54 protein-coding genes and 2 pseudogenes (1 of these 56 only partly in view) are annotated in these 57671 nt (G+C 50.8%); 27 read left to right on the forward strand and 29 right to left on the reverse strand.

The window, feature by feature from the left end:
• Positions 1-34: 34 nt before the first annotated feature.
• Genes pgaA through pgaD form a run of 4 tightly spaced genes read left to right on the forward strand, consistent with a single transcriptional unit; the run spans position 35 to position 6218 of the window.
• Positions 35-2458 (forward strand): poly-beta-1,6 N-acetyl-D-glucosamine export porin PgaA, encoded by a 2424-nt coding sequence (gene pgaA / locus BEB42_RS00670; RefSeq protein WP_074501018.1) that lies wholly within the window; start codon positions 35-37, stop codon positions 2456-2458.
• An 8-nt stretch (positions 2459-2466) separates the two neighbouring features.
• The gene (pgaB, locus tag BEB42_RS00675) at positions 2467-4485 is read left to right on the forward strand and encodes a poly-beta-1,6-N-acetyl-D-glucosamine N-deacetylase PgaB (protein ID WP_000945551.1); all 2019 of its coding nucleotides are present in this window, start codon (positions 2467-2469) and stop codon (positions 4483-4485) included.
• On the forward strand, positions 4478-5803 hold the full coding sequence (gene pgaC / locus BEB42_RS00680; protein ID WP_000610451.1) for a poly-beta-1,6-N-acetyl-D-glucosamine synthase: 1326 nt from the start codon (positions 4478-4480) through the stop codon (positions 5801-5803). The genes pgaB and pgaC overlap by 8 nt, the downstream gene beginning before the upstream one ends.
• Position 5804: 1 nt before the next feature.
• Positions 5805-6218, forward strand: a complete 414-nt coding sequence (gene pgaD, locus BEB42_RS00685) for a poly-beta-1,6-N-acetyl-D-glucosamine biosynthesis protein PgaD (protein ID WP_001061101.1) — start codon at positions 5805-5807, stop codon at positions 6216-6218.
• A 49-nt stretch (positions 6219-6267) separates the two neighbouring features.
• On the opposite strand, the gene phoH is transcribed toward pgaD, so the two are convergent.
• The 6 genes from phoH to BEB42_RS00720 all read right to left on the reverse strand — a co-directional run bounded on the left by phoH (position 6268) and on the right by BEB42_RS00720 (position 13183).
• A complete protein-coding gene (gene phoH, locus BEB42_RS00690; RefSeq protein WP_000533536.1) occupies positions 6268-7056 on the reverse strand; it encodes a phosphate starvation-inducible protein PhoH in 789 nt (262 codons plus the stop codon).
• A 738-nt stretch (positions 7057-7794) separates the two neighbouring features.
• Entirely contained in the window at positions 7795-9066 is a 1272-nt protein-coding gene (gene efeB / locus BEB42_RS00695; RefSeq protein WP_001199160.1) for an iron uptake transporter deferrochelatase/peroxidase subunit, read from the reverse strand.
• A 5-nt stretch (positions 9067-9071) separates the two neighbouring features.
• On the reverse strand, positions 9072-10199 hold the full coding sequence (efeO, locus tag BEB42_RS00700) for an iron uptake system protein EfeO (RefSeq protein WP_000154382.1): 1128 nt from the start codon (positions 10197-10199) through the stop codon (positions 9072-9074).
• Between the two features lie 57 nt (positions 10200-10256).
• The gene (gene efeU / locus BEB42_RS00705) at positions 10257-11087 is read right to left on the reverse strand and encodes an iron uptake transporter permease EfeU (protein WP_000497942.1); all 831 of its coding nucleotides are present in this window, start codon (positions 11085-11087) and stop codon (positions 10257-10259) included.
• A gap of 219 nt (positions 11088-11306) precedes the next feature.
• A complete protein-coding gene (gene putP, locus BEB42_RS00710; protein WP_001018507.1) occupies positions 11307-12815 on the reverse strand; it encodes a sodium/proline symporter PutP in 1509 nt (502 codons plus the stop codon).
• 158 nt (positions 12816-12973) lie between these two features.
• Entirely contained in the window at positions 12974-13183 is a 210-nt protein-coding gene (locus tag BEB42_RS00720) for a hypothetical protein (protein WP_000979518.1), read from the reverse strand.
• 54 nt (positions 13184-13237) lie between these two features.
• Here BEB42_RS00720 and putA point away from each other — a divergent pair, with 54 nt between their 5' ends.
• Entirely contained in the window at positions 13238-17200 is a 3963-nt protein-coding gene (gene putA, locus BEB42_RS00725) for a trifunctional transcriptional regulator/proline dehydrogenase/L-glutamate gamma-semialdehyde dehydrogenase (RefSeq protein WP_001353300.1), read from the forward strand.
• 39 nt (positions 17201-17239) lie between these two features.
• On the opposite strand, the gene rutR is transcribed toward putA, so the two are convergent.
• Positions 17240-17878 (reverse strand): HTH-type transcriptional regulator RutR, encoded by a 639-nt coding sequence (gene rutR / locus BEB42_RS00730; RefSeq protein WP_001353301.1) that lies wholly within the window; start codon positions 17876-17878, stop codon positions 17240-17242.
• Between the two features lie 287 nt (positions 17879-18165).
• Here rutR and rutA point away from each other — a divergent pair, with 287 nt between their 5' ends.
• Genes rutA through rutG form a run of 7 tightly spaced genes read left to right on the forward strand, consistent with a single transcriptional unit; the run spans position 18166 to position 23609 of the window.
• A complete protein-coding gene (gene rutA / locus BEB42_RS00735; RefSeq protein WP_001353302.1) occupies positions 18166-19257 on the forward strand; it encodes a pyrimidine utilization protein A in 1092 nt (363 codons plus the stop codon).
• Positions 19257-19949: a peroxyureidoacrylate/ureidoacrylate amidohydrolase RutB gene (rutB, locus tag BEB42_RS00740; protein ID WP_000855110.1), complete on the forward strand. Its 693-nt coding sequence runs from the start codon at positions 19257-19259 to the stop codon at positions 19947-19949. The genes rutA and rutB overlap by 1 nt, the downstream gene beginning before the upstream one ends.
• Positions 19950-19960: 11 nt before the next feature.
• Positions 19961-20347 (forward strand): 3-aminoacrylate deaminase, encoded by a 387-nt coding sequence (gene rutC / locus BEB42_RS00745; RefSeq protein ID WP_001126792.1) that lies wholly within the window; start codon positions 19961-19963, stop codon positions 20345-20347.
• Positions 20348-20354: 7 nt separating this feature from the next.
• Complete coding sequence (gene rutD, locus BEB42_RS00750; RefSeq protein WP_001353304.1) at positions 20355-21155, forward strand: pyrimidine utilization protein D; 801 nt, start codon at positions 20355-20357, stop codon at positions 21153-21155.
• Positions 21156-21164: 9 nt separating this feature from the next.
• Positions 21165-21755, forward strand: a complete 591-nt coding sequence (locus BEB42_RS00755; protein WP_001001172.1) for a malonic semialdehyde reductase — start codon at positions 21165-21167, stop codon at positions 21753-21755.
• Positions 21756-21765: 10 nt separating this feature from the next.
• Positions 21766-22260, forward strand: coding sequence for an NADH-dependent FMN reductase RutF (rutF, locus tag BEB42_RS00760; RefSeq protein WP_001028095.1), 495 nt, complete (start codon positions 21766-21768; stop codon positions 22258-22260).
• Between the two features lie 20 nt (positions 22261-22280).
• Positions 22281-23609, forward strand: coding sequence for a pyrimidine utilization transport protein G (gene rutG / locus BEB42_RS00765; protein ID WP_001240622.1), 1329 nt, complete (start codon positions 22281-22283; stop codon positions 23607-23609).
• Between the two features lie 82 nt (positions 23610-23691).
• On the opposite strand, the gene BEB42_RS00770 is transcribed toward rutG, so the two are convergent.
• On the reverse strand, positions 23692-23865 hold the full coding sequence (locus tag BEB42_RS00770) for a general stress protein (protein ID WP_001273658.1): 174 nt from the start codon (positions 23863-23865) through the stop codon (positions 23692-23694).
• A 372-nt stretch (positions 23866-24237) separates the two neighbouring features.
• On the opposite strand from BEB42_RS00770, the gene wrbA reads away from it, so the two are divergent.
• Both wrbA and BEB42_RS00785 read left to right on the forward strand, forming a co-directional pair.
• On the forward strand, positions 24238-24834 hold the full coding sequence (wrbA, locus tag BEB42_RS00780; RefSeq protein WP_001151437.1) for an NAD(P)H:quinone oxidoreductase: 597 nt from the start codon (positions 24238-24240) through the stop codon (positions 24832-24834).
• 20 nt (positions 24835-24854) lie between these two features.
• Positions 24855-25082, forward strand: coding sequence for a YccJ family protein (locus tag BEB42_RS00785; RefSeq protein ID WP_001143120.1), 228 nt, complete (start codon positions 24855-24857; stop codon positions 25080-25082).
• Positions 25083-25617: 535 nt separating this feature from the next.
• On the opposite strand, the gene BEB42_RS00790 is transcribed toward BEB42_RS00785, so the two are convergent.
• From BEB42_RS00790 to BEB42_RS00805, 4 genes are all read right to left on the reverse strand, one after another.
• Positions 25618-25977 (reverse strand): hypothetical protein, encoded by a 360-nt coding sequence (locus tag BEB42_RS00790; protein WP_000833428.1) that lies wholly within the window; start codon positions 25975-25977, stop codon positions 25618-25620.
• 12 nt (positions 25978-25989) lie between these two features.
• Positions 25990-26316 (reverse strand): hypothetical protein, encoded by a 327-nt coding sequence (locus BEB42_RS00795; RefSeq protein WP_000878101.1) that lies wholly within the window; start codon positions 26314-26316, stop codon positions 25990-25992.
• 209 nt (positions 26317-26525) lie between these two features.
• Positions 26526-27767 (reverse strand): bifunctional glucose-1-phosphatase/inositol phosphatase, encoded by a 1242-nt coding sequence (gene agp / locus BEB42_RS00800; protein WP_001044268.1) that lies wholly within the window; start codon positions 27765-27767, stop codon positions 26526-26528.
• 294 nt (positions 27768-28061) lie between these two features.
• Entirely contained in the window at positions 28062-29315 is a 1254-nt protein-coding gene (locus BEB42_RS00805) for a hypothetical protein (RefSeq protein WP_000535373.1), read from the reverse strand.
• A gap of 257 nt (positions 29316-29572) precedes the next feature.
• Between BEB42_RS00805 and cbpA the strand changes: the two genes are divergently transcribed.
• Positions 29573-30493 carry a curved DNA-binding protein gene (gene cbpA / locus BEB42_RS00810; RefSeq protein WP_000420621.1) on the forward strand — a complete coding sequence of 307 codons (921 nt, stop codon included), beginning with the start codon at positions 29573-29575 and terminating at the stop codon, positions 30491-30493.
• Positions 30493-30798, forward strand: coding sequence for a chaperone modulator CbpM (cbpM, locus tag BEB42_RS00815; protein ID WP_000024566.1), 306 nt, complete (start codon positions 30493-30495; stop codon positions 30796-30798). The genes cbpA and cbpM overlap by 1 nt, the downstream gene beginning before the upstream one ends.
• 151 nt (positions 30799-30949) lie before the next feature.
• Here cbpM and torD read toward each other — a convergent pair whose 3' ends face one another.
• The 3 genes from torD to torC are packed head-to-tail and all read right to left on the reverse strand — an operon-like array spanning position 30950 to position 35264.
• A complete protein-coding gene (gene torD, locus BEB42_RS00820; RefSeq protein ID WP_000209900.1) occupies positions 30950-31549 on the reverse strand; it encodes a molecular chaperone TorD in 600 nt (199 codons plus the stop codon).
• Positions 31546-34092, reverse strand: coding sequence for a trimethylamine-N-oxide reductase TorA (gene torA / locus BEB42_RS00825; RefSeq protein ID WP_000069199.1), 2547 nt, complete (start codon positions 34090-34092; stop codon positions 31546-31548). The genes torD and torA overlap by 4 nt, the downstream gene beginning before the upstream one ends.
• A complete protein-coding gene (gene torC, locus BEB42_RS00830; RefSeq protein ID WP_001230244.1) occupies positions 34092-35264 on the reverse strand; it encodes a pentaheme c-type cytochrome TorC in 1173 nt (390 codons plus the stop codon). Before torC ends, torA begins: the two co-directional genes overlap by 1 nt.
• 129 nt (positions 35265-35393) lie before the next feature.
• On the opposite strand from torC, the gene torR reads away from it, so the two are divergent.
• Positions 35394-36086, forward strand: a complete 693-nt coding sequence (gene torR / locus BEB42_RS00835) for a two-component system response regulator TorR (protein WP_001120130.1) — start codon at positions 35394-35396, stop codon at positions 36084-36086.
• On the opposite strand, the gene torT is transcribed toward torR, so the two are convergent.
• Complete coding sequence (gene torT, locus BEB42_RS00840) at positions 36059-37087, reverse strand: TMAO reductase system periplasmic protein TorT (protein ID WP_001265010.1); 1029 nt, start codon at positions 37085-37087, stop codon at positions 36059-36061. The genes torR and torT overlap by 28 nt on opposite strands.
• Positions 37088-37169: 82 nt before the next feature.
• On the opposite strand from torT, the gene torS reads away from it, so the two are divergent.
• Together torS and BEB42_RS00850 are read left to right on the forward strand one after the other, a co-directional pair.
• Positions 37170-39914 carry a TMAO reductase system sensor histidine kinase/response regulator TorS gene (gene torS, locus BEB42_RS00845; protein WP_105267114.1) on the forward strand — a complete coding sequence of 915 codons (2745 nt, stop codon included), beginning with the start codon at positions 37170-37172 and terminating at the stop codon, positions 39912-39914.
• A 71-nt stretch (positions 39915-39985) separates the two neighbouring features.
• Positions 39986-41059 carry a 4Fe-4S binding protein gene (locus BEB42_RS00850; RefSeq protein ID WP_000818624.1) on the forward strand — a complete coding sequence of 358 codons (1074 nt, stop codon included), beginning with the start codon at positions 39986-39988 and terminating at the stop codon, positions 41057-41059.
• Between the two features lie 48 nt (positions 41060-41107).
• Here BEB42_RS00850 and BEB42_RS00855 read toward each other — a convergent pair whose 3' ends face one another.
• The 4 genes and pseudogenes from BEB42_RS00855 to cspG all read right to left on the reverse strand — a co-directional run bounded on the left by BEB42_RS00855 (position 41108) and on the right by cspG (position 41886).
• Positions 41108-41281 carry a GnsA/GnsB family addiction module toxin gene (locus BEB42_RS00855; protein ID WP_001019197.1) on the reverse strand — a complete coding sequence of 58 codons (174 nt, stop codon included), beginning with the start codon at positions 41279-41281 and terminating at the stop codon, positions 41108-41110.
• A pseudogene (ymcE, locus tag BEB42_RS26575) lies at positions 41271-41500 on the reverse strand (protein YmcE). Before ymcE ends, BEB42_RS00855 begins: the two are co-directional and overlap by 11 nt.
• Positions 41475-41663 carry a cold shock small protein YmcF gene (gene ymcF, locus BEB42_RS00860; protein WP_071524879.1) on the reverse strand — a complete coding sequence of 63 codons (189 nt, stop codon included), beginning with the start codon at positions 41661-41663 and terminating at the stop codon, positions 41475-41477. Before ymcF ends, ymcE begins: the two are co-directional and overlap by 26 nt.
• A gap of 10 nt (positions 41664-41673) precedes the next feature.
• Complete coding sequence (gene cspG / locus BEB42_RS00865; RefSeq protein ID WP_000066490.1) at positions 41674-41886, reverse strand: cold shock protein CspG; 213 nt, start codon at positions 41884-41886, stop codon at positions 41674-41676.
• 285 nt (positions 41887-42171) lie between these two features.
• Here cspG and cspH point away from each other — a divergent pair, with 285 nt between their 5' ends.
• The 8 genes and pseudogenes from cspH to etk all read left to right on the forward strand — a co-directional run bounded on the left by cspH (position 42172) and on the right by etk (position 50541).
• Positions 42172-42384, forward strand: a complete 213-nt coding sequence (cspH, locus tag BEB42_RS00870; RefSeq protein WP_001137522.1) for a cold shock-like protein CspH — start codon at positions 42172-42174, stop codon at positions 42382-42384.
• 441 nt (positions 42385-42825) lie between these two features.
• Positions 42826-43131, forward strand: a complete 306-nt coding sequence (locus tag BEB42_RS00875; RefSeq protein WP_001299283.1) for a threonine-rich inner membrane protein GfcA — start codon at positions 42826-42828, stop codon at positions 43129-43131.
• A 106-nt stretch (positions 43132-43237) separates the two neighbouring features.
• Entirely contained in the window at positions 43238-43882 is a 645-nt protein-coding gene (gene gfcB / locus BEB42_RS00880; RefSeq protein WP_001353307.1) for a lipoprotein GfcB, read from the forward strand.
• A pseudogene (locus BEB42_RS00885) lies at positions 43879-44626 on the forward strand (capsule biosynthesis GfcC family protein). Before gfcB ends, BEB42_RS00885 begins: the two are co-directional and overlap by 4 nt.
• Complete coding sequence (locus BEB42_RS00890; protein ID WP_000742298.1) at positions 44626-46722, forward strand: YjbH domain-containing protein; 2097 nt, start codon at positions 44626-44628, stop codon at positions 46720-46722. The pseudogene BEB42_RS00885 and the gene BEB42_RS00890 overlap by 1 nt, the downstream one beginning before the upstream one ends.
• Before the next feature lie 45 nt (positions 46723-46767).
• Positions 46768-47907, forward strand: a complete 1140-nt coding sequence (locus tag BEB42_RS00895; RefSeq protein ID WP_001295357.1) for a polysaccharide export protein — start codon at positions 46768-46770, stop codon at positions 47905-47907.
• Positions 47895-48341, forward strand: coding sequence for a protein-tyrosine-phosphatase Etp (etp, locus tag BEB42_RS00900; protein ID WP_001353308.1), 447 nt, complete (start codon positions 47895-47897; stop codon positions 48339-48341). The genes BEB42_RS00895 and etp overlap by 13 nt, the downstream gene beginning before the upstream one ends.
• Positions 48342-48360: 19 nt before the next feature.
• A complete protein-coding gene (gene etk / locus BEB42_RS00905) occupies positions 48361-50541 on the forward strand; it encodes a tyrosine-protein kinase (protein WP_000208674.1) in 2181 nt (726 codons plus the stop codon).
• 120 nt (positions 50542-50661) lie between these two features.
• Here the strand turns inward: etk and appA are convergent, their stop codons facing one another.
• The 9 genes from appA to hyaB all read right to left on the reverse strand — a co-directional run.
• Positions 50662-51960 (reverse strand): bifunctional acid phosphatase/4-phytase, encoded by a 1299-nt coding sequence (appA, locus tag BEB42_RS00910; protein WP_001353310.1) that lies wholly within the window; start codon positions 51958-51960, stop codon positions 50662-50664.
• A gap of 79 nt (positions 51961-52039) precedes the next feature.
• Positions 52040-52132 carry a cytochrome bd-II oxidase subunit CbdX gene (gene cbdX, locus BEB42_RS00915; protein ID WP_000270305.1) on the reverse strand — a complete coding sequence of 31 codons (93 nt, stop codon included), beginning with the start codon at positions 52130-52132 and terminating at the stop codon, positions 52040-52042.
• Between the two features lie 12 nt (positions 52133-52144).
• Positions 52145-53281 (reverse strand): cytochrome d ubiquinol oxidase subunit II, encoded by a 1137-nt coding sequence (gene appB, locus BEB42_RS00920; protein WP_000460813.1) that lies wholly within the window; start codon positions 53279-53281, stop codon positions 52145-52147.
• An 11-nt stretch (positions 53282-53292) separates the two neighbouring features.
• Positions 53293-54837 (reverse strand): cytochrome bd-II oxidase subunit 1, encoded by a 1545-nt coding sequence (gene appC / locus BEB42_RS00925; protein ID WP_000263563.1) that lies wholly within the window; start codon positions 54835-54837, stop codon positions 53293-53295.
• A gap of 133 nt (positions 54838-54970) precedes the next feature.
• Positions 54971-55828: a hydrogenase expression/formation protein gene (locus BEB42_RS00930; RefSeq protein ID WP_000004892.1), complete on the reverse strand. Its 858-nt coding sequence runs from the start codon at positions 55826-55828 to the stop codon at positions 54971-54973.
• Positions 55825-56223 (reverse strand): hydrogenase-1 operon protein HyaE, encoded by a 399-nt coding sequence (hyaE, locus tag BEB42_RS00935; RefSeq protein ID WP_000063963.1) that lies wholly within the window; start codon positions 56221-56223, stop codon positions 55825-55827. The genes BEB42_RS00930 and hyaE overlap by 4 nt, the downstream gene beginning before the upstream one ends.
• Positions 56220-56807 (reverse strand): hydrogenase 1 maturation protease, encoded by a 588-nt coding sequence (gene hyaD / locus BEB42_RS00940; RefSeq protein WP_000003681.1) that lies wholly within the window; start codon positions 56805-56807, stop codon positions 56220-56222. Before hyaD ends, hyaE begins: the two co-directional genes overlap by 4 nt.
• Positions 56804-57511: a Ni/Fe-hydrogenase b-type cytochrome subunit gene (hyaC, locus tag BEB42_RS00945; RefSeq protein WP_001186429.1), complete on the reverse strand. Its 708-nt coding sequence runs from the start codon at positions 57509-57511 to the stop codon at positions 56804-56806. The genes hyaD and hyaC overlap by 4 nt, the downstream gene beginning before the upstream one ends.
• A gap of 18 nt (positions 57512-57529) precedes the next feature.
• Positions 57530-57671, reverse strand: the final stretch of a protein-coding gene (gene hyaB, locus BEB42_RS00950) for a Ni/Fe-hydrogenase large subunit (RefSeq protein WP_000107355.1). 1652 nt of this gene lie beyond the right edge of the window; the window shows 142 of its 1794 coding nt (coding positions 1653-1794); its start codon lies beyond the right edge, outside the window — the gene reads right to left on this strand; it ends in the stop codon at positions 57530-57532.

Below are 57671 nucleotides of genomic sequence, written 5' to 3' on the forward strand. Positions count from 1 at the left end.
AGAGAGATTTTGGCAATACATGGAGTAATACAGGATGTATTCAAGTAGCAGAAAAAGGTGCCCGAAAACCAAATGGGCTTTGAAAATTCTTACTGCCGCATTTTTAGCAGCGAGTCCCGCGGCGAAGAGTGCTGTTAATAATGCCTATGATGCATTGATTATCGAAGCTCGCAAGGGAAATACTCAGCCAGCTTTGTTATGGTTTGCACAAAAATCAGCACTCAGTAATAACCAAATTGCTGACTGGTTACAGATTGCCTTATGGGCCGGGCAAGATAAACAGGTTATTACCGTTTACAACCGCTACCGTCATCAGCAATTACCAGCGCGTGGTTATGCAGCTGTCGCCGTCGCTTATCGTAACCTGCAACAATGGCAAAACTCGCTTACACTGTGGCAAAAGGCACTCTCTCTGGAGTCGCAAAATAAGGATTATCAACGGGGACAAATTTTAACCCTGGCAGATGCGGGTCACTATGATTCTGCGCTGGTTAAACTTAAGCAGCTTAACTCTGGAGCACCGGACAAAGCTAATTTACTCGCAGAAGCCTATATCTATAAACTGGCGGGGCGGCATGAGGATGAATTACGGGCGATGACAGGGTCATTACCTGAAAATGCCTTAACGCAACAATATCCCACAGAATACGTGCAGGCATTACGGAATAATCAACTTGCTGCCGCGATTGACGATGCCAATTTAACGCCAGATATTTGCGCTGATATTCATGCCGAACTGGTCAGACTGTCGTTTATGCCTACGCGCAGTGAAAGTGAACGTTATGCCATTGCCGATCGCGCCCTCGCCCAATACGCTGCATTAGAAATTCTGTGGCATGATAACCCTGACCGCACTGCCCAGTACCAGCGTATTCAGGTTGATCATCTTGGCGCGTTATTAACTCGCGATCGTTATAAAGACGTTATTTCTCACTATCAGCGTTTAAAAAAGACGGGGCAAATTATTCCGCCCTGGGCGCAATATTGGGTTGCGTCGGCTTATCTCAAAGAACATCAGCCAAAAAAAGCACAGTCAATAATGACAGAGCTCTTTTATCACAAGGAGACCATTGCCCCGGATTTATCCGATGAAGAACTTGCGGATCTCTTTTACAGCCACCTGGAGAGTGAAAATTATCCCGGCGCGCTAACTGTCACCCAACATACCATTAATACTTCGCCGCCTTTCCTTCGGTTAATGGGCACGCCTACGAGCATCCCGAATGATACCTGGTTACAGGGGCATTCGTTTCTCTCAACCGTAGCAAAATATAGTAATGATCTTCCTCAGGCTGAAATGACAGCCAGAGAGCTTGCTTATAACGCACCAGGAAATCAGGGACTGCGCATTGATTACGCGAGTGTGTTACAAGCCCGCGGTTGGCCTCGTGCGGCAGAAAATGAATTAAAAAAAGCAGAAGTGATCGAGCCACGTAATATTAATCTGGAGGTTGAACAAGCCTGGACAGCATTAACGTTACAAGAATGGCAGCAGACAGCGGTCTTAACGCACGATATTGTCGAACGTGAACCGCAAGATCCCGGCGTTGTACGTTTAAAACGTGCGGTTGATGTACATAATCTTGCAGAGCTTCGTATCGCTGGTTCAACAGGAATTGATGCCGAAGGTCCGGATAGTGGCAAACATGATGTCGACTTAACCACCATCGTTTATTCACCACCGCTGAATGATAACTGGCGCGGTTTTGCTGGATTCGGTTATGCCGATGGACAATTTAGCGAAGGAAAAGGGATTATTCGCGACTGGCTTGCGGGTGTTGAGTGGCGGTCACGTAATATCTGGCTTGAGGCGGAGTACACCGAACGCTTTTTCAATCATGAGCATAAACCCGGCGCGCGCCTGTCTGGCTGGTATGATTTTAATGATAACTGGCGTATTGGTTCGCAACTGGAACGCCTCTCTCACCGCGTTCCATTACGGGCAATGAAAAATGGTGTTACAGGCAACAGTGCACAGGCTTATGTTCGCTGGTATCAAAATGAGCGGCGTAAGTACGGTGTCTCTTGGGCTTTCACTGATTTTTCTGACAGTAATCAGCGTCATGAAGTCTCACTTGAGGGTCAGGAACGCATCTGGTCTTCACCATATTTGATTGTCGATATCCTCCCCAATCTGTATTACGAACAAAATACAGAACACGACACCCCATACTACAACCCTATAAAAATGTTCGATATTGTTCCGGCATTTGAGGCAAGTCATTTGTTATGGCGAAGCTATGAAAATAGCTGGGAGCAAATCTTCAGCGCAGGTGTTGGTGCCTCCTGGCAAAAACATTATGGCACGGATGTCGTCACCCAACTCGGCTACGGGCAACGCATTAGCTGGAATGACGTGATTGATGCTGGCGCAACGCTACGCTGGGAAAAACGTCCTTATGACGGTGACAGAGAACACAACTTATACGTTGAATTCGATATGACATTCAGATTTTAAGGATAAATATGTTACGTAATGGAAATAAATATCTCCTGATGCTGGTGAGTATAATTATGCTCACTGCGTGCATTAGCCAGTCAAGAACATCATTTATACCGCCACAGGATCGCGAATCTTTACTCGCCGAGCAACCGTGGCCGCATAATGGTTTTGTGGCGATTTCATGGCATAACGTTGAAGACGAAGCTGCCGACCAGCGTTTTATGTCAGTGCGGACATCAGCACTGCGTGAACAATTTGCCTGGCTGCGCGAGAACGGTTATCAACCGGTCAGTATTGCTCAAATTCGTGAAGCACATCGAGGAGGAAAACCGCTACCGGAAAAAGCAGTAGTGCTGACTTTTGATGACGGCTACCAGAGTTTTTATACCCGCGTCTTCCCAATTCTTCAGGCCTTCCAGTGGCCTGCTGTATGGGCCCCCGTCGGCAGTTGGGTCGATACGCCAGCGGATGAACAAGTAAAATTTGGCGATGAGATGGTCGATCGAGAATATTTTGCCACGTGGCAACAAGTGCGAGAAGTTGCGCGTTCCCGGCTCGTTGAGGTCGCTTCTCATACATGGAATTCTCACTACGGTATTCAGGCTAATGCCACCGGCAGCTTATTGCCTGTATATGTAAATCGTGCATATTTTACTGACCACGCACGGTATGAAACCGCAGCAGAATACCGGGAAAGAATTCGTCTGGATGCTGTAAAAATGACGGAATACCTGCGTACAAAGGCTAAGGTAAATCCACACGTTTTTGTTTGGCCTTATGGTGAAGCGAATGGCATAGCGATAGAGGAATTAAAAAAACTCGGTTATGACATGTTCTTCACCCTTGAATCAGGTTTGGCAAATGCGTCACAATTGGATTCCATTCCGCGAGTATTAATCGCCAATAATCCCTCATTAAAAGAGTTTGCCCAGCAAATTATTACCGTACAGGAAAAATCATCACAACGGGTAATGCATATCGATCTTGATTACGTTTATGACGAAAACCGCCAGCAAATGGATCGCAATATTGATGTGCTAATTCAGCGGGTGAAAGATATGCAAATATCAACCGTGTATTTGCAGGCATTTGCTGATCCCGATGGTGATGGGCTGGTCAAAGAGGTCTGGTTTCCAAATCGTTTGCTACCAATGAAAGCAGATATTTTTAGTCGGGTTGCCTGGCAATTACGTACCCGCTCAGGTGTAAACATCTATGCGTGGATGCCGGTATTAAGCTGGGATTTAGATCCCACATTAACGCGAGTAAAATATTTACCAACAGGGGAGAAAAAAGCACAAATTCATCCTGAACAATATCGCCGTCTATCTCCTTTTGATGACAGGGTCAGAGCACAAGTTGGCATGTTATATGAAGATCTTGCCGGACATGCTGCTTTTGATGGCATATTGTTCCACGATGATGCTTTGCTTTCAGATTATGAAGATGCCAGTGCACCGGCTATCACGGCTTATCAGCAAGCAGGCTTTAGCGGGAGTCTGAGCGAAATTCGACAAAACCCGGAGCAATTTAAACAGTGGACCCGCTTTAAAAGTCGTGCGTTAACTGACTTCACTTTAGAACTTAGTGCGCGCGTAAAAGCCATTCGCGGTCCACATGTTAAAACTGCACGAAATATTTTTGCACTTCCGGTAATACAACCTGAAAGTGAAGCCTGGTTTGCACAGAATTATGCTGATTTCCTAAAAAGCTATGACTGGACCGCTATTATGGCTATGCCTTATATGGAAGGTGTCGCAGAAAAATCGGCTGACCAATGGTTAATACAATTGACCAATCAAATTAAAAACATCCCTCAGGCTAAAGACAAATCTATTTTAGAATTACAGGCACAAAACTGGCAGAAAAATGGTCAGCATCAGGCTATTTCTTCGCAACAACTCGCTCACTGGATGAGCCTATTACAACTGAATGGAATGAAAAACTATGGTTATTATCCCGACAATTTTCTGCATAACCAACCTGAAATAGACGTTATTCGTCCTGAGTTTTCAACAGCCTGGTATCCGAAAAATGATTAATCGCATCGTATCGTTTTTTATATTATGTCTGGTGTTATGCATACCCCTATGCGTAGCGTACTTTCACTCTGGTGAACTGATGATGAGGTTCGTTTTCTTCTGGCCGTTTTTTATGTCCATTATGTGGATTGTTGGCGGCGTCTATTTCTGGGTCTATCGTGAACGCCACTGGCCGTGGGGAGAAAACGCACCAGCTCCCCAGTTGAAAGATAATCCGTCTATCTCCATTATCATTCCCTGTTTTAATGAGGAGAAAAACGTTGAGGAAACCATACACGCCGCTTTAGCACAGCGTTATGAGAACATTGAAGTTATTGCCGTAAATGACGGTTCAACAGACAAAACCCGTGCCATCCTGGATCGCATGGCTGCACAAATTCCCCACCTGCGGGTCATTCATCTGGCGCAAAACCAGGGGAAAGCCATTGCGCTTAAAACCGGAGCTGCCGCGGCGAAAAGTGAATATCTGGTGTGCATTGATGGCGATGCGTTATTAGACCGCGATGCGGCGGCATATATTGTGGAACCGATGTTGTACAACCCGCGTGTGGGTGCCGTAACCGGTAATCCTCGTATTCGAACACGTTCTACCCTGGTGGGTAAAATTCAGGTTGGCGAGTATTCCTCAATTATTGGTTTGATCAAGCGAACCCAGCGTATCTATGGAAACGTATTTACCGTTTCTGGTGTTATTGCCGCATTTCGTCGCAGCGCCCTGGCAGAAGTGGGTTACTGGAGTGACGATATGATCACCGAAGATATTGATATTAGCTGGAAGCTGCAGTTGAATCAGTGGACGATTTTTTACGAGCCACGGGCGCTGTGCTGGATATTAATGCCTGAAACGTTAAAAGGGCTGTGGAAACAGCGCCTGCGCTGGGCTCAGGGCGGTGCAGAAGTATTCCTCAAAAATATGACAAGGCTATGGCGCAAAGAAAACTTTCGAATGTGGCCACTGTTTTTTGAATACTGTCTGACGACAATATGGGCCTTTACCTGCCTGGTCGGTTTCATTATTTACGCAGTCCAACTTGCAGGTGTACCGTTAAATATTGAATTGACACATATCGCTGCGACACATACTGCCGGAATATTATTGTGTACGTTATGTTTACTGCAATTTATTGTCAGCCTGATGATCGAGAATCGCTATGAGCATAATCTGACTTCATCGCTTTTCTGGATTATTTGGTTCCCGGTTATTTTCTGGATGCTGAGCCTGGCAACGACATTGGTATCATTTACACGAGTCATGTTGATGCCTAAAAAGCAACGCGCCCGTTGGGTAAGTCCCGATCGAGGGATTCTGAGAGGTTAATATGAACAATTTAATTATTACGACCCGACAATCGCCAGTACGTTTAATGGTTGATTATGTTGCCACAACCATCTTATGGACATTATTTGCTTTGTTCATATTCTTATTCACCATGGATCTGCTGACGGGTTATTACTGGCAAAGTGAGGCCAGAAGCCGACTTCAGTTCTATTTTTTGCTGGCAGTGGCGAATGCCGTCGTGTTAATTGTCTGGGCGCTGTACAATAAGCTGCGTTTTCAAAAACAGCAGCATCATGCAGCCTACCAATATACGCCGCAAGAATATGCAGAGAGCTTAGCAATACCTGATGAGCTCTATCAGCAACTACAAAAAAGCCACAGGATGAGCGTACACTTCACCAGCCAAGGGCAAATAAAAATGGTTGTTTCAGAAAAAGCGCTAGTCCGGGCATAAACACCCAAAACAAAGCCCGGTTCGCCCGGGCTCTGCACCGATAATACACTTAACTGTATGCATGTAGCGTACGTTGGCAAAGTGCCGAACGTACGCAATCCTCTTTACCGAATCGGACGATCCCGACCATTTCATCCTCTTCGAAACGTTCCAGCGCGTCACTTAATCCGGAGCGCACGCCGCGAGGCAAATCGCATTGCGTGATATCACCGTTGACGATAACCGTCACGTTCTCCCCGAGGCGGGTTAAAAACATTTTCATTTGCGCGGCAGTCACATTCTGCGCCTCGTCAAGAATGACGACTGCATTTTCAAAGGTACGTCCACGCATATAGGCGAACGGCGCAATTTCCACCTTCCCTATTTCCGGTCGCAGGCAGTACTGCATAAAGGAAGCCCCTAAGCGACGGACCAGCACGTCGTAGACCGGGCGAAAATAGGGAGCAAACTTTTCTGCGATATCACCAGGTAAGAAACCTAGATCTTCATCGGCTTGCAGAACTGGACGGGTGACAATAATCCTGTCGACATCCTTATGTATCAGGGCCTCTGCCGCTTTTGCGGCACTGATCCAGGTTTTTCCGCACCCGGCTTCGCCGGTGGCGAATATCAGCTGCTTACTCTCAATAGCCTTCAGATAGTGCAATTGCGCTTCATTTCGCGCGAGGATGGGCGAGGTATCGCGACTGTCGCGGGCCATACCAATGGCTTCTACGCCGCTCATCTGCACAAGCGAGGTGACCGATTCTTCTTCACGCTGCTTATGGCTGCGCGAATCCCGTCTCAGCACACGTTTTGCCTCGCGACGAGCTTTGATCACTGCTTTTTGTCTTCCCATGGAGAGCACCTTGAGTTGTTTGTATTCATCACACGCGCCGTTGGCAGCGCGATTATGCGCACGAACATCAGAGGGTTGGCTTCCTTGTAAGCCATAGTTTGCTGTTGGATAAAATGCCGAAAAACGGCTACGCACACCGTTTGCGGCGTCGGTAACACATGAAAAGTAAGGAAGAATTTGAAAATGCAAAGTGACGAGATGACTACCGGAGGAGAAATCTCCGCGAGTGGTGGAGCGTTGCTTAACAAAACATTGTCCAGTACAGGACGTTACCATCCGCGATCTCCATAGTGACTGACTATCACTGCCGGGAACTTCCGCTGCTACTTAATAATTACAACAGATCTCGCATTCATTGCAACAATATATTCACTTATATTTAACTATAAAACACCATTTCAGTGACATTAGTTTCTACTGGAAAGATGACAGAGTGATGACAGTGATGAAAAAAGCTGTGTGCTTTCAGCAGGATTCGCATCAGGCATCAACGCACGAACGCCGGATGCGGCGTGAACGCCTTATCCTGCCTACCGAACCCGCACCGATTGTAGGCATGATAAGACGCGCAAGCGTCGCATCAGGCATCAACGCACGAACGCCGGATGCGGCGTGAAAGCCTTATCCAGCCTACCGAACCCGCACCGATTGTAGGCATGATAAGACGTGTAAGCGTCGCATCAGGCATCAGCGCACGAGCGCCTGGTGCGGCGTAAACGCCTTATACGCCTAAAAACATTAAACCCGCAATAATGCGCTTCCAAGATAATCGTTCGTGTCCTTCACACCCGGCAGCGCAAAGAAATAGCCGCCACCGATGGGTTTAACGTATTCCTCCAGCGCCTCGCCATTCAACCTTTTTTGTACTGTCAGGAAGCCCTTTTCCAGATCGTGTTGGTAGCAGACAAACAGCAACCCCATATCCAGTTGCCCGGAGTTGGTAACACCCAACGAATAACTGTAGCCACGACGCAGCATCAAACTAGACTCGCTCTCCGTCGTGCGGGGATTCGCCAGCCGGATATGGCTGTCCAGCGCGATCACCTTCCCTTCCGGATCACTGGCGTAATCGGGAACATCATGCTCATGCTGCATTCCCAGCGGCGCGCCGGTTTGTTTATCACGCCCAAATATCGTCTGCTGTTCTTTCAGCGGCGTTCTGTCCCAAAACTCCACCCGAAACTGAATCAACCGCACCGCCTGGTAGCTGCCGCCGATAGCCCAGGCAGGCTCCTGCTGATCTGCCGTCACCCACACCACTTGTTGCATCAACTTATCATTCTGGCTATCGGGATTGGCAGTGCCGTCTTTGAAACCCAGCAAATTTATCGGCGTCTCTTTACCTTTACTACGCGCCGCGTGGTCGGAAATAAACCCTTCCCGCTTCCAACGCACGCTGAGCAAATCCGGCGTGTGTTTGATGATATCGCGCAGCGCATGGATCACCGTGTCCTGGGTGTTGGCGCAAATTTGTAGCAACACATCACCATGACATAACGCCGCATCCAGCGAGTCGTTGGGGAAACGCGTCATCTTCTGCAACTTTTTCGGCATCTGTGGCGCAAGACCAAACCGTTCATCAAACAACGAGTGACCAACTGACAACGTGATGGTGAGATTATCGGGCGCAATGTAGCCGCCAAGAATGCCGGAATCGCGTGGTGGCAGGCGTGGATTTGGCGTTTCTGGTGCCGCTCCGCCCTGAGTCAGAAAAGCAAAACGCTGAGTCAACAAGCGAAACAATCGCTCAAGATCAGCTTTATCGCTGGCAAGCACATCAAACGCCACCAGCATCATTGCCGCCTGCTGCGGCGTCAGAATACCCGCCTGATGTTCGCCATAAAACGGCTGCGCTTCACTGCGCGCATCCGGTGAAAGCGTCCCCGGCGCACTTAGTGGTTTTTGCGCATGCGCTACCGGGCAACTTCCCGCCAGTGCCAGCGCGCCAATCCCTTTCAGTAAACGTCGGCGTGACGGTTTATTCACGCCGTTTTCATCTTCATACTGCATAACGCTTAATCCAGTCCCAGCACACCGCGAAGTTGCGCCAGATCTTCCGCTAGCGCAGTAATCGGCCCTTTCAGCGCATTACGATCGGCATCGGTCAATTTGTCGTAGGTTTCAAAACCGTCTTTGGTACGGTATTTCGCCAGAATGGTATCGACCTTTTTGAAGTTAGCATCGACTTTTGCCAGCAGTTCCGGGTTGGCTTTTTGTAGTTGTGGACGCAGCAGATCGACAATTTTCTGCGAGCCTTCAACGTTAGCCTGGAAGTCCCACAGATCGGTGTGGCTGTAGCGATCTTCTTCACCGCTGATTTTGCTGGCTGCCACTTCCTCAATCAGTCCGGCTGCGCCGCCGACCACTTTTGAAGGTGGGAAAGCCAGTTCACTGATGCGTTTTTGCAAATCGACCACATCGGTATAAAGCTGGTCAGCATACTGATCCATTCCTTTGGTGGTATTGTCGCCAAACAATGCTTTTTCCAGACGGTGGAAACCGGTGAATTTCGGATCGGCGGCTTTTTGCTCGTAATCATCTTCACGGGCGTCAATGCTGCCATCCAGATCGGAGAAAAGTTCAGCAATCGGTTCGATGCGCTCATAGTGCTGGCGCGTCGGCGCATACAGTGCTTTCGCTTTTTCGATATCGCCTGCTTTAATAGCGTCGGTAAAGGCTTTGGTGTCGGTCACCAGTTGCGTGGTTTCCGCCATGACATACGCTTTATATGCAGTAATTGCACCACCAAGACTTAACAGCGCATCACTTTGCGCCGCATCCGCCGTTGCTTCACCTTTGACGATCAACTTCCCTTTCGGGTTAGTCAGCAGACCGCAGGTCATATCGTATTCGCCAGGCTGTAAATTCGCCGTCATTTTCTGGCTAAAACCAGGGGCGATATTTTCCCGCTCTTCCACCACCATCACGCCTTTGAGGATCTCCCACTCCAGCGCCTTCTGGCTATGGTTCTGAATAATGAACTGTGTTTTCCCGGCGTTAACCGTAATGGTCATCGGTTCGCACTGCTTATCTGTCACAGTGACTTTGACCTGCGGAATATCAGCGGCGTTAGCCATAAAAGCAGAAGAGAACAGCGCAGCCACGCTCAACTGCAATGCGTTACGGCGGAAGTTAATGGTCATGACGAGACTATCCCTTTAAAGTATGTTGTAACTAAGCAAGAGTTTGCGTCATTTTCGTTACGCGGAGCGAGACGCTGTCGCCCCTGCGCGCGGCGGCAGAGCAAATGCCACCAGCGCCGGGATGAGATAAATAAACCAGACGGCGACTTCGCTGACGCTCGGCGCTTCCTGATAACCAAAGATACCTTCCATCAGCGTACCGAACAGCGAGTGAGTTGAGAGCACCGCGCTCATATCGAAGGCGATTTCCTGAAAGTGGTTCCACAGCCCGGCTTCATGAAACGCGCGAATAGCACCTGCCGCCAGCCCTGCGGCGACGAAGAGAATAAACAGGCTGGTCCATTTAAAAAACGCGCCAAGATTGAGGCGAATACCGCCCCAGTAGAGCAGGAAGCCGAGCACCACGGCTGTAGCAAGACCGAGCATTGCACCCAGCGGAGGCCAGATACCGACATCTTGTTGAAACGCCGCCAGCAGGAAAAAGACCGACTCCAGTCCTTCCCTTGCAACGGCAAAAAAGACCATCATCACCAGCGCCCAGCCATGATGATTCCCACGCTGCAATGCGCTATCGACTGCCTGTTCCAGTTGCACTTTGACGTTGCGCGACACTTTACGCATCCAGAAAACCATCCAGGTGAGGATCACCACGGCAATCACCGCCACGATACCTTCGAACAATTCCTGCTCTTTTTGCGGAAATTCGCCGGTAGTTTCATTAATGAATATACCCAGCCCCAGGCACAACGCAGCGGCTAGCAACACGCCAATCCACATGACACCAATCCATCGACCTCGCTGGGTACGCTTAAGATAGCTGGCAATCAGGCTGACAATCAGCGCGGCTTCAAGTCCTTCGCGCAACATAATGAGAAACGGAACAAACATGCCACCCACCCTTAAACGTTTTTCTGAGTCAATCTATGCAAAGAAAAGTAAATCGCAGTGATAGCGATTATCATTACGGTGAAGAAAAACACAAGCGGAATGTAGTGATAATGATGAGGAAATGTAAATTTTATTTGAGAGAAAATGCAGAGGGCAATCACTGATTGCCCTCTGCCTGCTTCTGATTATGGCGTGGAATTTTCGGTAAAACGCCTTCCCTTACCCTTCCTGCAACCGTGACGGCGGCGCTGAATGATAGTGCGCATCAGCGTCAGCAAAGCGTTTTTGCATCGCCGCTGACGGTGCTTTACCCAGTAAACTAAACACCACAATCCCAATGCTACCGAAGATAAAGCCCGGAATAATTTCGTACAGACCCAGCCAGCCGAACTGTTTCCAGACGATAACCGTCAGTGCACCGATGATCATCCCCGCCAGCGCACCATTGCGCGTCATGCGTGACCACATCACCGAGAACAGCACCACCGGACCAAACGCCGCACCGAAGCCTGCCCACGCGTAGCTTACTAAGCCCAGCACACGGTTTTCAGGATTCGCCGCCAGCGCAATTGCCACCAGCGCCACCACCAACACCATCACACGCCCTACCCACACCAGTTCTTTCTGGCTGGCATGTTTACGTAGAAATGCTTTGTACAGATCTTCGGTAATCGCACTGGAGCACACCAGCAGCTGGCAACTTAACGTCGACATCACCGCCGCCAGAATCGCCGACAACAGAATCCCGGCAATCCACGGGTTAAACAATATTTGTGCCAGTTCGATAAACACGCGCTCAGAGTTCTGGTTTACCGCACCGGCAACCGCTGGATTATTGTTAAAGTATGCAATGCCGAAGAAACCGACCGCCACCGCGCCTGCCAGACAGAGGATCATCCAGGTCATGCTGATACGACGCGCATGGACAATGCTATAGTGAGAATCCGCCGCCATAAAACGCGCCAGAATATGCGGCTGACCGAAGTAACCCAGCCCCCAGCCCATCAGCGAGATAATGGCGACAAAATTCAACCCTTTGAGCATATCCACGTTTTCAATGCTCTTTTGTTTGATCACTTCCAGCGAGTCGCCAAACCCACCGACGCTAATGATCACGATAACCGGCGTCAGGATCAGGGCAAAAATCATCAGGCTGGCCTGTACAGTGTCAGTCCAGCTCACCGCAAGGAAGCCGCCAATAAAGGTGTAAAGGATCGTCGCCGCAGCTCCCGCCCACAGAGCCGTTTCGTAGCTCATGCCGAAGGTGCTTTCAAACAGACGCGCGCCAGCCACAATGCCCGAAGCACAATAAATGGTGAAGAACAGCAAAATTACCAGCGCGGAGATAATGCGCAAAATACGGCTTTTATCTTCAAAACGCCCGGTAAAATAATCCGGCAATGTTAAGGCGTTATTATTGTATTCGGTATGCACACGCAAGCGCCCGGCCACCAGCTTCCAGTTAATCCACGCGCCTAATGTCAGGCCAATGGCGATCCAGCTTTCGGAAATCCCGGAAAGAAAGACTGCACCCGGTAATCCCATTAACAGCCAGCCGCTCATATCCGACGCACCTGCCGATAATGCCGTCACGAATGGCCCAAGGCTGCGACCGCCAAGAATATAGTCGTCGAAGTTTTTGGTTGATCGCCAGGCGATGAACCCAATCAATATCATGCCAAAAATATAGACACAGAATGTCACCAACATCGGTGTGCTAATAGCCATCTAAAGTCTCCAAAAAATTATTATCGGCAATGTCGAAACTTGCCGTTATATCTGCCACCGGAACGGGGTAGCAGAGTTTATGTTTTACCAGGGCGACCGTATCCTGCCGGAAGCGCTGGTTATTCACAATCGATTTAACACACCATTTACATTAAATTTTAGTGCTCAGCGATACTATTTTTCATCAGGTTGCACTCCCTCACATTTTTTGTGGTTGCACCTTTCAAAAATGTTAACTGCCGCAGAGAAAAAGTCTGAGTTATTTTTTTAATCCCTGTCATATCGATTTCTTTTATTAACATTTCATTCATTTTTAAGCTTGCTACGCAGGTCACATTTAACATAGTTGCACAAAGTTGCAACATCATGGATATTTCACGATAACGTTAAGTTGCACCTTTCAGAACAACAGGAGTAATGGCATGGGAACCACCACCATGGGGGTTAAGCTGGACGACGCGACGCGTGAACGCATTAAGTCTGCCGCGACACGTATCGATCGCACACCGCACTGGTTAATTAAGCAGGCGATTTTTTCTTATCTTGAACAACTGGAAAACAGCGATACTCTGCCGGAGCTACCTGCGCTGCTTTCTGGCGCGGCCAATGAGAGCGATGAAGTACCGAATCCGGCAGAGGAACCACACCAGCCATTCCTCGACTTTGCCGAGCAAATTTTGCCACAGTCGGTTTCCCGTGCGGCTATCACCGCCGCCTATCGCCGCCCGGAAACCGAAGCGGTTTCTATGCTGCTGGAACAAGCTCGCCTGCCGCAGCCGGTTGCTGAACAGGCGCATAAACTGGCGTATCAACTGGCCGATAAACTGCGTAATCAAAAAAATGCCAGTGGTCGCGCAGGCATGGTTCAGGGATTATTGCAGGAGTTTTCGCTGTCATCGCAGGAAGGCGTGGCGCTGATGTGTCTGGCGGAAGCACTATTGCGTATTCCCGACAAAGCCACCCGTGATGCGTTAATACGCGACAAAATCAGCAACGGTAACTGGCAGTCACATATTGGTCGTAGCCCGTCGCTGTTTGTTAATGCCGCCACCTGGGGGCTTCTCTTTACCGGCAAACTGGTTTCTACCCATAACGAAGCCAGCCTCTCCCGTTCGCTGAATCGCATTATCGGTAAGAGTGGCGAACCGCTAATCCGCAAAGGTGTGGATATGGCGATGCGTCTGATGGGCGAGCAGTTCGTCACTGGTGAAACCATCGCGGAAGCGTTAGCCAATGCCCGCAAGCTGGAAGAGAAAGGTTTCCGTTACTCCTACGATATGCTGGGCGAAGCCGCACTGACCGCAGCGGACGCGCAGGCATATATGGTTTCCTATCAGCAGGCGATTCACGCTATTGGTAAAGCCTCCAATGGTCGTGGCATCTATGAAGGTCCAGGCATTTCAATCAAGCTGTCGGCGCTGCATCCGCGCTACAGCCGCGCCCAGTACGATCGGTTAATGGAAGAGCTTTACCCGCGTCTGAAATCATTAACCTTGCTGGCGCGTCAGTACGATATTGGTATTAACATTGATGCCGAAGAGGCCGATCGTCTGGAGATCTCCCTCGATCTGTTGGAAAAGCTTTGTTTCGAGCCTGAACTGGCAGGCTGGAACGGCATCGGTTTTGTTATTCAGGCTTATCAAAAACGCTGCCCGCTGGTGATCGATTACCTGATTGATCTCGCCACCCGCAGCCGTCGTCGTCTGATGATTCGCCTGGTGAAAGGCGCGTACTGGGATAGTGAAATCAAACGTGCGCAAATGGACGGCCTTGAAGGTTATCCGGTTTATACCCGCAAGGTGTATACCGATGTTTCTTATCTCGCTTGTGCGAAAAAGCTGCTGGCGGTGCCAAATCTCATTTACCCGCAGTTTGCAACGCACAACGCCCACACGCTGGCGGCGATTTATCAACTGGCAGGTCAAAACTACTATCCGGGTCAGTACGAGTTCCAGTGCCTGCATGGTATGGGCGAGCCACTGTATGAGCAGGTCACCGGGAAAGTTGCCGACGGCAAACTTAACCGTCCGTGTCGTATTTATGCTCCGGTCGGTACCCATGAAACACTGCTGGCATATCTGGTGCGTCGCCTGCTGGAAAACGGTGCTAACACCTCGTTTGTTAACCGTATTGCTGATACCTCTTTGCCACTGGATGAACTGGTTGCCGATCCAGTCACTGCAGTAGAAAAACTGGCGCAACAGGAAGGGCAAACTGGATTACCCCATCCGAAAATTCCCCTGCCGCGCGATCTTTACGGTCACGGGCGCGACAACTCGGCAGGGCTGGATCTCGCCAATGAACACCGACTGGCCTCGCTCTCCTCAGCCCTGCTCAACAGTGCACTGCAAAAATGGCAGGCCTTGCCAATGCTGGAACAACCGGTCGCGGCTGGTGAAATGTCACCCGTTATCAACCCGGCGGAACCGAAAGATATTGTGGGCTATGTGCGTGAAGCCACGCCACGTGAAGTAGAACAGGCGCTGGAAAGTGCAGTTAATAACGCGCCAATCTGGTTTGCCACGCCTCCGGCCGAACGCGCGGCGATTTTGCATCGCGCTGCCGTACTGATGGAAAGTCAGATGCAGCAACTGATTGGTATTCTGGTACGTGAGGCCGGAAAAACCTTCAGTAACGCCATTGCCGAAGTGCGTGAAGCCGTCGATTTTCTCCACTACTACGCGGGACAGGTGCGGGATGATTTCGCTAACGAAACCCACCGTCCATTAGGGCCTGTGGTGTGTATCAGCCCGTGGAATTTCCCGCTGGCGATTTTCACCGGGCAAATCGCTGCCGCACTGGCGGCAGGTAACAGCGTACTGGCAAAACCGGCAGAACAAACGCCGCTGATTGCCGCACAAGGGATTGCCATTTTGCTGGAAGCGGGTGTACCGCCAGGCGTGGTGCAGTTGTTGCCCGGTCAGGGTGAAACCGTAGGCGCGCAACTGACGGGTGATGATCGCGTGCGCGGGGTGATGTTTACCGGATCAACCGAAGTCGCTACGTTACTGCAACGCAATATCGCCAGCCGCCTGGACGCTCAGGGTCGCCCAATTCCACTCATTGCGGAAACCGGCGGCATGAACGCGATGATTGTCGATTCTTCAGCACTGACCGAACAAGTCGTAATAGATGTGCTGGCCTCGGCCTTCGACAGTGCGGGTCAGCGTTGTTCGGCACTGCGCGTGCTGTGCCTGCAAGATGAGATTGCCGACCACACGTTGAAAATGCTGCGCGGCGCAATGGCCGAATGCCGGATGGGTAATCCGGGTCGCCTGACCACCGATATCGGTCCGGTGATTGATGGCGAAGCGAAAGCCAATATCGAGCGCCATATTCAGACTATGCGTAGTAAAGGCCGTCCGGTGTTCCAGGCGGTGCGGGAAAACAGTGAAGATGCCCGTGAGTGGCAAAGTGGCACCTTTGTCGCCCCGACGCTGATCGAACTGGATGATTTTGCCGAATTGCAAAAAGAGGTATTTGGTCCGGTGCTGCATGTGGTGCGTTACAACCGTAACCAGTTGCCGGAACTGATCGAACAGATTAACGCTTCCGGTTATGGTCTGACGCTTGGCGTCCATACGCGCATTGATGAAACCATTGCCCAGGTCACTGGCTCGGCCCATGTCGGTAATCTGTATGTTAACCGTAATATGGTGGGCGCAGTGGTTGGGGTGCAACCATTCGGCGGCGAAGGGTTGTCCGGCACCGGGCCGAAAGCAGGCGGCCCGCTCTATCTCTACCGTCTGCTGGCGAATCGCCCGGAAAGTGCGCTGGCGGTGACACTGGCGCGTCAGGATGCAGAGTATCCGGTCGATGCACAATTGAAATCCGCATTGATCCAGCCGCTAAATGCACTGCGTGAATGGTCGGCAAACCGTCCAGAATTGCAGGCGTTATGTACGCAATATAGCGAGCTGGCGCAGGCAGGAACACAACGATTGCTGCCAGGGCCGACGGGTGAACGCAACACCTGGACGCTGCTGCCGCGTGAGCGCGTGTTGTGTATTGCGGATGATGAACAGGATGCGCTGACTCAGCTCGCCGCCGTGCTGGCGGTGGGCAGCCAGGTGCTGTGGCCGGATGACGCTCTGCATCGTCAGTTAGTGAAGGCATTGCCATCGGCAGTCAGCGAACGTATTCAACTGGCGAAAGTGGAAAATATTACCGCTCAACCGTTTAATGCGGTGATCTTCCACGGGGATTCGGATCAGCTTCGTGCATTGTGTGAAGCGGTTGCCGCGCGGGATGGCGCAATTGTTTCGGTGCAGGGTTTTGCCCGTGGCGAAAGCAATATCCTGCTGGAACGGTTGTATATCGAGCGTTCGCTGAGCGTGAATACCGCTGCCGCTGGCGGTAACGCCAGTTTAATGACGATTGGTTAAGCAGGTTGCCGGAGGATGCTATAACCTCCTCCGGCATCATTAACGTGGTCGAATCCCCTCAAGAATAATCCGCTGCACGTTTTCAACCGTTTGATTGAAAAACACTTCATCGCGCAACGTGGCACCTGTCACCGCCTCCACCTGAGGGGCGAAATCGGCGTAATGTTGAGTGGAAGCCCAGATCATAAAAATCAAATGCTGCGGATCAATCAGCGCGAGTTTGCCGCTTTTAACCCAACCGGCAATCAGCGCCGATTTCTCATCAATTAACGTTTTCAAATCGCCCGTTAGCTCATCCATTAATAACGGTGCGCCTGCCAACATCTCCATACAGAACAGGCGCGAAGCCTGCGGATAATCGCGGGAGACTTCCAGCTTCAGACGGATGTACTCTTTAATCGCTGCCAGCGGGGCGAAATCTTCTCGAAACGCTTTTAACGGTGCCAGCCAGATATCGAGAATCTGCCGCAGTACGGCTATATACAGCGCCTCTTTTGACGGAAAGTAATACAGCAGATTGGTTTTTGAAACACCCGCCAACTCCGCGATCTGCTCCAGCCTTGTGCCGTGAAAACCGAATTGTGAAAAAGTGTCCAGTGCTGCGCTAAGAATCGCTTTTTTCTTCGCGCTCACTGCGCGCGAACGTTTACCCGTTGTTTTCACTGCGCCTTGCGTCATGCGCTCTCCCCTCTTGTTGATTGGCAACAGGATAGCAAAACCCCCGCCCGGCCTCGACCTTCTGCACTCTCATCGCGCACGAATGCATGTTTTATGTGCAATTGTTTTGACCGTTTAGTCCACTTTTTTCCAGGTATTTTAGATAACTTAACATTAACACATTAATAACATTCACTTTTTAAAAACTGGCATCCGCTTTGCAAACAAACCATTACGCGGCTGAAAAGGATATGCAGGATGCAGCGCCCCGTCTGACTTTCACTTTACGAGACGAAGAGAGGTTGATGATGAAAATTGGCGTATTCGTACCTATCGGCAACAACGGCTGGCTCATTTCGACCCACGCGCCGCAGTACATGCCGACTTTTGAACTGAATAAAGCCATCGTGCAAAAAGCGGAGCACTACCATTTCGATTTCGCACTGTCGATGATCAAACTGCGTGGCTTTGGTGGCAAAACTGAGTTCTGGGATCACAACCTGGAGTCGTTCACTTTGATGGCCGGGCTGGCAGCCGTGACCTCGCGTATTCAGATTTACGCCACTGCCGCCACCTTAACGTTACCTCCGGCAATCGTCGCCCGTATGGCCGCAACCATTGACTCCATCTCTGGCGGGCGTTTTGGCGTAAACCTGGTGACTGGCTGGCAAAAACCCGAGTATGAGCAGATGGGCATCTGGCCTGGCGATGACTATTTTTCCCGTCGTTATGACTATCTCACCGAATATGTCCAGGTGCTGCGCGACCTGTGGGGAACGGGGAAAAGCGATTTTAAAGGCGATTTTTTCACCATGAACGATTGCCGCGTCAGTCCACAACCGAGCGTACCCATGAAAGTGATCTGTGCCGGGCAAAGCGACGCTGGCATGGCGTTCTCCGCCCAGTATGCCGATTTCAACTTCTGCTTCGGGAAAGGCGTAAACACGCCCACGGCTTTCGCCCCGACCGCTGCGCGGATGAAACAGGCCGCAGCGCAAACCGGGCGCGACGTTGGCTCTTATGTGTTGTTTATGGTGATTGCCGACGAAACCGACGATGCCGCTCGTGCAAAATGGGAACACTACAAAGCGGGCGCGGATGAAGAGGCGTTAAGCTGGCTAACCGAACAAAGTCAGAAAGATACCCGCTCCGGTACTGACACCAACGTCCGTCAGATGGCCGATCCCACTTCGGCGGTAAACATCAATATGGGGACGTTAGTCGGTTCTTACGCCAGTGTCGCGCGCATGTTAGATGAAGTCGCAAGCGTACCTGGTGCCGAAGGCGTGCTGTTGACCTTCGATGATTTTCTGTCGGGAATCGAAACCTTCGGTGAGCGCATTCAGCCGCTAATGCAGTGCCGCGCCCATCTCCCCGCGCTTACTCAGGAGGTCGCGTGATGAAAACCTTAACCGCTCGACCGGAAGCCATTACCTTCGATCCGCAGCAAAGTGCGCTGATCGTGGTGGATATGCAAAACGCTTATGCCACACCAGGCGGCTACTTAGATCTCGCCGGTTTTGATGTCTCAACCACTCGCCCGGTCATTGCCAACATTCAAACCGCCGTGACCGCAGCGCGAGCGGCAGGGATGTTGATCATCTGGTTTCAAAATGGCTGGGATGAACAGTATGTCGAGGCTGGCGGTCCCGGCTCACCGAATTTTCATAAATCGAACGCCCTGAAAACCATGCGTAAGCAGCCGCAGCTACAGGGGAAATTGCTGGCGAAAGGCTCCTGGGATTATCAACTGGTAGATGAACTGGTGCCGCAGCCTGGCGATATTGTGCTGCCGAAGCCGCGCTACAGCGGTTTCTTCAATACGCCGCTGGACAGCATTTTGCGCAGCCGCGGAATACGCCATCTGGTTTTCACCGGCATCGCTACCAACGTCTGCGTCGAATCGACGCTGCGCGACGGCTTTTTTCTGGAGTATTTCGGCGTGGTGCTGGAAGACGCAACCCACCAGGCGGGGCCGGAGTTTGCGCAGAAAGCCGCGTTGTTCAATATCGAAACCTTTTTTGGCTGGGTGAGCGACGTCGAAACGTTCTGCGACGCGCTTTCTCCCACGTCCTTTGCCCGTATCGCTTAAGGAGTTTAATGATGCCGAAATCCGTAATTATTCCTGCTGGCAGCAGCGCACCGCTGGCCCCCTTCGTTCCCGGCACGATGGCTGATGGCGTGGTGTATGTCTCCGGCACGCTGGCTTTTGATCAACATAATAACGTGCTGTTTGCCGATGACCCAAAGGCGCAAACCCGCCACGTTCTGGAGACCATCCGCAAGGTTATCGAGACGGCGGGTGGCACGATGGCGGACGTGACCTTCAACAGCATCTTTATTACCGACTGGAAAAATTACGCCGCGATTAACGAAATCTACGCCGAGTTTTTCCCTGATGATAAACCGGCGCGATTCTGCATTCAGTGCGGACTGGTAAAACCTGACGCGCTGGTGGAAATCGCCACAATTGCGCATATCGCCAAGTGAGGCCGCGATGAAACTTTCACTCTCACCTCCCCCTTATGCTGATGCGCCCGTAGTGGTGTTGATTTCGGGTCTTGGCGGTAGCGGCAGTTACTGGTTACCGCAACTGGCGGTGCTGGAGCAGGAGTATCAGATAGTCTGTTACGACCAGCGCGGCACAGGCAATAATCCCGACACGCTGGCAGAAGATTACAGTATCGCCCAGATGGCAACGGAACTGCATCAGGCGCTGGTAGCCGCAGGGATTGAGCATTACGCAGTGGTCGGCCATGCGCTCGGTGCGCTGGTGGGAATGCAGCTGGCGCTGGATTATCCCGCGTCGGTCACTGCACTGGTCAGCGTTAACGGCTGGCTACGAATAAACGCCCATACGCGCCGCTGTTTTCAGGTTCGCGAACGATTACTGCATAGCGGCGGCGCGCAGGCATGGGTGGAAGCGCAGCCGTTGTTCCTCTACCCCGCCGACTGGATGGCGGCCCGCGCCCCTCGCCTTGAGGCAGAAGACGCGCTGGCACTGGCGCATTTTCAGGGCAAAAATAATTTACTGCGTCGACTTAACGCCCTCAAACGCGCTGACTTTAGTCGCCATGCGGATCGCATTCGCTGCCCGGTGCAAATCATCTGCGCCAGTGATGATCTGCTCGTGCCATCAGCATGTTCCAGTGAACTTCATGCCGCCCTGCCCGATAGCCAGAAAATGGTGATGCGCAATGGCGGACACGCCTGCAACGTGACCGATCCCGAAACGTTTAATGCTCTGTTACTCAACGGGCTTGCCAGCCTGTTACATCACCGTGAAGCCGCCCTGTAAGGAATTGCTATGAACGAAGCCGTTAGCCCTGGTGCGCTTAGCACCCTGTTCACCGATGCCCGCACTCACAACGGCTGGCGAGAGACACCCGTCAGCGATGAGACATTACGGGAGATTTATGCCCTGATGAAATGGGGGCCGACATCAGCTAACTGTTCTCCGGCACGGATCGTGTTTATCCGCACTGCAGAAGGAAAAGAACGTCTGCGCCCGGCGCTTTCCAGCGGCAATCTGCAAAAAACCCTGACCGCGCCCGTCACCGCGATCGTCGCCTGGGACAGTGAATTTTATGAACGGTTACCACAGCTGTTTCCTCACGGCGATGCCCGCAGTTGGTTTACCTCCAGCCCACAACTTGCCGAAGAAACAGCGTTTCGCAACAGTTCCATGCAGGCAGCCTATCTAATCGTCGCCTGCCGTGCGCTGGGGCTGGATACCGGCCCGATGTCCGGCTTTGACCGTCAACACGTGGACGACGCCTTTTTTACGGGCAGCACGCTGAAGAGCAATCTGCTGATTAATATCGGCTATGGCGATAGCAGCAAGCTTTATGCGCGCCTGCCACGTCTGTCCTTTGAAGAAGCCTGCGGGCTGTTGTAAGGAGCAAACTATGAACATTGTCGATCAACAAACTTTTCGCGATGCGATGTCCTGCATGGGCGCGGCGGTCAATATCATCACCACGGACGGTCCAGCCGGGCGCGCCGGGTTCACCGCCAGCGCCGTCTGTAGCGTAACCGACACACCGCCCACATTACTGGTGTGCCTGAATCGTGGGGCATCCGTCTGGCCGGTATTTAATGAAAACCGAACGCTGTGTGTAAATACACTTAGCGCCGGGCAGGAGCCGCTTTCAAACCTTTTTGGCGGCAAAACGCCCATGGAACACCGCTTTGCCGCCGCCCGCTGGCAGACTGGTGTGACCGGATGCCCGCAACTGGAAGAAGCACTGGTTTCGTTTGACTGCCGTATCAGCCAGGTGGTGAGCGTCGGCACCCACGACATTCTGTTTTGCGCCATCGAAGCGATTCATCGTCACGCCACCCCCTACGGGCTGGTGTGGTTTGATCGCAGTTATCACGCGCTGATGCGCCCTGCTTGTTAACCTCCTTAAGGAGACAGCTGATGGCAATGTTCGGTTTTCCTCACTGGCAGTTAAAATCGACCTCTACAGAGAGCGGCGTGGTCGCGCCGAATGAACGATTGCCGTTTGCTCAGACGGCAATAATGGGCGTTCAACACGCGGTGGCGATGTTTGGCGCGACGGTGTTAATGCCGATTCTGATGGGGCTGGATCCCAACCTTTCCATTTTAATGTCGGGGATCGGCACGTTACTGTTTTTCTTTATTACCGGCGGGCGCGTCCCCAGTTATCTCGGTTCCAGCGCGGCTTTTGTCGGCGTGGTGATCGCCGCGACGGGCTTTAATGGTCAGGGAATTAATCCGAATATCAGCATCGCGCTGGGCGGGATTATCGCCTGTGGGCTGGTTTATACCGTCATTGGCCTGGTGGTGATGAAAATCGGTACGCGCTGGATTGAACGACTAATGCCGCCGGTTGTGACGGGTGCGGTGGTGATGGCGATTGGCCTGAACTTAGCGCCTATCGCAGTGAAAAGTGTATCGGCTTCGGCCTTTGATAGTTGGATGGCGGTAATGACGGTGCTGTGTATTGGGCTGGTGGCGGTGTTTACCCGTGGCATGATCCAGCGATTATTGATTCTCGTAGGATTAATTGTCGCCTGTCTGCTGTATGGCGTGATGACCAACGTTTTAGGGCTGGGAAAAGCCGTCGATTTTACTCTCGTCAGCCATGCTGCCTGGTTCGGTCTGCCACATTTTTCCACTCCTGCTTTTAATGGTCAGGCAATGATGCTGATTGCGCCCGTGGCGGTTATTCTGGTGGCGGAAAACTTAGGTCATCTGAAGGCGGTAGCCGGGATGACCGGACGCAATATGGACCCGTATATGGGGCGGGCATTCGTAGGCGATGGGCTGGCAACAATGCTTTCGGGTTCTGTCGGCGGTAGCGGCGTGACCACCTATGCTGAAAATATCGGTGTGATGGCTGTGACAAAAGTCTATTCGACGCTGGTGTTTGTTGCTGCCGCCGTCATCGCCATGCTGTTGGGCTTTTCGCCGAAATTTGGCGCACTAATCCATACCATTCCGGCACCGGTGATTGGTGGTGCGTCAATTGTTGTGTTCGGGTTAATTGCCGTCGCAGGCGCGCGGATCTGGGTACAAAATCGTGTGGATTTAAGTCAGAACGGTAATTTGATTATGGTCGCAGTAACCTTAGTGCTGGGTGCTGGTGATTTTGCTCTCACGCTGGGCGGTTTTACGTTGGGAGGGATCGGTACAGCAACCTTTGGCGCGATTTTACTCAATGCGTTGTTGAGCAGAAGGTTGGTTGACGTTCCTCCGCCAGAAGTTGTTCATCAGGAACCATAAACAGAAAACCGCCGGGGTAACCGGCGGTGATGGCTTTTTGACGAGCTACAGACAAAAATGCATTCGTCATTGATTAGCCCGGCTAGTTGTCGCTTTTGCCGTGACTGCTCTTGCCACCTTTTTTACCTGCTTCAGATGCGCGCTGCGGGTCATTTTTGAAATTACCCCCGCTGTGCTGTCCACCTTTTTTACCTGCTTCTGATGCTCTTTCGCGGTCTTCTGCAAAATTGCCGGAACCGCCTCGATGGTTTGCCATTACTGACCTCCGTCTGGGTATAGACATCATATTGCATAGAATTAACGCGGCGTATGGCGGCTGCCATATTTTCGCTACGTGGGACTAAGCTTAGTGAACTGACGCGGGCAGACCCGCGTTTGGTAATATCCTGCAACAGCTTCTTAGCGAGAATAGATATCATCTCCAATAATTATCTATAAGCCGCTCTTATGATTAAAAAAACGCGATGAGATAAAAATGTGTCATTTTGCGACAAAATTGCGTGCTTGTGAAAGTTGTTATAAATCAAATAAGTGGTTGTGAAATTTGCACTCTGAAAAGGACGTCTTATCTTTAAATAAGTGGTAGCGAATCGCTACGGAATAGAGATAACACGAGGAGTGGTTAGAAATGGCTAAAGTTCTGGTGCTTTATTATTCCATGTACGGACATATTGAAACGATGGCACGCGCAGTTGCTGAGGGTGCAAGCAAAGTGGATGGCGCAGAAGTTGTCGTTAAGCGTGTACCGGAAACCATGCCGCCGCAATTATTTGAAAAAGCAGGCGGTAAAACGCAAACTGCACCGGTTGCAACCCCGCAAGAACTGGCCGATTACGACGCCATTATTTTTGGTACACCTACCCGCTTTGGTAACATGTCCGGTCAAATGCGTACCTTCCTCGACCAGACGGGCGGCCTGTGGGCTTCCGGCGCACTATACGGAAAACTGGCGAGCGTCTTTAGTTCCACCGGTACTGGCGGCGGTCAGGAACAAACCATCACATCCACCTGGACGACCCTTGCGCATCACGGCATGGTGATTGTCCCCATTGGCTACGCAGCGCAGGAATTATTTGACGTTTCACAGGTTCGCGGCGGTACGCCGTACGGCGCAACCACCATCGCAGGCGGTGACGGTTCACGCCAGCCCAGCCAGGAAGAACTGTCTATTGCTCGTTATCAAGGGGAATATGTCGCAGGTCTGGCAGTTAAACTTAACGGCTAATCTTCAACAGGAGGATACGCATGCCAACTCAAGAAGCGAAAGCTCATCACGTCGGTGAATGGGCATCTCTGCGCAATACGTCGCCGGAAATAGCCGAGGCCATTTTCGAAGTCGCCGGGTACGACGAAAAAATGGCGGAAAAGATTTGGGAAGAAGGTAGCGATGAAGTGTTAGTCAAAGCCTTTGCTAAGACCGATAAAGATTCGCTTTTTTGGGGCGAACAGACCATCGAACGTAAAAACGTTTAATCCTGAACCTCCCCCGTAGTGAACGGGGGAGTTTTCGATTATTCATTGACCAACGTCTCATGCCCTGTTATTACTGTGAGATATTCAATCACGTTATCAAATAAAAAAATCGATATCATTGCGGTAAGCTTGTTATTGATTATAAATATGGGTAATAAGCGATATCCAGCATGAATTTGATTGTACAGGGTATTTCCTATATAGCCATTGGTTAAATCTTGAAGATAAGATACCTCCGGCTGAAAAATCCATCCCGGCAATGAAGGATGTGATATTTTCGTAATTCTCTTGCAGAATAAACAACCCTGGATACGCTCTGAATACAAGGAAATTTTCCAATAAATTATTTATTCATCAATACTCCCCGGCGAGGATCATCAAAATATCTCATTATCTTTTAAAACTGCCCAGCCCGTTATAACGGACGTTATCTGGCGCACGCTGAAGTGGGCATGATACTCACTTTCATTAAAATGCTCGACATGATTTGCTAATCGCTTAGCTAGATAATTGACGTTCAGTCTGTGCCAAATTTTTAGCGAAAAATAGCAAATTTAAGCCGGGAATTTATCAAAGCATCCTCATTTACTTCACCATGAACAATAAAGTCACGCATAAACTGCAGGTGTTTAATTAATAAAATCCATTCACTTTCAGTAAGATAGTTTTTCCCACGCAGATTATAATACAGAGATTTGATTAATGGGATCTTCTGCTTATGGCGCTTTGACCGCGCTGAGCACAATATTTGTTCTATCAGGCCAAGCGTCCCTTTCTGACGCAACCAGCACCGGAGTTCAGACTGCGCGCTAATGCCGCGAGCCACCGACAAATGTATTTGGGTAAGCAATGCGTATAAACCTAATAAAAACGCGTCGTGATAATACCGCTTCATTACCCACCTCTGTTATCGTAATTTTTTAAACAAATAATCATATAAAATTTCGGCAATGAATTCTGCATGTTCACGTCGCACAATGACATTCATAACGTAATATTGCGCAGCAATTTCATTGATAAAATGTTCAGGCAGTATGAATACGCGTGCATAAGCCGAGTATATTTCCAGTATTTCATTTGAGATGTTTTCAAGATCAACGCAATAATTTGTCACATCATAAAAAAGATTAGCGTATTTTTTATTAATTATGCTAAGGCATATAAATGGGGCATTTAATTTTTCACACAATTGCCAGTGCGTTCTTTCATTTTCTCCCTTCCATGTATACTTCATTTTGTCAGCCATCCTTTGATTTACGCGTCTGAAGTTTACCACTGTGTCTGGGGTAAACCATGCGTTCTATGGTAAAAATTATACGAGATGTGGCGCTGCGTAATATTCTGCTCCCTCAATATATTTCTGGTGAATATGTTCCAGGTTAATTGGGAAGATCTGCATGTGATCTTCCCAATTTTATGACTACAAAATGTCAATAGCCGGGTTTATTTCACCGCTTCATTCAACACGCTATCAAACTTATCCATTGGGCAGAAACCATCAGCGTCTATCGGGCAGCCGGTTAATTCCAGCGTCACGCGCTGAGCCGGAGCCTGCAACGTTAACGCATCAGCATTACGCAACTGTTCCGCACTCTGGTACACATATTCAATTTTCATCAAATCGCGATTAGCTTTGCTGTTATGCCAACGCTGGAAAACGATTTTGCCGCCAATCGGCGTGCGTTCGTTCTGGTCATGCAACTGATACGGTTTGAAATCCAGTGCCGTTAACAGAGAGGCAATGTTTGAGTCGTGCCCCACCAGCACCGTGATTTTCGGTGCACTGGCGCGATCTGTCACCAGCGCTTTGTCGATATAACTGACCAGTGGTTTCGCAACATTGCGCGCCACTTCCGGTGAGGTAAACAGGCTATCCTGGTAACCGTTTTTCAGCTTCGACAACACTTTCCACTGTTGGTCAGATTTGATTTCTCCCCACGCCACCTGATCCATCGGGAAACCTTCGTAGTATTGCAAAGTAAACGCATCTACCAGCGAGTTGCCGACTTTCAGCGGCCCGGAAACGCCCGGTTCTTGTTGATACTTCGCGCTAAAGGTGTTTTTGCCATCTACAAGCGAACACTGTTGCTTCTCTTTACAGGCAGGAGAATCTTTATAGTTAACGATTTTTTCCAGTAGCTTGTAGCTGTCGGTAAGCTGGAGTTTGCCGAGCTCTTTCTCCATTGCCGCCACCGCCTGTTCACTGAATGCGGCGGAATCATCGGTGATCACCGGGTTAAAGGTTGGGTCCATGGTGCCCATTTTTTCCTGGTGGTGGACTGGAATGTCACACCCAGGGAATGCGCCAGTAATAAAGAACTGCGCGGTTGCGACGGTACGTTGCAGGCTGTTGGCATAGGCATAAACGGTGTCCGGCGGCGGGCATTCCCCCGAATTCACCATCCCCTGCTCTGCCAGCCACTCACGCATATAGTGGCCCATATACACTTCCAGCACACCGCCTTTGGTGGTGAGCTGCCCACCGGGGACGTCCCATTCTGGCCATTTATTCGGTGTGGATTGTTCCAGCACACTGCCATTGTTCGCCAGCGGCGCACGTAAGTTATGGCGGCTCATTATGAGCACTTGCTGCAACTGATAGCCTTCCGGTACGGTTTGTGCCTGAGCATTTGAAGCGAGTAAAACTATCCCTGCCACAGCTGCGGCGATTAGCGTTTTGTTCATTCCTGGCACCTCTTTTGTTATCAATCACCAAAGAGTGTGACAGAAATATGACATTTTTCCGGGAACAGGTTCGCAAAATGGCTTGTTGAGTGCCTGTTTTTCTATATTTGTCATTAAAAAAAGGCAAGATTTGACGCAACCTATGCATGATTAGCCCCTGCCTCGTGTACGCCGTTGATGATTTCACCATGGGCTAGACAGAATATCACCGACGTTATCGATACAGGGGCAATATTTACTAGTAAAAAGAGAATGTGAGACTAATAAAAACTATTTTAGCACATGTCTTTATCATTAGATGGCATAACGATTTAAATAGTCCAGTTGCGCTTTCATTTCCTTATGGTTTAACTGGTATGACTGAGCAAAAAGTTCAGTAGGGAGGTAAACGTCATAATGATTGCCAGTATTTATTAAATAACCATACTCAAGATCTTCATCCGTTGAAAAGGATTCACTTCCCAAGGAGATTGATCCCACATTACAGGCAACAATAAACAATGAACAAATGCTATCTGAAAGCACAGCAAGGAAATTCTTCACCGCTTTAACCTTTTCCGGAGAGTCGGTATTTAAAACAAGCGAACCCTTGTTATCATTAAATATAAACTCGGGTAAATGCAATATGCATCTTTCGTCATTCAAGCAACTACCAATGAATTCTTTTTTAAACTTAATAAAATTCGACGCTAAAGAATTACCCATATCCTGAATTTGGTTGTCAGAATGCAGATCAACGCCAAATAATGTCTTAATATCTTCCCTGAGATTAAAGAATGCTGCATCAACAAAAGACTCAATCACTTGTTTATCAACAATTTTAATAAATTCGTCGTATACTTCTTTTTGCGTCTTTTGACTGCCAAGCGCCCATGAATAATCAACGTGTTTTATAACCAGGATGGCTCTTAACAGACAATATCCATCGCCATCTACAGGCGCGTATTTTAATTTATGTGCTTGATTAACTTCACTCTGAATAAAAGATATACCAGACAAATCAATACCAGTAGCTGAATCATATATTCCCGGCGCATTTATCCGTTTTGGCTGGACATTCGTAATTTCATCATCATCAAAGCAATACTCAGAAAAAACATCATTACACTCATTTAAGATATCAACATATGCTATAAATTTATACCAACAGCTACTTTTAAAGCCTGCAATAGCCTGTGAAAACATACCCGGCAAGGATATATTAACAAGCTCTCTTTCTTGAAAATATTGTATAGTATAGGTAATGCCTCCTGAATCCCCTGAATAAGTGTTTGTATCATGAGTACGTAATGTTTTCATAAATGAAGATAAATCATTATCATTTTGCATTTCCTCTAATTCTGTTTCTAGTGATTCACACACCAGGCATGAAATATTTTCTTCTTTCCGCATGATTTCATTGTACAACCGCATAAAACACTCTAGTTTTTGTTCAAAAAGCGTGATTGAACATTTTTGATTTTCTTCGCGCCTGGTTTTTATATCGGCCCAGGCTGTTTTCAAATAATTATTAGCACTGCAACTTACTCCATGTATATTACTACCCATATATAGCGCCTATAAAATTTAATAAATAATGACGTCCTAGTTAAGCTTAAAGTGCCTGATTTAACTATCAAAAATCGCTCACCCTTTTACCTGTTTAAACTATGCTCAGCAATCCATCTTGACGCCACCTCCTCTCCACGATGATTTCAATAACATATTCTGTGTTGGCATATGAAATTTTGAGGATTACCCTACACTTATAGGAGTTACCTTACAGGGGTTCCTTCAATTTGTGTTGATTTACGCGAGATAACGCTATGGAACTAAAGGATTATTACGCCATCATGGGCGTGAAACCGACGGACGATCTCAAGACAATCAAGACCGCCTATCGTCGACTGGCCCGCAAATACCATCCTGATGTCAGCAAAGAACCGGATGCCGAAGCCCGCTTCAAAGAGGTCGCTGAAGCCTGGGAAGTGTTGAGTGATGAACAACGTCGCGCTGAGTATGATCAGATGTGGCAACATCGCAACGATCCGCAATTTAACCGTCAATTCCATCATGGCGACGGTCAGAGTTTTAACGCCGAAGATTTTGACGATATCTTCTCGTCAATTTTCGGTCAGCATGCCCGCCAGAGCCGTCAACGCCCCGCCACCCGCGGCCACGATATTGAAATCGAAGTGGCGGTATTCCTGGAAGAAACGCTTACTGAGCACAAGCGTACCATCAGCTATAACCTGCCGGTTTATAACGCCTTTGGCATGATCGAACAGGAAATCCCGAAAACGCTGAATGTGAAGATCCCGGCGGGCGTCGGCAATGGTCAACGCATCCGCCTGAAAGGCCAGGGAACGCCGGGCGAAAATGGCGGCCCAAATGGCGATTTGTGGCTGGTGATTCATATTGCGCCGCATCCATTGTTTGATATTGTCGGCCAGGATCTGGAAATAGTGGTGCCGGTTAGCCCGTGGGAAGCGGCGCTGGGTGCTAAAGTCACCGTTCCAACACTGAAAGAAAGCATTTTGCTAACTATCCCGCCGGGCAGTCAGGCCGGGCAACGATTACGCGTTAAAGGCAAAGGCCTGGTGAGCAAAAAACAGACCGGCGATCTGTATGCGGTACTGAAAATCGTGATGCCGCCGAAACCGGATGAAAATACGGCCGCGCTGTGGCAGCAACTGGCAGACGCCCAGTCGTCTTTTGATCCACGTAAAGATTGGGGGAAAGCATGATGGCTAATGTTACGGTGACTTTTACTATTACCGAATTTTGCCTACATACCGGCATCTCTGAAGAGGAATTGAATGAAATTGTCGGTTTGGGGGTGGTTGAACCGCGGGAGCGCCTGGAAACAACCTGGGTATTTGACGACCATGCCGCCATTGTGGTGCAACGTGCGGTACGTCTGCGTCATGAACTGGCACTGGACTGGCCGGGGATCGCGGTGGCGCTAACATTAATGGATGATATTGCGCACCTGAAGCAGGAAAACCGCCTGCTGCGCCAGCGGCTTTCCCGATTTGTGGCTCATCCGTGAGTTTGTTGCCTGATGCGACGCTTAACGCGTCTTATCAGGCCTACAAAGCGCACTGTCCCCGTAGGCCGGATAAGGTTCATGCCGCATCCGGCGGATCTACCTTAATGTCTAATGCGACGCTCAACGCGTCTTATCTGGCCTACAAACGGCATTATCTGTTTTGGTTGTCGCACTCCACTAACGCCAGCAATAACTGGCTTAGTGCCGCGTAAAAACCAAAGCTATCATACTGATGGCAACGCGCCGCAAACTCCGGTAACCATTGCCGCAGCGCCATCAGTGTTTTTTGCCGCAAACTGTCGATTCTTCGCGCAGGGATAGTTTCCTCACCCAGCGAAAAATACAGATGACTGAGCAATTCGAGATAGATCGCCAGATGATCTGCCGGTTCGTTGAAATTGCCGCTGGTTTCCATCCCTGCCTCAACTAACAAGCGTTTAATCTCTTGCTCGTCCTGTTTGTAGGCCGATGCATACGGCAGCGCCGCTTGTTTGTCGGTCATCAGAAACAGGCCGCAAAAGTCAGCGGCCAGTTCCAGACGGGCGTCGTCACGCACTGTCAGAGCGGCAATTTTAGTTTCCAGCTCGTTTACCGCCGCAGTGAGCGGCGGTTCGCTTTTTAGCAACGAAAACCATTCAGCCATCTGCGCACTGGCGATTTGCGTTAGTTGTTCATCGTCCAGCTCACGGGAGAACAACTGCGCCAGCCAGGCGTAGACACAGGCAATCTGTTGTGCTGTCAGCGTGGTCATGATTTCACCTGCGACGCGGGAACATATTCGCACTGCGCCACCATCTCAACGGGGCCGTTAAACGCCGTCACTTGTTCCACTGTTCCGTTGTACTTCTCAATTTCCACCAGCGTGGTATGTGCACTGGTCGCCTGCGCCAGCTGCGAAGTACCGATGTCGATGGTCAACACGTTGGGGTTACCGTATTTACACAGTGCACCAGGCTCGCCGCCTTTATCTGGATCGTACCATGCCCCTTCGTGAATTCGTGCCACGCCGGGTGCATAGCGGTCAGAAACCACTGCTCCAGCCAACACCTGACCACGAGCGTTAAAGACGCGCACCACATCACCGTTACGAATACCGCGCGCACTGGCATCCTGCGGGCTAATAAATACTGGCTCTTTACCCGCAACCGTATATTGCTGACGCAAAGTTTCCGACTCACATAACTGCGAGTGAAGTCGGAAATCCGGATGCACAGATTGCAGATGCAACGGATACTTCTGCGAGCCGGGCCCGCCGTGGGAGCGTTCGATTTTCTCGAACCACATCGGATGCCCCTGACAATCGTCGTAGTTCATATCGGCGATGGTTTTTGAGTAGATCTCAATCAGGCCACTCGGCGTGCCCAGCGGTTCGAGATCCGGATCTTCGCGGAATGCCTGGTGGCGAACAAACATCTGCGGATGGTCAAACTCGACGTACTCTTTCTTATTCCAGAAGTCATCAAACGCTGGCAGATGAACGCCGCGTCCTTTGCCCTGTTGTACACCTTCCTGCCAGATGCGTTTCAGCCAGCCCATTTCGTCCAGCCCTTCGGTAAAGGCTTCTTCGCGATTAAAGCGGCGGCACAGCTCGCGGAAAATATCAAAGTCGTTGCGCGCCTCGAACTGCGGCGGCACGACCTGTTTCATGGCGATAATGCCACGGTTGGAGTGGTTGCCATACTGGTCGAGATCGTTACGCTCAAACTGCGTGGTCGCAGGCAGCACGATATCGGCAAAGCGGCAGGTTGAGGTCCACTGGTTATCTATGGCGATAACCGTTTCCAGCTTGCGCCAGCCTTCAATAATGCGGTTGATCTGCTGATGGCGATGGAACGGGTTCGTTCCGGCAAAAATACACATTTTCAGCGGCGGCAGTTTTACCGATTTACCGTTCCAGTTGATCACTTTCCCCGGTTCGAGGATCGCATCGACAAAACGGGCAATCGGAATAGTGCTGCTATAGCCTTTGTAGTCGCTGTTGTCGTGAACAGGTGGAATCGACGTAGAGCCGGAGAAACCACTCAGAATAACGCCTTTACGCCCCGGCGTGCCTGCGCCGTTATAGTGCCAGCCAAAACCGAAGCCACCACCCGGCAGGCCAATTTGCCCCAGCATCGCCGCCAGAACCACAATCATCCACGCCCACTGTTCACCGTGCTGCATACGCTGTACGCACCAACCAGCAATAATCTGCGTTCTGTTCGCCGCCATCTGCCGCGCCAGTCCACGAATGGTTTCGGCATCAATGCCAGTCAGTTTTTCAGCCCATGCGGCATCTTTCGGCTGACCGTCTTTCTCGCCCAGCAGATAGGGCAGAAACTGCTCAAAGCCCACGCAGTAGTTAGCGAGGAAGTTTTTGTCGTACAGGTTTTCGCTGTACAACGTATGCGCCAGCGCCAGTTGCAGCGGCACGTCAGTTTGCGGGTTAACCGCAATGTGCTTCACATGCTCGCGTCCCAGATACTCATGAGTGGATGTAACAACCGGATCGATGCTGATGACCTGAATTTCACCGGCGGCGACTTTCGCTTTCAACTGCGCGTAATATTCATAAACATCGTGATCCGGGCACCACCAGTTCGCTTGCTGGTTTTTCAGCAAATCGGAGCCCCACAGCACAATGGTTTTGCTGTTCTGCAATACCAGCGGCCAGGAGGTTTGCTGTTCATACACTTCCATTGAGCCAACTACACGCGGCAGGATCACCTGCGCAGCACCGGTGGAGTAATCCCCACCCGTACCAACGCTATTACCATGTAAGGCAATCGCTTTCGCCAACATCCCCGACGCGTTATGGAACATCCCCGTCGACTGCCAACCACTGGCGGTCAGCAAGGCACTCGGCCCGTGCGTTTTCTGCACACGTTCCAGCTCTTCATAGAACATGTCGAGGGCTTCATCCCAGCTCACGCGCACAAATCGGTTATCGCCACGCTGAGATGTGTCGCTCAGATGGCGCTTACGTAGCCAGTCCACGCGTACCATCGGATAACGAATACGCGCCGCGTTGTGTACGTGATCCGGCAATCCGGCGATCATTTTCGACGGATATTTATCCAGTTCGAACGGTTTTGCCGCCACAAAGCGACCATCCTTCACCGTCGCGCGGATAGCCCCCCAGTGCGACCCGGTAAGAATGCCCTCTTTCGAGATGACAGCCTCAGTCGCCGCTTGCGCCGCGGTCGCACGGCGCGGCGTTAACAATGACGGCCCCAGCATCCCGGCGACGGTTAAGCCACCGAGTTGTGCCAGAAAACGCCGACGTGATGCCTGAAAGAGATCGTTATTGCTCATTATTTTTCTTCCTTCTTATCGCCGTGAGCCTTACCTGCGGTGTCAGACGCATTCATTTGGAGATATTTCAACAAGGTGCGTTCTTCACGTTTATCGAGGCTGGTAAAGCCAATCATGCCGTTGAGCGTGCCGATCCAACCGTTAGCGTCAAAGTGAGAGATTTCCGGTGCGCCGTGGCATTGATTACAGGTGCCGTTGTACAGCGAATCCGCATAAGCCCAGATCGGTTTGATATCGTTCACCATGTCGCCTTTCTTCATCCACGCGGTGGCCTGCAATTTGCTCCACTCGGTATTGGTGTCGGCTACGGTGGTTTTCTCCAGCGTTTTCACCTGCTGCTGAACATCGCCACGAATCGAGGCAACAAAGATGCGTTTGCCAGGGAACTGGGTGAGTACACGCTGACGTCCTGCGCTTTCCGTCCAGCCAGTGATTTCAATTTGCAGCCAGTCGCCGTCACGTTTAAGGACTTTCACTTCCGAAGCAGGCAGCAGAGAACCAGACGCTTCTTTATCGCCTTTCGCCGCATAAATTGGCTTAATATCAATGGAGTACAGCGTATCACCACTATCATTTGCACTGGCGCGCAGCTCATCGAATTGCTTACGGAAGCCGCTACTCATATCCGGCAACTGGTGGGCAATACCTTTATGACAGTCGATGCAGGATTGATTATCTTTCGCTGCCACCTTCATCTGACGTGCCGCTTCAGGATGTTGCTTCGCATGATCCATCGCGTCGTAGTTATGGCAGGAGCGGCAGGTTGCCGAGTTGTTTTCTTTCATTCGCGCCCATTCACGCTCGGCAAGTTCCGCGCGTTTGGCTTCGAATTTCTCAGGTGTATCAATGGAGTGGGCAATAAAGGTCTGGTAGATGTCGTTGCTCGCTTCCAGTTTACGCTTCACCATGCCTGGAATATCCGGCGGGATATGGCAGTCATGGCATTCAGCTCGCACGCCGGAGGCGTTCTGGAAATGCACCGACTGTTTATATTCTTCATACACCGGTTGCATACTGTGGCAACTGACACAAAATTCGGTTGTGCTGGTGACTTTGATCCCCACGTGAGGTAACACAATCAGCGCAATGCCAATCACAATCCCAATAGCGACCAGCGCCAGTACCGACCAACGAGCACTGGGTCGGCGTAACGCGTTCCAGAGTTTCCGCATAATAGCCCCTGTAAAATTATGGTTTAGTGAAGCGATCTTAATGAGCAAATATGAACAGCGGCACTGGTCAGGATGAACGGCTTACGGCAGAATATGAACAGATATGAACAGAATGAGTAAAACTCTCTGATGCCACATCACATTGTTATTGTTGAAGATGAGCCGGTTACCCAGGCGCGATTACAAACCTACTTCACTCAGGAGGGGTATACGGTTTCCGTTACGGCGAGCGGTGCCGGGCTGCGTGAAATTATGCAAAACCAGCCAGTGGATTTAATTCTGCTGGATATCAATTTGCCCGATGAAAATGGCCTGATGTTAACCCGCGCCCTGCGGGAACGTTCGACGGTGGGTATTATTCTGGTTACCGGACGCAGCGATCGGATTGACCGTATTGTTGGGCTGGAAATGGGCGCAGACGATTACGTTACCAAACCGCTGGAACTGCGCGAACTGGTGGTACGGGTGAAAAATCTGCTCTGGCGAATCGACCTCGCGCGACAAGCTCAACCGCTCACTCAGGACAACTGCTATCGCTTTGCCGGTTATTGCCTGAATGTGTCGCGCCATACGCTGGAGATTGATGGCGAACCGATTAAACTAACCCGCGCAGAGTATGAAATGTTGGTGGCATTTGTGACCAATCCGGGCGAAATTCTCAGCCGTGAACGTCTGCTGCGTATGCTTTCTGCGCGCCGGGTGGAAAACCCCGACCTGCGCACCGTCGATGTGTTAATTCGTCGTTTACGTCATAAACTCAGCGCGGATTTACTGGTGACACAACATGGCGAAGGTTATTTCTTAGCCGCTGATGTGTGCTGATAAAAATAGACCGGACGAAATCCCCCTGGCGACAGCGAGCGGCGGATATGTTCGCGGTCGGCATTTTTCGGCGTCAGGACTAAAATCGGTGGGCTGACATTATCAGACACCGATTGTCCCTGTAATTGCCTGATCGCTTGCTCAACCGCCAGTTCCCCCTGCCAGACCATTTGATCGCTGGCAGCCATGATCACTCTTCCCCGCTTCAACCCGCGATACACCTGATGTGAAAGATAAAACGACACCACGGTAAGCGGCGTTTTCAGGTTACGCCCTTCACCCATTGCCGCCTCTGCCGCAATCGCCGTTCCGGCCACAACGTCGATTTCTGGATGGCGCTCCAACATCTCCTGCAACAGGTTACGCTGGATTTCAATATCGTTGTCGCCGAGCGCAATATCGACAATACGCACCGGGCTTCCGGCAATGGCGGCGCGGAAACCCTCTACCATCTCCTTACTGCCCCCGGCGTTATCGGGGCCGGGCATCAACAGCACGTTCAGTGGTTTTCCGTGACTCCATTGCACCAGATATCGCCCTGGTTGATAGCCCATCTGAAACCACGGCACACCAACGCGGCTTTTCACCTGGGGAGCATCAATAGCATTTACCAGTTCGATCACCGGCAGACTTGCTACCTGCTTTTGCAGGTCGGGAAATGACGTCGTGCTACTACCGAGCAAAATGGCCTCTGCACCCCACTGTTTGCACTGGTCGATTTGTGCTTGCTGGGTAGCCAACTGGCTGTAGCCGCCTGCCTCCAGCACTTTTAAATCCACACCGTAGCGGCGAGCAGCCTCCTGCATACCATAGTTCAACGATAACCAATATGAATCTTTCAGGCTGGGATAAAGCGCGCACAGTTTCCATGAACGTTTGGCTTTAAGCGGTGTAGAGGGTTGCACCGAGAAATGCTGCGCATCATGCCAGCGCAACAAGTTATCAGCCGAAAATCCAGGCAACATGAAAAGGGAAAGAAGTAACAATAGCAGTACGCGCATGATAGCCTCATCAATAATAAGGCTTTATGCTAGATGCATTCCGCTTTGCGACTCAACCTTTTTCACCTTAAGTACACTGACCGTGAATTTAACCCTGACCCGAAGACTCTGGATGGGCTTTGCCCTGATGGCGCTGTTAACCCTGACCAGTACCCTGGTGGGATGGTACAACCTGCGCTTTATCAGCCAGGTGGAAAAAGACAATACTCAGGCATTGATTCCTACCATGAATATGGCGCGCCAGTTGAGCGAAGCCAGCGCCTGGGAACTTTTCGCCGCACAGAACCTGACCAGTGCCGATAACGAAAAGATGTGGCAGGCGCAGGGGCGAATGCTCACCGCACAAAGCCTGAAGATTAACGCATTGCTGCAAGCGTTACGGGAACAAGGGTTTGACACTACCGCTATTGAACAACAGGAGCAGGAGATCTCCCGTTCGTTACGTCAACAAGGGGAACTGGTGGGGCAGCGTTTGCAACTGCGCCAGCAACAACAGCAACTCAGCCAGCAGATAGTCGCCGCCGCCGATGAGATCGCACGCCTGGCACAAGGTCAGGCGAATAATGCGGCGACCTCTGCCGGAGCGACCCAGGCCGGGATTTACGATTTGATCGAACAACATCAGCGTCAGGCCGCAGAAAACGCACTTGATCGGCTGATTGATATCGATCTTGAGTACGTTAACCAGATGAATGAACTGCGCCTTAGCGCCCTGCGGGTGCAGCAAATGGTGATGAATCTGGGGCTGAAACAGATCCAGAAAAATGCGCCAACGCTGGAAAAGCAGCTCAATAATGCGGTGAAAATTCTGCAACGTCGGCAAATACGCATTGAAGATCCCGGTGTTCGTGCACAGGTCGCGACAACGTTAACTACCGTTAGCCACTATAGCGATTTGCTGGCGCTGTATCAGCAGGACAGTGAAATCAGCAATCACCTGCAAACTCTCGCCCAAAATAACATCGCCCAGTTCGCGCAGTTTAGTAGCGAAGTCAGTCAACTGGTCGACACTATTGAGCTGCGTAATCAGCATGGCCTGGCGCATCTGGAAAAAGCCAGTGCACGCGGGCAATACAGCCTGTTATTGCTGGGGATAGTTTCTCTTTGCGCACTGATTCTGATCCTCTGGCGCGTGGTTTATCGCTCAGTCACGCGTCCCCTTGCCGAACAAACGCAGGCGCTGCAACGACTGCTGGACGGTGATATCAACTCCCCTTTCCCGGAAACCGCTGGCGTGCGGGAGCTGGACACCATCGGGCGGCTGATGGATGCGTTTCGCAGCAATGTTCATGCGCTTAATCGCCACCGCGAACAGCTGGCGGCGCAGGTAAAAGCGCGCACAGCCGAATTGCAGGAATTGGTGGTCGAACATCGACAGGCACGGGCGGAAGCAGAAAAAGCCAGCCAGGCAAAATCGGCGTTTCTGGCGGCAATGAGCCATGAGATCCGCACACCGCTGTACGGTATTCTCGGCACCGCGCAACTGCTGGCAGATAACCCCGCACTTAATGCCCAGCGTGATGATTTGCGGGCAATTACTGACTCTGGTGAATCGTTGCTGACCATCCTCAACGATATTCTCGATTATTCGGCTATCGAAGCAGGCGGCAAGAATGTTTCGGTCAGCGATGAGCCCTTTGAACCGCGCCCGCTGCTGGAAAGTACCCTGCAATTAATGAGCGGACGGGTGAAAGGTCGTCCGATTCGCCTGGTAACTGAAATTGCCGACGATGTACCGACTGCGTTAATGGGCGATCCGCGGCGTATTCGTCAGGTTATAACCAACCTGTTGAGCAACGCCCTGCGTTTCACCGACGAAGGGCACATTATCCTGCGTAGTCGCACTGATGGCGAACAATGGCTGGTCGAAGTGGAAGACAGCGGCTGCGGTATTGATCCCTCGAAACTGGCTGAAATCTTCCAGCCATTTGTTCAGGTTAGCGGCAAACGCGGCGGCACCGGGCTGGGGCTGACTATCAGTAGCCGTCTGGCCCAGGCGATGGGCGGCGAACTCAGCGCCACCAGCACGCCGGAGGTTGGAAGCTGTTTTTGTTTACGCTTGCCGTTACGTATTGCCACGGCACCCGTGCCAAAAACAGTCAATCAGGCGGTGCATCTGGACGGTTTACGTTTGCTGTTAATTGAAGATAACCCGCTAACCCAGCGAATTACCATTGAGATGCTGAACAACAGTGGTGCGCAGTTCGTTGCTGTTGGCAATGCCGCTCACGCGATAGAGACGTTGCAAAATAGCGAACCGTTTGCTGCCGCACTGGTGGATTTTGATCTGCCGGATATCGACGGTATTACCCTTGCCCGACAACTGGTACAGCAATATCCGTCACTGGTTTTGATTGGCTTTAGCGCCCATGTCATCGACGAAACACTGCGCCAGCGTACCAGTTCACTATTTCGCGGGATTATCCCTAAACCGGTGCCGCGTGAAGTGCTCGGTCAGTTACTGGCGCACTATCTCCAACTGCAAACCAGTAACGATCAACCGTTGGATATATCGCAACTCAATGAAGATGCTCAGTTAATGGGAACAAAGAAGATCCACGAATGGCTGGCATTATTTAAACAACATGCCCTGCCGCTTCTCGATGACATCGACATTGCCCGCGCCAGTCAGGAAAGCGAGAAAATAAAGCGTGCCGCGCATCAGCTAAAAAGCAGTTGCTCGAGTCTGGGAATGCGTAGCGCCAGCCAGCTATGCGCACAACTGGAGCAGCAGCCATTATCTGCCCCCCTTCCACACGAAGAAATTACACGCAGTGTTGCCGCTCTGGAAGCATGGTTGAATAAGAAAGACCTGAACGCGATTTGAATCAATATCAGCCAGTTAGGAACAACTAGAATAGTGGCATTTGGTATGCAACTTAACGGACTGGCAAAATCATGGCAGAGAAAAGAAGAACCCGCTGGCAGCGGCGGCCAGGCACGACGGGCGGCAAATTACCGTGGAATGACTGGCGCAATGCCACGACCTGGCGTAAAGCGACGCAATTATTACTGTTGGCAATTAATATTTATATTGCCATCACGTTCTGGTATTGGGTGCGCTATTACGAAACGGCAGGTAGTACGACATTTGTCGCCAGGCCAGGAGGCATCGAAGGCTGGCTACCGATTGCCGGTCTGATGAATCTGAAATATAGCCTTGCAACAGGCCAGTTACCGTCCGTCCACGCCGCCGCGATGCTGTTATTGGTCGCTTTTATCGTCATCAGTCTATTACTAAAAAAGGCCTTTTGTTCATGGTTATGCCCGGTTGGTACGCTTTCTGAATTAATCGGCGATCTCGGTAACAAACTGTTTGGTCGGCAATTTGTCCTTCCCCGCTGTCTGGATATTCCTCTGCGCGGCGTGAAGTATTTGCTGTTGAGTTTTTTTCTCTATATCGCGTTATTGATGCCCGCTCAGGCTATTCACTATTTTATGTTGTCGCCCTACAGCGTGGTGATGGACGTTAAAATGCTCGATTTCTTTCGTCATATGGGGACCGCGACATTAATCAGCGTGACCGTTTTGCTGATTGTCAGCCTGTTTATTCGCCATGCCTGGTGTCGTTATCTTTGCCCATATGGCGCGCTGATGGGCTTGGTTTCGCTATTGTCGCCGTTTAAGATTCGTCGCAATGCCGAAAGTTGTATCGACTGTGGCAAATGCGCAAAAAATTGCCCATCGCGGATCCCGGTCGATAAATTAATTCAGGTACGAACCGTGGAATGTACCGGTTGTATGACTTGCGTAGAGTCATGTCCGGTAGCCTCAACATTGACCTTTTCACTGCAAAAACCTGCAGCAAATAAAAAAGCCTTTGCGTTGTCTGGGTGGTTAATGACGCTACTGGTTCTGGGGATTATGTTTGCGGTAATTGGTTACGCAATTTATGTAGGCGTATGGCAAAGCCCGGTGCCGGAGGAATTGTATCGACGCTTAATTCCACAAGCGCCAATGATTGGTCACTAAATTAGCAACAAGCGGAACATCACCTCGCACGGGGTGATGTTCACAAAATCACATTATTTTGATTTTGACATCATAGCTTTCAAGCCCAGTCATTTTTTCTCGTGCGGTGAAGCGAATTTCAGAGACTTCTTTCCCTGTATTCTTGTTCAACTCGGCGATTTTTTGCGCGATAAAGTCGGCGATTTCCGTTTCGGCTTGTTTTTTTAACTCTTCAATATTCACTGTTAACCTCTTCTGGTCTTAAAAGACAGCAACACGCCAGTAAGGTGTTGGTTCCCGGTACCCTGGTCAGGTAAGAAATGTTATAAGCCATCTCCCCTAAAGATTCAATAATCAACAGGTTATCGCTTACTATACATACAGCGTTGAAGAAAATAAGGCAGATATAAAAAAGGCTCCACGAGGGAGCCTGATCTTATTTTGTGAAATCCAGCGGCGCATGGTCAGTGCGTATTTGCAGCGCGACGTTATCAAAGGTGATCATCGTCGATTTACAAAAAATACACTTTGCCCCTAAAGGATTTCGCTCCGTCACATCGAATGCCGATGTGCGGTACTGTGAACCATGACAACATGGACAGCGGAAATGGAGATGTTGAGTAATAACGGCAACCTTAGAGCGTAACAACGTTCGCTGCCGCGGGACCACGTTGCCCCTGCTCAATAGAAAATTCAACTTTCTGATTTTCGTTCAGCGTGCGGAATTCATTGCTCTGGATGGCGGTGAAATGGACGAAAACGTCTTTGCTGCCATCATCAGGAGTGATAAAGCCAAAACCTTTATCTGCGTTAAACCATTTTACTAAACCAGTCATTTTATTAGACATATTTTACTTCCTTCATTTTGAGCCTTTCGGCAAACAGGGCTTTAATACAGAAACTACTTAGTGTTCAGGAGAGAGACTCAAAAGAAGGGGATAATGCCTGATAATGAGAACTGCTTTAGTAAACTACTTTGTATGCTGTCTGTCTTTCAAACCGACTCAGCTATTAACGCATGATAATTGAGATTAAGCAATTTTTATTTTAGCCGTCCGGCGGTCTTAAATATCGCTGGCTTTATTTTATTAACCCCGTATAGTGCAGCGCAGTATTTTCAGTAAGGAATTTGTTTGCCCCGTAAAATGACAGGAATTGTCAAAACCTTTGATCGCAAAAGCGGCAAAGGATTCATTATCCCCTCCGACGGTCGTAAAGAAGTCCAGGTCCATATTTCCGCATTCACTCCCCGCGACGCAGAAGTACTTATACCAGGATTACGCGTGGAATTTTGCCGCGTAAATGGCCTACGCGGACCAACAGCGGCAAATGTTTATCTCTCTTAAGATGACGCAGCTTGTTTAAAGCTGGCTGTTTTTATTAAAAAAGCTCAATAGTCAATATCGCACATTATAACAAAAGTTACTTTCACCCCAGAAAACAAATCCATTTGGCCGAATATCTCTGCACCTAATAGTTATAAATGCTACTTAACAGTCAATCATAGTACCGCTTGAAACTATATCACCAACAATAGTTAATAGCTTTCTTAACAATTTTCTTATCTTTAATTTATATTTTTCTAAGATTTATCTTGTGCTCACAAGTCGTATTTCCAGAGGGGAATAGTTAACAATCTTATATTTCCCTCTGCGCGCCTTCCCCACCCGCAGTATATAGTGCTAGCGGTATGCGGAAAGGGAGATTTCACAAGGATGTTATACTCAAAGTAGACAATCCTGATCTCAAGCGTACGTATTGTCCATGCGATGAATAAAGGAAAAGTTATGAAACACAAGCTTTCTGCAATCCTTATGGCCTTCATGTTGACGACGCCAGCTGCGTTTGCTGCACCAGAAGCAGCAAACGGGACCGAGGCAACGACGGGTACTACTGGCACCACAACGACCACTACTGGTGCCACTACGACTGCTGCTACCACCGGTGGCGTAGCTGCTGGCGCTGTCGGCACGGCGACGGTTGTCGGTGTGGCAACGGCTGTTGGTGTGGCGACTTTGGCAGTAGTTGCAGCAAATGACAGTGGCGATGGCGGTTCTCATAACACCTCAACCACCACGTCCACTACGCGCTAATACTGCTTTAACGCGTCAAAATTAAAGTTAAATGATACCCGGTTGCGATATTCGTACCGGGCTTTAGAGATTTGCATTTTTTTAATTAACCTTTCAAGGATTAAAGGTGCGCCCTCTTATTTTATCGATTTTCGCACTATTTCTTGCGGGATGTACGCACAGCCAGCAAAGTATGGTCGATACATTTCGCTCCAGCCTTTTCGATAATCAGGATATCACCGTAGCGGATCAGCAGATACAGGCGTTGCCTTATTCCACGATGTATTTACGCCTTAATGAAGGGCAACGAATCTTTGTGGTACTGGGATATATAGAACAAGAACAAAGCAAATGGTTATCCCAGGATAACGCCATGCTGGTTACCCACAATGGACGTCTTTTAAAAACCGTCAAACTTAATAATAATCTGCTGGAAGTGACAAATTCCGGGCAGGACCCTCTGCGTAACGCGCTGGCAATAAAAGACGGCAGCCGCTGGACGCGCGATATTCTCTGGAGTGAAGACAATCATTTTCGCTCTGCGACCCTGAGTTCCACTTTTTCCTTTGCTGGATTAGAGACGCTGAATATTGCGGGTCGCGATGTGCTGTGTAATGTCTGGCAGGAAGAGGTGACTTCCACGCTGCCAGAAAAACAGTGGCAAAACACATTCTGGGTCGATTCGGCTACTGGCCAGGTTCGTCAAAGTCGGCAAATGTTAGGCGCAGGGGTTATTCCCGTAGAAATGACGTTTCTTAAACCCGCACCATGAATAAATTACAGTCGTATTTCATTGCCAGCGTACTTTACGTAATGACACCCCATGCCTTTGCGCAAGGAACGGTGACTATTTATCTGCCTGGCGAACAACAGCCCCTTTCCGTTGGCCCCGTGGAGAATGTTGTCCAGTTGGTGACACAACCGCAACTGCGCGATCGCCTCTGGTGGCCTGGAGTCTTGCTGACCGACTCCGCGGCGAAAGCTAAAGCGCTTAAAGACTACCAACATGTCATGGCACAGCTTGCTTCCTGGGAAGCAGAAGCTGACGACGATGTGGCGGCAACGATTAAATCCGTGCGCCAGCAGTTACTCAATCTCAATATCACTGGTCGCTTACCGGTCAAACTGGACCCTGATTTTGTACGAATGGATGAGAACAGCAATCCCCCCGCTGGTCGGGGACTATACGCTCTATACCGTACAGCGCCCAGTGACTATTACTCTGCTGGGTGCGGTTTCTGGGGCTGGGCAATTGCCCTGGCAGGCAGGCCGTAGCGTTACCGATTATCTGCAAGATACCCCCCGTCTTGCAGGCGCGGACAAGAATAACGTTATGGTGATTACGCCTGAGGGTGAGACTGTCGTCGCCCCTGTTGCCCTGTGGAATAAAAGACATGTGGAACCACCGCCTGGCAGCCAGCTTTGGTTGGGCTTTTCTGCGCATGTACTGCCCGAAAAATATGCTGATTTAAATGACCAGATTGTGTCTGTTTTAACGCAACGTGTTCCTGACTGATGAAGAAGAACTCTTATCTTTTAAGCTGCCTGGCCATTGCCGTCTCCAGTGCCTGTCATGCTGAAGTATTCACCTACCCGGATCCGCTGGGGTCGTCGCAATCAGACTTTGGCGGCACAGGATTGTTGCAGATGCCAAATGCGCGCATCGCACCGGAAGGTGAATTCAGCGTCAACTACCGGGATAACGATCAATACCGTTTCTACTCCACGTCCGTGGCGCTGTTCCCATGGCTGGAAGGCACCATTCGTTATACGGATGTGCGCACACGCAAATATAGCCAGTGGGAAGATTTCAGCGGCGATCAGTCATACAAAGACAAATCTTTCGATTTTAAACTTCGCCTGTGGGAAGAAGGTTACTGGCTACCGCAAGTGGCGTTTGGTAAACGTGATATTGCTGGTACGGGTCTGTTTGACGGTGAATATCTGGTGGCCAGCAAGCAAGCGGGGCCATTTGATTTCACCCTCGGGATGGCGTGGGGCTACGCCGGTAATGCGGGCAATATTACCAACCCGTTTTGCCGGGTGAGCGATAAATATTGTCATCGTGCAGAGTCTCACGATGCGGGAGATATCAGCTTTAGCGATATCTTTCGTGGTCCGGCGTCCATCTTTGGCGGCATTGAGTATCAAACGCCGTGGAATCCTCTGCGTCTGAAACTCGAATACGACGGCAACAATTACCAGAATGATTTTGCGGGCAAATTGCCGCAGGCAAGTCATTTCAATTTCGGTGCTGTGTATCGTGCTGCCAGCTGGGCAGATCTTAACCTTAGCTACGAGCGCGGTAACACATTGATGTTTGGCTTCACATTACGGACCAATTTCAACGATCTGCGCCCTGCCCTGCGCGATACGCCAAAACCGGCGTATCAACCTGCGCCGGAATCTGAAGGATTGCAGTACACCACAGTAGCGAACCAACTTACCGCGTTGAAGTATAACGCGGGCTTTGACGCGCCAGAAATTCAGCTGCGCGATAAGACGCTATATATGTCTGGTCAGCAATACAAATACCGTGACTCTCGTGAAGCGGTCGATCGTGCCAACCGGATTCTGGTGAATAACCTGCCGCAAGGCGTTGAGAAGATTAGCGTGACGCAAAAGCGCGAGCATATGACGATGGTGACTACCGAAACCGACGTAGCCAGCCTGCGCAAACAGCTGGCCGGTACAGCGCCAGGTCAATCAGAGCCACTGCAACAACAACGTGTTGAAGCTGAAGATCTTTCTGCCTTTGGTCGGGGCTACCGTATTCGTGAAGATCGCTTTAGCTACTCTTTCAACCCAACACTTTCACAGTCGCTGGGCGGCCCGGAAGATTTCTATATGTTCCAGTTGGGGCTGATGTCCAGCGCCCGCTACTGGTTTACCGATCACCTGCTGCTTGATGGCGGTATTTTCACCAATATTTACAACAACTACGACAAGTTTAAGTCTTCGCTGTTACCCGCGGACTCTACCCTCCCCCGCGTGCGCACGCATATCCGTGACTACGTTCGCAATGACGTTTATCTCAACAACTTGCAGGCGAACTATTTTGCCGACTTAGGCAATGGTTTCTATGGCCAGGTGTACGGCGGTTATCTGGAAACGATGTATGCCGGTGTTGGTTCCGAGCTGCTTTATCGCCCGCTCGATGCCAGCTGGGCGCTGGGGGTGGACGTTAACTACGTGAAGCAGCGTGACTGGGACAACATGATGCGCTTCACCGATTATTCCACGCCAACAGGTTTCGTGACGGCTTACTGGAACCCGCCGACGCTCAACGGCGTACTGATGAAACTCAGCGTTGGGCAATATCTGGCAAAAGATAAAGGGGCAACCATCGACGTCGCCAAACGCTTTGACAGCGGCGTGGCGGTAGGGGTATGGGCGGCAATCAGTAACGTATCTAAAGATGACTACGGCGAAGGCGGCTTTAGTAAAGGTTTTTATATCTCGATTCCGTTCGACTTGATGACCATTGGACCTAACCGCAACCGCGCGGTGGTTTCGTGGACACCATTGACGCGTGATGGTGGACAAATGCTGTCACGTAAATACCAGCTCTATCCAATGACGGCAGAGCGAGAAGTACCGGTTGGACAATAACCTGACGTAATTCATAACATTACATTGACTGATAAATATAAACCAATGAAAAAGAACATTTTTAAGTTTTCGGTACTGACATTGGCTGTTCTGTCTTTGACAGCATGTACCCTTGTTCCTGGTCAGAATTTATCGACCAGTAACAAGGATGTCATTGAACTACCTGACAATCAGTATGACCTGGACAAAATGGTCAATATCTATCCCGTCACGCCAGGATTGATTGATCAGCTGCGCGCCAAACCGATTATGTCGCAGGCTAACCCGGAGCTGGAGCAGCAAATCGCGAACTATGAATATCGTATCGGCATTGGTGATGTGTTGATGGTGACGGTCTGGGATCACCCGGAACTAACCACACCCGCAGGGCAATATCGTAGCGCCAGTGATACTGGCAACTGGGTTAACGCTGATGGTGCAATTTTCTACCCTTATATTGGTCGCCTGAAAGTGGCCGGGAAAACGCTTACCCAAGTACGCAACGAGATTACAGCGCGTCTGGACTCAGTCATTGAAAGCCCGCAAGTCGATGTCAGCGTCGCGGCGTTCCGATCGCAAAAAGCGTACGTCACCGGCGAAGTCAGCAAATCGGGTCAGCAGCCGATTACCAATATTCCTCTGACCATCATGGATGCGATTAACGCCGCGGGCGGTCTGACCGCAGATGCAGACTGGCGCAACGTGGTGCTCACCCAGAATGGCGTAAAGACCAAAGTGAACCTCTATGCGCTGATGCAGCGTGGCGACTTGCGCCAGAACAAACTGCTGCACCCGGGCGATATTTTATTTATTCCGCGCAACGATGATCTGAAAGTCTTCGTGATGGGTGAAGTGGGTAAACAGAGCACGTTGAAAATGGACCGCAGCGGTATGACCCTGGCGGAAGCACTGGGTAACGCTGAGGGTATGAATCAGGATGTCGCTGATGCGACGGGGATTTTTGTTATTCGTGCAACGCAAAACAAGCAGAATGGCAAAATCGCCAATATTTATCAGCTGAATGCGAAGGACGCATCGGCAATGATACTCGGAACGGAATTCCAGCTTGAACCTTACGACATTGTTTATGTCACTACCGCGCCGCTGGCTCGTTGGAACCGTGTGATTTCTCTGCTGGTACCGACGATTTCCGGGGTGCATGACCTGACAGAGACTTCACGGTGGATTCAAACATGGCCCAACTAAAATTTAACTCAATCCTGGTGGTTTGTACCGGCAACATTTGCCGTTCGCCCATTGGCGAGCGCTTGCTGCGTAAACGTCTGCCAGGCGTAAAAGTCAAATCGGCAGGTGTTCATGGTCTGGTAAAGCACCCTGCAGATGCGACAGCGGCAGATGTTGCCGCTAATCATGGCGTATCTCTTGAAGGACATGCCGGACGTAAGCTAACGGCTGAGATGGCACGAAATTACGATCTGATTCTGGCAATGGAGTCAGAGCATATTGCTCAGGTTACAGCAATCGCTCCCGAGGTCCGCGGGAAGACAATGCTGTTTGGGCAATGGCTGGAACAGAAAGAGATTCCGGATCCCTATCGTAAAAGTCAGGACGCATTTGAGCATGTCTACGGTATGTTGGAGCGCGCCAGTCAGGAATGGACGAAGCGCCTCAGCCGGTAATTTGAGTTTATAAAATACGATGACAACTAAAAATATGAATACGCCACCAGGCAGCACTCAGGAAAATGAGATCGATCTGCTTCGTCTGGTCGGCGAGTTATGGGATCACCGTAAGTTTATTATCAGCGTAACCGCGTTGTTCACGCTGATCGCTGTCGCTTACTCGCTGTTAAGCACGCCAATTTATCAGGCAGATACGCTGGTCCAGGTTGAGCAGAAACAGGGCAACGCCATTCTCAGCGGCCTGAGCGATATGATCCCTAACTCATCGCCCGAGTCAGCACCGGAGATCCAACTGCTGCAATCGCGCATGATTCTCGGTAAAACCATTGCTGAACTGAATCTGCGCGACATGGTTGAGCAGAAGTATTTTCCGATTGTGGGTCGCGGCTGGGCGAGATTAACCAAAGAGAAACCAGGTGAGCTGGCGATCAGCTGGATGCACATCCCACAACTGAATGGTCAGGATCAGCAACTTACACTCACAGTTGGGGAAAACGGCCACTATACGCTGGAAGGTGAAGGGTTCACCGTCAATGGTATGGTCGGCCAGCGTCTGGAAAAAGACGGCGTTGCGTTGACTATCGCGGACATTAAGGCCAAACCAGGAACGCAGTTTGTCCTGAGCCAGCGTACCGAACTGGAAGCGATTAACGCGTTGCAGGAAACCTTTACCGTTAGCGAACGCAGTAAAGAAAGCGGGATGCTGGAACTTACCATGACCGGTGATGATCCCCAGTTGATTACTCGTATTCTGAACAGCATCGCTAACAACTATTTGCAACAGAATATCGCTCGCCAGGCGGCGCAGGATTCACAAAGCCTTGAATTCTTACAGCGCCAGTTGCCAGAAGTGCGCAGCGAGCTGGACCAGGCGGAAGAAAAACTCAACGTTTATCGCCAGCAGCGCGATTCGGTTGACCTTAACCTGGAAGCCAAAGCCGTTCTTGAGCAGATTGTTAACGTTGATAATCAACTCAATGAGCTGACCTTCCGCGAGGCCGAGATCTCCCAGCTGTATAAGAAAGATCACCCAACTTATCGTGCGCTGCTGGAAAAACGCCAGACGCTGGAGCAAGAACGCAAACGCCTGAATAAGCGGGTATCGGCAATGCCTTCCACTCAACAGGAAGTATTGCGTTTAAGCCGTGACGTAGAAGCGGGCCGTGCGGTATATCTGCAATTACTTAACCGCCAGCAGGAGTTGAGTATTTCGAAATCCAGTGCGATTGGTAACGTGCGGATTATCGACCCGGCAGTCACTCAGCCGCAGCCAGTGAAACCGAAAAAAGCGTTGAATGTGGTGCTTGGTTTTATTCTTGGCCTGTTTATTTCGGTGGGTGCCGTGCTGGCGCGTGCGATGTTGCGTCGTGGTGTAGAAGCACCGGAACAACTGGAAGAGCACGGCATCAGCGTTTATGCCACTATCCCGATGTCCGAGTGGCTGGATAAGCGTACCCGTCTGCGTAAGAAAAATTTATTTTCTAATCAGCAGCGCCATCGTACTAAAAATATCCCCTTCCTGGCGGTGGATAACCCGGCGGATTCTGCTGTGGAAGCCGTACGTGCGCTACGAACCAGTCTGCATTTCGCTATGATGGAGACTGAGAATAATATTCTGATGATCACGGGTGCGACGCCAGACAGTGGTAAAACGTTCGTCAGTTCAACTCTGGCAGCGGTGATCGCCCAGTCCGATCAAAAAGTGTTATTTATTGATGCCGACTTACGCCGTGGTTATTCGCATAACCTGTTTACCGTGAGTAATGAACATGGCTTGTCGGAATATCTGGCAGGGAAAGATGAGCTCAACAAAGTGATCCAGCATTTTGGCAAAGGAGGCTTTGATGTGATTACTCGCGGTCAGGTGCCACCTAACCCGTCTGAACTGCTGATGCGCGATCGGATGCGTCAATTACTGGAATGGGCGAACGACCATTACGATCTGGTGATTGTCGATACGCCGCCGATGCTGGCAGTGAGCGATGCTGCGGTCGTGGGACGCTCTGTCGGCACCAGCCTGCTGGTTGCGCGTTTTGGCTTGAACACCGCCAAAGAGGTGAGCTTGTCAATGCAGCGTCTGGAACAGGCTGGCGTTAATATTAAAGGCGCAATCCTCAATGGTGTGATTAAACGCGCCAGCACCGCTTACAGTTATGGCTATAACTATTATGGTTATAGTTACTCCGAGAAAGAGTAAAACTGAAGGTAATGTGGCCGGATGCGGCGTGAACGCCTTTTCCGGCCTACGCATCAGACAGTTCTTCGTTTGTCATCAGCTTCAGAGCATTCAGGTAACTGAATGCTCTTTTTTTATGCATTACAAACTGCACGCCGGTATGCGTGCTTCATTCACGATTTGCGTAAAACCGGTCAACGAACACATGCCCTGCGCGTTTCGCTCTTCACATCCTGCCAGGGTCAGTTTCACCTCTCCGGGCGGCGTATTTAATGATAGCGGCGTTTTATCACGCATCTGCTGTAAAGTCTGGAAGACCAGCGAAACCTGAATCCAATGGCTGTTATCGCTTAGCCTACGCCAGCGTTCAAACACCAGTTCACCACCTGGCGGTGTGTTATCCGGCTGACCTGGAAGCGTCCAGTTGAGCTCCAGTGCGCCGCCGAGATTTGCCAGATTAGTATCGTGTCCGGCGATAAACAGCACTGAAGTGGGTAATGTCACACCATACACCTGTTTTTGCGGTGGATGGGGCATCAACGCTGTCATGATCAAATCCAACAACGGGGTGGCACGACTGCGGGCAACCTCTGGCGTGCGTTGTAGCAAATAAAACTGCGCGTTATGCAGGCTTAGCAAGGTGTTCCACTGGTGTGAATCGGTGATCCTTCCCCACCCCGGCTCCGGCATTCCCTGTGCTTGTTGCAGGAGAAATATCTCCGTCAGCATTGACGCCAGGCTTACCGCACCGGTTAATGAGACATTGTCGGCGCTCACCTTGAGTTCCGATGGTAATACCTGCGTTAATGAACAGCTTTCGTCCTGTTTCTCACGGTTAAGGCACAAGTTTGATTGTGGGAAATTAAGCACCTGTTCCAGTTCGCGAAACGCCGTTTGCCGATGCCCGGTAAAGTCAGCAATTGACCCTCCTGCCCTGCTGAGGATCGCGTCAGTCACGTTCGCGTTATCCAGTTGGCAAATGCCAGTTTTTAGAGGATTAAATAACGGATCGGGACTGGACGTATCTGCCTGGGTATGTACGGTTATTGCGCAGTCAGGTGCCAGCCCGGCGGCGAAGGCTTCGCCTGTTTTACGGGTACGCTCGTCGACATCAGCAATAATCGCGACCTGACCAGGCTGCGGGCAGCCCTTTTTCGCCAGCAATCCGTCAGCCACCAGACGCTGGCGTTGGTAATGTCCGAGATAAGCGATTAGCTCACCACCGCGCGGTGTCAGCCACCCCAGTTTTACCGGCCATGTTGGCCATGCGTCTGGGGTGACATCCTGCATCAGTTGCGTGGCCTTGGTTGGGGCACGCACACCATGACGACTGACAATCACCACACTTTCCAGCTTCAGCTCCGGCTCACTCTGAGCGAATGCAGATTGCGGGGTGAACGGAATCAGAAGAGATAAGAATGGGATCAAGATCGCTTTCATCGATATGTTTCCGCTTTTCATATCCGACATTATTGATTGCCTGATGCGACGCTAATGCGCCTCATCAGGCTTACGTTCGTTAACTTTTCAGACGCGGGTCCAGCCATACCAACACAAGGGTGGAGAGCGAACACATCAACAAAATGCCGACGAACCAAAGTAAATACCACATTGTTCCTGCTCCTTAGTACAGCTCGTTTTCGTTACGGCGGAGAGTTTCTGTCGTCATGCGCCCCCACATTTTGTAGTAGCTCCAGAGAGTGTAGAGCAACACAATGGGCAAAAATATCAGCACGATTACCAACATAATGCTCAGCGTCAACTGGCTGGAAGTGCTGTCCCACAACGTCAGGCTGGAGATCGGACTCACGCTTGACGGCATGACGAAGGGGAACAGCGTGATGCCTGCCGTGAAAATCACGCCAAATTGCATCAATGACACCATCAAAAATCCCCACCCCGGGCGACCACGATAAATCGCCATCACCGTCAGCAATGGGCAGAAGAACCCCAGCAGCGGGAAGATCCACAGAACGGGCGATTCGACGAAATTATTCATCCAGGCACCAGGTAGCACTGCCACCAGTTTCATTAACGGATTGGAAGGACCGTTAGCATCCTGGGCGAGCAGTACAAAGCCATCAATACCGACCCACAGCCAGTAACCCGCCAGCAAAAAGCACAGCATCACCAGCAGTGCGGCGCGTTTGGTCGCCAGCTGTGAACGCAGATGAATCACACCAACAGTTTTTAGTTGTAACCAGACGCCACCTTGCAAAATCACCATCCCAAGGCTGAGCAATCCGCACAATAAAGGGAATGGCGTCAGCAGTTGCCAGAAGGTGCCGAGATACTCCACGCGTAATTGCGGTGTGAAGGCAAACGGCACGCCGAGCAACAAGTTGCCGAAGGCGATACCGAAGACTACCGGCGGCACCAGGCTGCCGATGACCAGACCGGCATCCCACATTTTACGCCAGCGTGCATCGGCGATTTTTCCGCGATAATCAAAGGCCAGCGGGCGGAAGAACAGTGAGCACAGCACCAGGATCATCGCCACATAAAAGCCGGAAAACGCCGCTGCATACACTCTGGGCCAGGCGGCAAATAATGCCCCACCTGCGAGGATTAACCAGACCTGATTGCCTTCCCAGTGCGCGCCAACGCTGTTTATCACTATCCGGCGTTCATCATCATTACGCGCCACCAGCGGCAGCAGACAGCCGATCCCCATGTCAAATCCATCGGAGATCATAAAGACCACCAGGATCACGCCAATCAGCAGCCACCAGATGAAGCGCAATGTTTCATAATCAAACATGATTTTCTCCTTTACCCCTGTTGCTGCGTCGGTTGTTCACTCTGCATCGCACTCGGCCCCAGACGGGCATATTTCTGCATCAGGTAGACTTCGGCGATTAAGAACAGGGTGTAAAGCCCTACGATCATGATCAGTGAGAAAGCCAGTTGTCCTGTGGTTAAAGCGGAGTGCGCGGAGTATGTCGGTAAGATGTCCTGTATCGCCCACGGCTGCCGACCAAACTCGGTCATAAACCACCCGGCTTCAATCGCAATCCACGGCAACGGCAAACTCCAGAGCGCCATTTTCAGTACCCAGCGATGCTGGTCGATTTTGCCACGCAGCGTCTGGACAAGCGCAATCAGCATCACCAGTAGCAGCAGAGAACCACAGCCCACCATGATGCGGAAACTCCAGAATACCGGCGCAACCTGAGGTATCGCGCCACGCATCGCCGCCTGGTACTGTGCAGCTGTGACATGGTTCATATCCGGCGCATAGCGGGAGAGCAACATGCCGTAACCAAGGTCGCCTTCCAGCTCCCGGAATGCCTGCAACACATGCGGCTCACGATTGCCTTGCGATATTTCCTGCATTAACAGCCAGGCCATACGTCCGCGTTGCAAGCGTGGGTAGGTTTCAGCCATCAAATTCTTCAGACCCGGCACGGGTTTATCTAATGAGTGAGTGGCGAGGATCCCTAGCAGCGCAGGAATTTTGATGGCAAAGGCGTTACGCTCTTGATCCTGTTCCGGCCAGGCAACTACATGGAACGGTGCAGGTGCAGGTTCCGTTTGCCACTCCCCTTCCATTGCCGCCAGTTTTACCGGTTGTACTTGCGCGACTTCATACGCAGAACTGTCTCCGAGTTGCAGCGTACCGATAATCGCCAGAGTACCGAAGACGGAACCGATGGCAAACGAGCGTAATGCAACATCGCGCTCCCGTCCGCGCAGTAAATACCAGGCGCTGATCGCCATAATAAACATGGCCCCGGTCACGTAGCCCGCCATTACGGTGTGCACAAATTTCACCTGGCTGACCGGGTTAAAGACCAGCTCGCTGAAGCTGGTCATTTCCATACGAAGGGTGTCGATATCAAAATGCGCACCGGTCGGGTATTGCATCCAACCGTTGGCATTCAATATCCACAACGCAGAGAGATTTGAACCGAACGCCACCAGCCACGTCACCAGCAGGTGCTGGTATTTATTCAGCCGTTGCCAGCCGAAGAAGAACAGCCCGACAAAGGTGGATTCGAGGAAGAAGGCCATTAATGCTTCCATCGCCAGCGGTGCGCCAAAAATATCGCCCACATAGTTGGAATAGAATGACCAGTTAGTACCAAACTGAAACTCCATGGTCAGGCCGGTAGCCACGCCAAGAGCAAAGTTGATACCGAAGAGCTTACCCCAGAAGCGCGTCATATCGCGGTAGATTGTTTTGCCGGTGACCACGTAAATGGTTTCCATGATAGCCAGCAAAAAAATCAGCCCCAGGGTAAGGGGTACAAATAAAAAGTGATACAGCGCGGTCAGAGCAAACTGCCAGCGCGATAAATCAATGACATCCCACATGCGCACTCCTGTAGGCGAAGAGAGAAAAATAACCCGATAATGGTAGATCTCCCTCTTTATCCTGAAACTCTACGACCAGAGGTATTCGCCGATTGCGATATTCATAAGACTGAAAGCGATACTTACCGTCTTTTTACGTCGGTGCACCTTCCGCCAGCCACTGACATACCTCGCTAAGCCGCTGCGCAGAGTCGACCAAATCTTCTGGCGCTGCCAGCACCACTTCCGGTATCGGGCAGATTTCATAACTTTCCAGTAACGGGCCTTTTAAGGTGTCCGTACAGCGTAAATGCCAGACATGGCGTAACCCCGTGGCGTTGATATAGCTCTCGCCGTAGCCAATGGTGCGAATCTGAATATTTCCCGGCCCACAGAGACGTGAGAGAAAAAGCCGATCAGCCTCGCTGATAGGTAATTGCGTCAGATTAATGCTGTGCGGCTGCGCGTCAGGATTACGTACATGTGCTAGTAATTCATGAGCCAACGGTAGGCCATTCATCAGGCCATCAATGGGCGGCGGTAACAGCGAATCTGTCGGCAAGACGTTTTGCGTTGCCGCCTGCCACAACGCGAGCGGCACGCAGCCAGCCTCCAGTTTGTCCTCCAGCAACTGTTCGCCGCAACGTCTGCGCACCCGCCATAATCCGCAGAAGATCGCCTCCTGTATTTCACTTTCACTGTCGTCAGCCTGCTGAATGCGCACTGACACTTCCCCTTCCCCGAGAAGCGTATTGATAAAGTGACGATCGTCGGCGTTGAGATTTAACAGATCGACTGCCAGCACCTCGCCCAGCGGCGGCTGGCGCTCGCTTAGTTGATGTTGTAACTCGTTTAATAGCGCAATCACCTGCGGGCTGTGAGCACATTGCTCCAGGGCCGCCATACTCGGTTCATCATTCACCTGACAGGTGATCGGCAGTGGATTCATGCTGAAACTGTCATCGTTCGGTTGCGTTCCTGGCCCCAGCAGATGGAAAAAAGTTTCGCTCATGAGGCACGCTCCTGTTGCGGTTCGACAAGCCCGCGCATCAGGTTTATCAGTTCCGCCCACGGGTGAATACCATTCAGCACGCCGCGATAGCTACCACCGGTAAACACCAGTGTGGCGGGAAAACGAAATACGCCAAAACGATCGCCGATGGCTTCGCTTTGCTCAAGGTCGGCAATCGCTACCTGCCATGTATAATCAGGAAACTCGCGCAGTAATTCGCCAATCATTACCGGATTATCGCTGACCTCTGGCGTGCGTTTCGGGTCACTGCTTAATAACACCACACCGTCTGGCGCTTGCGTAAGCCAGTCGTCAAGACGGGATTCACTGATCGGCGTCCAGCCGCGCGCCAGCATACGTTGCCACAACGCATCAAATGGCGTGTCGTTGCTCATTCCTGCTCCTCCAGCATCATCCGGTACTGGCGCAAGCGAACGCCTTCGTAGTTTTCCATCGACAGACAGTCATAATTGAGACAGCGCGATTCATTAGCCGGTTGCGGCTCAATTCCCCACGCAGCCAGTTGCGCCAGCGCCCCCTGTTCCGCGGCGGGCAGTTGCTCCAGAGCCAGTTCGCTCAGGCTACCGCCGTAGTCGTCGAGCATCGCGGGTTGCAGGCCGACGAGGGCAATATGTGCTGGCAGATTTCCGCGGATATCTGCCAGCGCCAGTACTTCGGAGAAACTGTTCTGGTGCAGGCTCATTTTCTTCGCGCTGAGATAGGCCGGAATGCGTTCTCCGGCATACGTTCGTAGCGTTCCGGGTTCCAGCCCGTAATCAATGGCATCGAGAATCAACAGATGGCTGGCGCTTTCGACATAGCCCAGCAAGTTCAGTCCCTGAGTACCGCCATCGACAATTTCCACTTCCTCGGGCCAGTAGTAATGGGCATACAACCGTTCCGCCACCCGCACGCCGAAGCCTTCATCGGCCCACAGCAGATTGCCCAGCCCCATTACCACCACGCGTTGCTCGCTCATGAACGCTCCTTGTTACTTATTTTGCCAAATTTGTGGCTACGGTAGCCGTTGACCATGGTGGAGATCACTGTGTCGTCGGACATGATGTCTTCACGCAGCGCCATGTAGACATGACCGATCACAAACGCGCCAATCAGCCACATCCCCAGCCGATGCCAGCTGTGAATGTCCATTGAGTTGCCGCCCGTCCAGTAGAAAAATTCCACCACATAACGGAACGGCGCAAAAATAGCGTACTGACTATGTTCGCTGTACAGCGCAAAGCCGGTGACGATCATAAATACCGACATCAGGAAATAGCCGAACATCGCCGCCTGGGCGATGGGGTTATGACCTATATCGGCACTCGGACGTTTTGCCAGAAACAGATACCAGCGGATTTCATACCACACGCCCTGCCACCAGCTTTTACGCCATACCGGCACGATAAACAGCTCGCGTGAGTAGCGATTGCCGACAAAAGCCCAGTAGATCCGCATCAGCAAGACCACAGTAAAAACCATCCCGGCGCTGAAGTGAATTAACCTGATGTAGCCCATATAAAACAGATACGTCGCCTCACCGCTGACCGAAGGCAGCGGCTTGCCGATAAAGTAACCGGTGACCATCAACACCGCCATGCATAACACCGTCAGCCAGTGCCATATCCGCACGGGTGCTTCAAAGACATAGTGACTGACAACGTTGTCGCTTTTCTGTTGCATGATGATTCTCCTTCGCTGTTAACGCACCTGCACGGAGATCAGCTCGCTACCGTCGTCGCCCAGCACGTGTGTTGAACAGGCGAGGCACGGGTCAAAGCTGTGCAGAGTACGCAGGATCTCCAGCGGTTGCTCGGGGATCGCCATTTTGGTGTTCATCAGC

This window comes from Escherichia sp. MOD1-EC5990, assembly GCF_002965285.1.
Taxonomy (GTDB): Bacteria; Pseudomonadota; Gammaproteobacteria; order Enterobacterales; family Enterobacteriaceae; genus Escherichia; species Escherichia coli_F.

What these genes read in the sequence shown, in the direction of transcription:
- pgaA (WP_074501018.1), top strand. Translation starts at nt 35, where the DNA reads ATGTATTCAAGTAGCAGAAAAAGGTGCCCGAAAACCAAATGGGCTTTG.
- pgaB (WP_000945551.1), top strand. Translation starts at nt 2,467, where the DNA reads ATGTTACGTAATGGAAATAAATATCTCCTGATGCTGGTGAGTATAATT.
- pgaC (WP_000610451.1), top strand. Translation starts at nt 4,478, where the DNA reads ATGATTAATCGCATCGTATCGTTTTTTATATTATGTCTGGTGTTATGC.
- pgaD (WP_001061101.1), top strand. Translation starts at nt 5,805, where the DNA reads ATGAACAATTTAATTATTACGACCCGACAATCGCCAGTACGTTTAATG.
- phoH (WP_000533536.1), bottom strand. Translation starts at nt 7,056, where the DNA reads ATGGGAAGACAAAAAGCAGTGATCAAAGCTCGTCGCGAGGCAAAACGT.
- efeB (WP_001199160.1), bottom strand. Translation starts at nt 9,066, where the DNA reads ATGCAGTATGAAGATGAAAACGGCGTGAATAAACCGTCACGCCGACGT.
- efeO (WP_000154382.1), bottom strand. Translation starts at nt 10,199, where the DNA reads ATGACCATTAACTTCCGCCGTAACGCATTGCAGTTGAGCGTGGCTGCG.
- efeU (WP_000497942.1), bottom strand. Translation starts at nt 11,087, where the DNA reads ATGTTTGTTCCGTTTCTCATTATGTTGCGCGAAGGACTTGAAGCCGCG.
- putP (WP_001018507.1), bottom strand. Translation starts at nt 12,815, where the DNA reads ATGGCTATTAGCACACCGATGTTGGTGACATTCTGTGTCTATATTTTT.
- BEB42_RS00720 (WP_000979518.1), bottom strand. Translation starts at nt 13,183, where the DNA reads ATGATGTTGCAACTTTGTGCAACTATGTTAAATGTGACCTGCGTAGCA.
- putA (WP_001353300.1), top strand. Translation starts at nt 13,238, where the DNA reads ATGGGAACCACCACCATGGGGGTTAAGCTGGACGACGCGACGCGTGAA.
- rutR (WP_001353301.1), bottom strand. Translation starts at nt 17,878, where the DNA reads ATGACGCAAGGCGCAGTGAAAACAACGGGTAAACGTTCGCGCGCAGTG.
- rutA (WP_001353302.1), top strand. Translation starts at nt 18,166, where the DNA reads ATGAAAATTGGCGTATTCGTACCTATCGGCAACAACGGCTGGCTCATT.
- rutB (WP_000855110.1), top strand. Translation starts at nt 19,257, where the DNA reads ATGAAAACCTTAACCGCTCGACCGGAAGCCATTACCTTCGATCCGCAG.
- rutC (WP_001126792.1), top strand. Translation starts at nt 19,961, where the DNA reads ATGCCGAAATCCGTAATTATTCCTGCTGGCAGCAGCGCACCGCTGGCC.
- rutD (WP_001353304.1), top strand. Translation starts at nt 20,355, where the DNA reads ATGAAACTTTCACTCTCACCTCCCCCTTATGCTGATGCGCCCGTAGTG.
- BEB42_RS00755 (WP_001001172.1), top strand. Translation starts at nt 21,165, where the DNA reads ATGAACGAAGCCGTTAGCCCTGGTGCGCTTAGCACCCTGTTCACCGAT.
- rutF (WP_001028095.1), top strand. Translation starts at nt 21,766, where the DNA reads ATGAACATTGTCGATCAACAAACTTTTCGCGATGCGATGTCCTGCATG.
- rutG (WP_001240622.1), top strand. Translation starts at nt 22,281, where the DNA reads ATGGCAATGTTCGGTTTTCCTCACTGGCAGTTAAAATCGACCTCTACA.
- BEB42_RS00770 (WP_001273658.1), bottom strand. Translation starts at nt 23,865, where the DNA reads ATGGCAAACCATCGAGGCGGTTCCGGCAATTTTGCAGAAGACCGCGAA.
- wrbA (WP_001151437.1), top strand. Translation starts at nt 24,238, where the DNA reads ATGGCTAAAGTTCTGGTGCTTTATTATTCCATGTACGGACATATTGAA.
- BEB42_RS00785 (WP_001143120.1), top strand. Translation starts at nt 24,855, where the DNA reads ATGCCAACTCAAGAAGCGAAAGCTCATCACGTCGGTGAATGGGCATCT.
- BEB42_RS00790 (WP_000833428.1), bottom strand. Translation starts at nt 25,977, where the DNA reads ATGAAGCGGTATTATCACGACGCGTTTTTATTAGGTTTATACGCATTG.
- BEB42_RS00795 (WP_000878101.1), bottom strand. Translation starts at nt 26,316, where the DNA reads ATGAAGTATACATGGAAGGGAGAAAATGAAAGAACGCACTGGCAATTG.
- agp (WP_001044268.1), bottom strand. Translation starts at nt 27,767, where the DNA reads ATGAACAAAACGCTAATCGCCGCAGCTGTGGCAGGGATAGTTTTACTC.
- BEB42_RS00805 (WP_000535373.1), bottom strand. Translation starts at nt 29,315, where the DNA reads ATGGGTAGTAATATACATGGAGTAAGTTGCAGTGCTAATAATTATTTG.
- cbpA (WP_000420621.1), top strand. Translation starts at nt 29,573, where the DNA reads ATGGAACTAAAGGATTATTACGCCATCATGGGCGTGAAACCGACGGAC.
- cbpM (WP_000024566.1), top strand. Translation starts at nt 30,493, where the DNA reads ATGGCTAATGTTACGGTGACTTTTACTATTACCGAATTTTGCCTACAT.
- torD (WP_000209900.1), bottom strand. Translation starts at nt 31,549, where the DNA reads ATGACCACGCTGACAGCACAACAGATTGCCTGTGTCTACGCCTGGCTG.
- torA (WP_000069199.1), bottom strand. Translation starts at nt 34,092, where the DNA reads ATGAGCAATAACGATCTCTTTCAGGCATCACGTCGGCGTTTTCTGGCA.
- torC (WP_001230244.1), bottom strand. Translation starts at nt 35,264, where the DNA reads ATGCGGAAACTCTGGAACGCGTTACGCCGACCCAGTGCTCGTTGGTCG.
- torR (WP_001120130.1), top strand. Translation starts at nt 35,394, where the DNA reads ATGCCACATCACATTGTTATTGTTGAAGATGAGCCGGTTACCCAGGCG.
- torT (WP_001265010.1), bottom strand. Translation starts at nt 37,087, where the DNA reads ATGCGCGTACTGCTATTGTTACTTCTTTCCCTTTTCATGTTGCCTGGA.
- BEB42_RS00850 (WP_000818624.1), top strand. Translation starts at nt 39,986, where the DNA reads ATGGCAGAGAAAAGAAGAACCCGCTGGCAGCGGCGGCCAGGCACGACG.
- cspG (WP_000066490.1), bottom strand. Translation starts at nt 41,886, where the DNA reads ATGTCTAATAAAATGACTGGTTTAGTAAAATGGTTTAACGCAGATAAA.
- BEB42_RS00875 (WP_001299283.1), top strand. Translation starts at nt 42,826, where the DNA reads ATGAAACACAAGCTTTCTGCAATCCTTATGGCCTTCATGTTGACGACG.
- BEB42_RS00890 (WP_000742298.1), top strand. Translation starts at nt 44,626, where the DNA reads ATGAAGAAGAACTCTTATCTTTTAAGCTGCCTGGCCATTGCCGTCTCC.
- BEB42_RS00895 (WP_001295357.1), top strand. Translation starts at nt 46,768, where the DNA reads ATGAAAAAGAACATTTTTAAGTTTTCGGTACTGACATTGGCTGTTCTG.
- etp (WP_001353308.1), top strand. Translation starts at nt 47,895, where the DNA reads ATGGCCCAACTAAAATTTAACTCAATCCTGGTGGTTTGTACCGGCAAC.
- etk (WP_000208674.1), top strand. Translation starts at nt 48,361, where the DNA reads ATGACAACTAAAAATATGAATACGCCACCAGGCAGCACTCAGGAAAAT.
- appA (WP_001353310.1), bottom strand. Translation starts at nt 51,960, where the DNA reads ATGAAAGCGATCTTGATCCCATTCTTATCTCTTCTGATTCCGTTCACC.
- cbdX (WP_000270305.1), bottom strand. Translation starts at nt 52,132, where the DNA reads ATGTGGTATTTACTTTGGTTCGTCGGCATTTTGTTGATGTGTTCGCTC.
- appB (WP_000460813.1), bottom strand. Translation starts at nt 53,281, where the DNA reads ATGTTTGATTATGAAACATTGCGCTTCATCTGGTGGCTGCTGATTGGC.
- appC (WP_000263563.1), bottom strand. Translation starts at nt 54,837, where the DNA reads ATGTGGGATGTCATTGATTTATCGCGCTGGCAGTTTGCTCTGACCGCG.
- BEB42_RS00930 (WP_000004892.1), bottom strand. Translation starts at nt 55,828, where the DNA reads ATGAGCGAAACTTTTTTCCATCTGCTGGGGCCAGGAACGCAACCGAAC.
- hyaE (WP_000063963.1), bottom strand. Translation starts at nt 56,223, where the DNA reads ATGAGCAACGACACGCCATTTGATGCGTTGTGGCAACGTATGCTGGCG.
- hyaD (WP_000003681.1), bottom strand. Translation starts at nt 56,807, where the DNA reads ATGAGCGAGCAACGCGTGGTGGTAATGGGGCTGGGCAATCTGCTGTGG.
- hyaC (WP_001186429.1), bottom strand. Translation starts at nt 57,511, where the DNA reads ATGCAACAGAAAAGCGACAACGTTGTCAGTCACTATGTCTTTGAAGCA.